This is a genomic window from uncultured Nonlabens sp., from assembly GCF_947495285.1.
GTDB lineage: Bacteria > Bacteroidota > Bacteroidia > Flavobacteriales > Flavobacteriaceae > Nonlabens.
Genome location: NZ_CANLXZ010000028.1, coordinates 1 through 44,611, shown reverse-complemented (window position 1 = coordinate 44,611; position 44,611 = coordinate 1). Strand labels below are relative to the sequence as shown.

34 protein-coding genes and 1 tRNA gene are annotated in these 44,611 nt (G+C 35.7%); 19 read left to right on the top strand and 16 right to left on the bottom strand.

Features of this window, described 5'->3' with window-relative positions; translation table 11 throughout:
* Window positions 1–138 precede the first annotated feature (138 nt).
* The 7 genes from Q0838_RS11505 to rseP all read right to left on the bottom strand — a co-directional run bounded on the left by Q0838_RS11505 (window position 139) and on the right by rseP (window position 8,528).
* The gene (locus tag Q0838_RS11505) at window positions 139–1,836 is read right to left on the bottom strand and encodes an ABC transporter ATP-binding protein (protein ID WP_298955072.1); all 1,698 of its coding nucleotides are present in this window, start codon (window positions 1,834–1,836) and stop codon (window positions 139–141) included.
* Window positions 1,814–2,524 carry a 3'-5' exonuclease gene (locus tag Q0838_RS11500; protein ID WP_298955070.1) on the bottom strand — a complete coding sequence of 237 codons (711 nt, stop codon included), beginning with the start codon at window positions 2,522–2,524 and terminating at the stop codon, window positions 1,814–1,816. Before Q0838_RS11500 ends, Q0838_RS11505 begins: the two co-directional genes overlap by 23 nt.
* Window positions 2,525–2,527: 3 nt before the next feature.
* Window positions 2,528–4,873 (bottom strand): transglycosylase domain-containing protein, encoded by a 2,346-nt coding sequence (locus Q0838_RS11495; RefSeq protein ID WP_298955065.1) that lies wholly within the window; start codon window positions 4,871–4,873, stop codon window positions 2,528–2,530.
* On the bottom strand, window positions 4,860–5,354 hold the full coding sequence (locus Q0838_RS11490; protein WP_298955063.1) for a gliding motility lipoprotein GldH: 495 nt from the start codon (window positions 5,352–5,354) through the stop codon (window positions 4,860–4,862). The genes Q0838_RS11495 and Q0838_RS11490 overlap by 14 nt, the downstream gene beginning before the upstream one ends.
* Window positions 5,354–6,778: a regulatory iron-sulfur-containing complex subunit RicT gene (gene ricT / locus Q0838_RS11485; protein WP_298955060.1), complete on the bottom strand. Its 1,425-nt coding sequence runs from the start codon at window positions 6,776–6,778 to the stop codon at window positions 5,354–5,356. The genes Q0838_RS11490 and ricT overlap by 1 nt, the downstream gene beginning before the upstream one ends.
* A 191-nt stretch (window positions 6,779–6,969) precedes the next feature.
* Window positions 6,970–7,043 (bottom strand) — tRNA-Asn (locus Q0838_RS11480).
* Window positions 7,044–7,151: 108 nt separating this feature from the next.
* Window positions 7,152–8,528, bottom strand: a complete 1,377-nt coding sequence (gene rseP, locus Q0838_RS11475; protein WP_298955058.1) for an RIP metalloprotease RseP — start codon at window positions 8,526–8,528, stop codon at window positions 7,152–7,154.
* Window positions 8,529–8,937: 409 nt separating this feature from the next.
* Here rseP and Q0838_RS11470 point away from each other — a divergent pair, with 409 nt between their 5' ends.
* Complete coding sequence (locus Q0838_RS11470) at window positions 8,938–9,621, top strand: SCO family protein (protein WP_298955055.1); 684 nt, start codon at window positions 8,938–8,940, stop codon at window positions 9,619–9,621.
* A gap of 109 nt (window positions 9,622–9,730) precedes the next feature.
* Window positions 9,731–10,663: a DUF3078 domain-containing protein gene (locus tag Q0838_RS11465; RefSeq protein WP_298955052.1), complete on the top strand. Its 933-nt coding sequence runs from the start codon at window positions 9,731–9,733 to the stop codon at window positions 10,661–10,663.
* A gap of 79 nt (window positions 10,664–10,742) precedes the next feature.
* Here Q0838_RS11465 and Q0838_RS11460 read toward each other — a convergent pair whose 3' ends face one another.
* Window positions 10,743–13,154 (bottom strand): outer membrane beta-barrel family protein, encoded by a 2,412-nt coding sequence (locus tag Q0838_RS11460; RefSeq protein ID WP_298955050.1) that lies wholly within the window; start codon window positions 13,152–13,154, stop codon window positions 10,743–10,745.
* 91 nt (window positions 13,155–13,245) lie between these two features.
* Here Q0838_RS11460 and lepA point away from each other — a divergent pair, with 91 nt between their 5' ends.
* Window positions 13,246–15,045, top strand: a complete 1,800-nt coding sequence (gene lepA, locus Q0838_RS11455) for a translation elongation factor 4 (protein ID WP_298955047.1) — start codon at window positions 13,246–13,248, stop codon at window positions 15,043–15,045.
* A gap of 98 nt (window positions 15,046–15,143) precedes the next feature.
* Here lepA and Q0838_RS11450 read toward each other — a convergent pair whose 3' ends face one another.
* Window positions 15,144–17,000, bottom strand: a complete 1,857-nt coding sequence (locus tag Q0838_RS11450; RefSeq protein WP_298955044.1) for a cation:proton antiporter — start codon at window positions 16,998–17,000, stop codon at window positions 15,144–15,146.
* 122 nt (window positions 17,001–17,122) lie between these two features.
* Here Q0838_RS11450 and Q0838_RS11445 point away from each other — a divergent pair, with 122 nt between their 5' ends.
* From Q0838_RS11445 to Q0838_RS11430, 4 genes are all read left to right on the top strand, one after another.
* Window positions 17,123–17,971 carry a universal stress protein gene (locus tag Q0838_RS11445; protein WP_298955041.1) on the top strand — a complete coding sequence of 283 codons (849 nt, stop codon included), beginning with the start codon at window positions 17,123–17,125 and terminating at the stop codon, window positions 17,969–17,971.
* Entirely contained in the window at window positions 17,968–20,184 is a 2,217-nt protein-coding gene (locus tag Q0838_RS11440; protein ID WP_298955038.1) for a SulP family inorganic anion transporter, read from the top strand. The genes Q0838_RS11445 and Q0838_RS11440 overlap by 4 nt, the downstream gene beginning before the upstream one ends.
* A gap of 63 nt (window positions 20,185–20,247) precedes the next feature.
* On the top strand, window positions 20,248–21,102 hold the full coding sequence (locus Q0838_RS11435; protein ID WP_298955035.1) for an MBL fold metallo-hydrolase: 855 nt from the start codon (window positions 20,248–20,250) through the stop codon (window positions 21,100–21,102).
* A gap of 26 nt (window positions 21,103–21,128) precedes the next feature.
* A complete protein-coding gene (locus Q0838_RS11430; RefSeq protein ID WP_298955028.1) occupies window positions 21,129–22,754 on the top strand; it encodes a S8 family peptidase in 1,626 nt (541 codons plus the stop codon).
* 516 nt (window positions 22,755–23,270) lie between these two features.
* Here Q0838_RS11430 and Q0838_RS11425 read toward each other — a convergent pair.
* Complete coding sequence (locus Q0838_RS11425) at window positions 23,271–23,855, bottom strand: riboflavin synthase (protein WP_298955025.1); 585 nt, start codon at window positions 23,853–23,855, stop codon at window positions 23,271–23,273.
* 59 nt (window positions 23,856–23,914) lie between these two features.
* Between Q0838_RS11425 and pdxA the strand changes: the two genes are divergently transcribed.
* The 7 genes from pdxA to Q0838_RS11390 all read left to right on the top strand — a co-directional run bounded on the left by pdxA (window position 23,915) and on the right by Q0838_RS11390 (window position 32,416).
* Complete coding sequence (pdxA, locus tag Q0838_RS11420) at window positions 23,915–24,964, top strand: 4-hydroxythreonine-4-phosphate dehydrogenase PdxA (protein WP_298955022.1); 1,050 nt, start codon at window positions 23,915–23,917, stop codon at window positions 24,962–24,964.
* A gap of 62 nt (window positions 24,965–25,026) precedes the next feature.
* On the top strand, window positions 25,027–25,569 hold the full coding sequence (locus Q0838_RS11415) for a DUF177 domain-containing protein (protein WP_298955019.1): 543 nt from the start codon (window positions 25,027–25,029) through the stop codon (window positions 25,567–25,569).
* A 2-nt stretch (window positions 25,570–25,571) separates the two neighbouring features.
* Window positions 25,572–25,769: a 50S ribosomal protein L32 gene (gene rpmF, locus Q0838_RS11410; protein WP_041495498.1), complete on the top strand. Its 198-nt coding sequence runs from the start codon at window positions 25,572–25,574 to the stop codon at window positions 25,767–25,769.
* A 149-nt stretch (window positions 25,770–25,918) separates the two neighbouring features.
* Window positions 25,919–26,914 (top strand): beta-ketoacyl-ACP synthase III, encoded by a 996-nt coding sequence (locus tag Q0838_RS11405; protein WP_298955001.1) that lies wholly within the window; start codon window positions 25,919–25,921, stop codon window positions 26,912–26,914.
* Between the two features lie 21 nt (window positions 26,915–26,935).
* Window positions 26,936–27,430, top strand: coding sequence for an acetyl-CoA carboxylase biotin carboxyl carrier protein (gene accB, locus Q0838_RS11400; RefSeq protein WP_298954998.1), 495 nt, complete (start codon window positions 26,936–26,938; stop codon window positions 27,428–27,430).
* A 93-nt stretch (window positions 27,431–27,523) separates the two neighbouring features.
* Window positions 27,524–28,870, top strand: coding sequence for an acetyl-CoA carboxylase biotin carboxylase subunit (gene accC, locus Q0838_RS11395; RefSeq protein ID WP_298954996.1), 1,347 nt, complete (start codon window positions 27,524–27,526; stop codon window positions 28,868–28,870).
* Window positions 28,871–29,005: 135 nt separating this feature from the next.
* Window positions 29,006–32,416 carry a hypothetical protein gene (locus Q0838_RS11390; protein WP_298954993.1) on the top strand — a complete coding sequence of 1,137 codons (3,411 nt, stop codon included), beginning with the start codon at window positions 29,006–29,008 and terminating at the stop codon, window positions 32,414–32,416.
* Here the strand turns inward: Q0838_RS11390 and Q0838_RS11385 are convergent.
* The 6 genes from Q0838_RS11385 to panC all read right to left on the bottom strand — a co-directional run bounded on the left by Q0838_RS11385 (window position 32,413) and on the right by panC (window position 37,860).
* Window positions 32,413–32,952: a TlpA disulfide reductase family protein gene (locus Q0838_RS11385; protein ID WP_298954990.1), complete on the bottom strand. Its 540-nt coding sequence runs from the start codon at window positions 32,950–32,952 to the stop codon at window positions 32,413–32,415. The two genes, Q0838_RS11390 and Q0838_RS11385, sit on opposite strands and share 4 nt — an antisense overlap.
* A 41-nt stretch (window positions 32,953–32,993) precedes the next feature.
* On the bottom strand, window positions 32,994–34,364 hold the full coding sequence (radA, locus tag Q0838_RS11380; protein WP_298954987.1) for a DNA repair protein RadA: 1,371 nt from the start codon (window positions 34,362–34,364) through the stop codon (window positions 32,994–32,996).
* Window positions 34,365–35,540 carry an alpha/beta hydrolase-fold protein gene (locus Q0838_RS11375; protein WP_298954985.1) on the bottom strand — a complete coding sequence of 392 codons (1,176 nt, stop codon included), beginning with the start codon at window positions 35,538–35,540 and terminating at the stop codon, window positions 34,365–34,367.
* A 29-nt stretch (window positions 35,541–35,569) separates the two neighbouring features.
* The gene (locus tag Q0838_RS11370; RefSeq protein WP_298954982.1) at window positions 35,570–36,553 is read right to left on the bottom strand and encodes a lysylphosphatidylglycerol synthase transmembrane domain-containing protein; all 984 of its coding nucleotides are present in this window, start codon (window positions 36,551–36,553) and stop codon (window positions 35,570–35,572) included.
* A gap of 3 nt (window positions 36,554–36,556) precedes the next feature.
* Window positions 36,557–36,907, bottom strand: a complete 351-nt coding sequence (gene panD / locus Q0838_RS11365) for an aspartate 1-decarboxylase (RefSeq protein ID WP_298954979.1) — start codon at window positions 36,905–36,907, stop codon at window positions 36,557–36,559.
* 62 nt (window positions 36,908–36,969) lie between these two features.
* Complete coding sequence (gene panC, locus Q0838_RS11360; RefSeq protein WP_298954976.1) at window positions 36,970–37,860, bottom strand: pantoate--beta-alanine ligase; 891 nt, start codon at window positions 37,858–37,860, stop codon at window positions 36,970–36,972.
* 76 nt (window positions 37,861–37,936) lie between these two features.
* Between panC and Q0838_RS11355 the strand changes: the two genes are divergently transcribed.
* From Q0838_RS11355 to Q0838_RS11335, 5 genes are all read left to right on the top strand, one after another.
* On the top strand, window positions 37,937–38,767 hold the full coding sequence (locus Q0838_RS11355) for a glycogen/starch synthase (RefSeq protein WP_298954974.1): 831 nt from the start codon (window positions 37,937–37,939) through the stop codon (window positions 38,765–38,767).
* A 4-nt stretch (window positions 38,768–38,771) separates the two neighbouring features.
* Entirely contained in the window at window positions 38,772–40,409 is a 1,638-nt protein-coding gene (locus Q0838_RS11350) for a DUF4270 domain-containing protein (protein ID WP_298954972.1), read from the top strand.
* An 11-nt stretch (window positions 40,410–40,420) separates the two neighbouring features.
* Window positions 40,421–42,268: a glutamine--fructose-6-phosphate transaminase (isomerizing) gene (glmS, locus tag Q0838_RS11345; RefSeq protein ID WP_298954970.1), complete on the top strand. Its 1,848-nt coding sequence runs from the start codon at window positions 40,421–40,423 to the stop codon at window positions 42,266–42,268.
* A 267-nt stretch (window positions 42,269–42,535) separates the two neighbouring features.
* Complete coding sequence (gene atpD, locus Q0838_RS11340; RefSeq protein WP_298954968.1) at window positions 42,536–44,047, top strand: F0F1 ATP synthase subunit beta; 1,512 nt, start codon at window positions 42,536–42,538, stop codon at window positions 44,045–44,047.
* A gap of 73 nt (window positions 44,048–44,120) precedes the next feature.
* The gene (locus tag Q0838_RS11335) at window positions 44,121–44,396 is read left to right on the top strand and encodes a F0F1 ATP synthase subunit epsilon (protein WP_298954964.1); all 276 of its coding nucleotides are present in this window, start codon (window positions 44,121–44,123) and stop codon (window positions 44,394–44,396) included.
* Window positions 44,397–44,611 lie beyond the last annotated feature (215 nt).

The window sequence follows — 44,611 nt, the reverse complement described above, 5'->3', positions numbered from 1 at the left end:
GACCATAAAATCAATAACTAGTAATCATCATTATAAAAATGCTTTCATAGAGACTTTTCAAAAGTAAATTGGTATTACTCCTCGTGGTCAACGATGACTTTTGTCAGCTTATAAGACATGATCTCACAACAAGGGTATTTATTGTGGTATTGCCGCAATCAATTTTTTAGTATAATCACTATGCGGATTTTCATAAAGAGCATCAGCCTCATTTTTTTCTTCTATTTTACCTTTATTCATTACAATAACCTGATCGCAAAAGTATTTCACTACCGCAAGGTCATGAGAAATGAATAAATAAGAGAATCCAAAATCTGCTTTAAACTCATTTAAAAGATTTAAAACCTGTGCTTGTACAGATATGTCTAGAGCACTCACACTTTCATCACATACGATTAACTTAGGTTCTAAGGCCACTGTTCTAGCTATACCTATGCGCTGTCTCTGACCGCCACTAAATTCATGTGGATACCTGTTATAATGCTCTTCAGTTAGTCCTACTCGTTTTAATAAAGCAAGTACCTTTTCCTTTCTATGGGCATGATTATCTCCTATACCATGCCATTTCATAGGCTCAATAATAGCTTGGCCTACTGTAAGTCTAGGATTTAATGAAGCAAATGGATCCTGAAAGATAATCTGAATTTCTTTTCTCAACTCGCGCATTGTTTTGCCTGTAAGGTGTGTAATGTCTCTATTGCGATAAATAATAGTACCGCTGGTCACATCTCTCAGACGCAAAATCAGGTTGCCTAGAGTACTTTTTCCGCAGCCACTTTCTCCTACCAGTCCTAAGCTCTCACCAGAATATAGATTAAGACTAACACCATCTACAGCTCTAAAATAGGTTTGCTTTTTAAAAAGCTTTTTCTTAAGTGGATAATCTTTTACTACATCTACTAGTTGCAATAGAGGAGTGTTTTTATAAATATCTTTGTGAGTAGCCGCTCGTTGCGATGGAGTGATCAACTCTCTGTCTACCCTATGTTGCATAAAATCGCTTATGGTCGGTAGTTTTTTAACACGCTCTGTAGTGCTAGGTCTAGAAGCGATAAGTGCTTTGGTGTATGTTTCTTTGGGAGTTTTAAAAATAGATTCACTTGTTCCTTGCTCTACTATTTTACCTTTATACATAACCAGTATCCTGTCTGCAATAGCGCGTACTAAAGATAGGTCGTGTGATATAAATAGAATACTCATGCCGTATTCTTGTTGCAATTCTTTGAGTAATAAAATAATCTCTTTTTGCACGGTTACATCTAGTGCAGTAGTAGGCTCGTCTGCAATTAATAAGGCAGGCCTGCACGCTATTGCCATAGCAATCATAACGCGCTGCATCTGTCCACCACTTATTTCATGTGGGTATTTTGAGAACGTTATCTCTGGAGTTGGTAGTTTTACCTTTTTAAAAAGCGATAAAACTTCTTTTCTAGCGCTAGAGGTATTAATTTTCTGATGTTGTTGTAGTATCTCTATGACTTGCTTACCACAGGTGATAGTAGGATTAAGAGAACTCATAGGTTCTTGAAAGATCATGCTTATCTCGCTTCCGCGAAAGCGAGACCATTCTCTATCTTTTAATAATAATAAATTCTTGCCTAACAAAGAAAGTTCTTGAGCATTTACTTGTGCTGTGGCACTAGGTAATAAACCCATAAGAGCCTTGCTTGTGACAGACTTACCACTTCCAGATTCTCCGACTACGGCTAGTATCTCGTTTTTAAATATGTTAAAATTAATATCATGTAGTACCTTAACGTTTTCTTTTCCATTTGAAAAGCTAACGTTAAGATCCTTTATGGATGCAACGGTATTATTTTGAGATGATTTGTTCAACTGTAAGTATAGGTTCTTTGCGCAATTTGAGAACTATCTGTGCTACTGCAACTACGTCTTTTTCACAATAATTTGCTATGCGTCGCACGTCATTTTCTACATAGAATACATCTCGTACTTGTGATCCATCTATGTCATCCTTAGGTGATGGAATACCTAGAATGCGCGTTAATAATTTTAAACTAGTGTAGTGCTTATAATCGCCAAATTTCCATAACTCCATAGTGTCTATGTGTGGAACTTCCCAAGGCTTTTTACCGAATAGGTTGAGCTTTTCTGGTATCTCAAGACCTGCGATAATCATTCTTCTTGCTATGTAAGGGAAATCAAATTCTTTACCATTATGAGCACACAACAGGTTATTTCTACTAGAAAAATGATCTTTTAAAAGACTAGAGAATTCTTCTAATAGTGGTTTTTCTTCACCAATAAAACTGCGTGTTCTAAATTGTTTTTTATTGCGATTAACAAAATAACCGACAGATATACATACTATTTTGCCAAATTCGGCCCAAATACCAGCGCGGTCATAAAACTCTGCCGCAGAGAATTCTTCTTTGCGCTGGTATTTAGTTTTATCTGCATATAGATGTTGGTCTATAGGATCTAATAAATCAAAACTCTCTTGTTGAGGTACGGTCTCAATATCTAAAAATAAAATATTTTCTAATGAAAGTTTTGCTATCATAATTTACATGTCAAATTCTCTAGAGTCGTCTTCTTCACTACCTCCTAATGGAGAGCTGTTCTGTAGCTTTTCATACTCCTCACAATCGGTCTCGATAGAGAGATCTTCTGGTTTTTTGAAAGGCTCTTTAGAGACATCTATCGTCTGGTCTGCATAAAGGCGTTTCATATAACTACCCCATATAGGTAACGCCATGGTAGCGCCCTGTCCGTATTTAGTAGATTTAAAGTGAATAGATTTACCATCTCCACCTACCCAGACACCAGTAACTAGGTTAGGAACCATTCCCATAAACCATCCATCTGAATTATTTTGAGTGGTACCTGTTTTACCAGCGATGTCGTTCTTAAAGTCATAAGGATAGTCTGTAATTACCTCTTTGTAGAAACTGTTATTAGTAGCCCAGTTACCTCTTAATTTTGCCCCACTACCTATTTTTGTTACTTCTTCCATAAGATTTACCGTAACATAAGCTGTTTCAGGATTCATTACATCTTTATTTTCTGGTATATATTGATAATGAATGGTGCCGTTTTTATCTTCTATACTGGTAACAAGAACCGGTTTTGTATAAATACCACTATTTGCATAAACACCATAAGCACCTACCATTTCATAAAGGTTAACATCTGCAGTACCTAATGCTAGTGAAGGAACAATATCCATACCTTTTGTATTTATACCTAATTGAGTAGCTAGATCGATTACAGCCTGTGGGCCTACTTCATCCATAAGTCTGGCAGATATTGTGTTCTTTGATTTTGCTAGCGCTTCTTTTAAAGTCATCATGTTACCATAATCACCGTTAGAATCCTTAGGCGTCCAGTCTTTTGTATTACCATGTTTACCTGCAGGTATGGTGTACTCTCCATCAGATAATGTTTTACAGGGACTATAGTGTAAAAGATCAATTGCTGTAGAATATAAGAATGGTTTAAAAGTAGAACCAGCCTGGTGTGTTCCTTGCTCTACGTTATCATATTTAAAATGTTTGTGATTAATACCACCTACCCATGCTTTTACATGACCGGTTTGTGGCTCTAATGACATGAGACCTGTATGTAAAAATTTCTTGTAATAACGTATGGAATCCATAGGTGTCATTATGGTGTCACGCTCGCGGCCTTTTGCTTTCCAGTCAAAGATGGTCATGTCTGTCTTTTCATTGAAGCTTTTGATAATGTCTTTTTCGGCAATACCTTTTTTCTTCATTTCTCTCCATCTTTCAGACCTTTTCATTGCAGACTGTAACCTCATTTCTATTTGATTATTTGTAAGATCTGTAAAAGGGGCTGTCTTGTTGCGTGTTTGTTGATGGTCAAACTCTGCCTGTAAACGTTCCATGTGTGCATAAACAGCTTCTTCGGCCATTTTTTGCATGCGGTGGTCTATAGTTACATTAATTTTTAATCCATCGTTATAAAGATTGAAGGGTTGATCGGTTTCTGGATTTATGTTATCCTTTGCCCAGGTTTTTAACCAGTCACGTAAATGTTCACGGAAATAAGTTCCCATTCCATCATTATGCCCTTCTGGATTGTAGTCTAAAACTATGGGTAAGGATGTAAGACTATCTTTTACCTCTTCTGTCATTTTACCATTACGTACCATCTGGAAAAACACCTGATTGCGACGGTTAAAAGATTTTTCTTTTGAGATTTCTCTATACGGATTAAACTGTCTAGGGTTTTTAAGCATAGCTACTAAAACCGCACTTTCTGAAACAGTAAGTTTAATAGGCTCTTTACCAAAATAGATGTTTGCCGCACTACGTATACCTATAGCTTGTTTTAAGAAATCAAATTCATTAAGGTATTGAGTAATAATTTCTTCCTTTGTATATTGTTTCTCAAGTCTAGAGGTGATAATCCACTCACGTATTTTCTGAATCAATCGTTCTATTTTGTTGCTACTAGCTTGTTCTGTAAAATAGAGCTTTGCTAGTTGTTGTGTGATGGTACTCGCACCGCCTTTGCTACCTAAAAACGCTGCAGCTCTAGCAGTTCCATAACCGTCTATACCACTGTGATCCCAGAAACGCTCGTCCTCTGTTGAGACCAGTGCATCTACTAAGTGTTTAGGTAAATCGTCAAATTTTACAGGTTTACGGTTATCGTTATAAAAACTACCTAATGTTTTACCATCTACGGTAACTATCTCGGTGGCTAGTTCTGTTTGTGGATTTTCTAGGGCGGTGTGGTCTGGTAAATCACCAAAAACCTCCCATGCTGCTAGTAAGAACATAAGAACTACGAGTCCTATTCCTACTGCATAAATTTTCCAGAAAAGAGTAATATTCTTTTTCTTGCTTGCTTTTTCTTTAGCTATTTGTGCTTTAGTTGCTGCCATCTTGCACTTGTTTTTCTATACTATATCCTACTTCAAGAATCCCTTTTAATGGGGTATCTCCTTTTACTTCTCCTGTTTTTCTCATTGCGTGTTTAAGTGCTAGTTGGTATATTCCGCTTTCGCGAAAGCGTACTCCTTCACGTAACCATAATTTATTTTCATAGATACCGTTGGATCCTGTGCCTAAAAAACTACCATCTGGTGCCGCCATTTCATACTGCAATGTATCTGTAACGATTTTTCCATGGGGGAATTTTATCTGTGTGATAAGCCACAGGTTATTATACTCATATTCATGCGTGTTGCGCAGGTTTAAATATAGATTATAAGCGGTAGTTGTGTCTTGTGGTGTAATGTTAAAAGAGGCTGTATCCTTAATGTCCCAACCAGTAGGTGGTAGGCTTTCATAATTTGCATCTACTAACAAGTCGTCACAAGAGACTATCGTTACTGTTATTAAAAGGCATATTAATAATCTCACTAATCTTCTTTTTTAGGCGGTTTATTAGGGTTGTTTTTATTGCTATTGTTACGATTACGGCGTTTATTGCGGTTGTTTCTAGGCTTGCTAGACTTAGTTTCACCTGTGGTTTTATTAGTTTCTGATTTATTAGTATTTCTATTTGCGTTAATAGGTTTTTTAGAGCTAGGTTTTCTATTGTTGTTAGTTTTAGCTTCAGGTGTTCGGTTATTCTTTTTAGGTCTAGGTTTGCGAGCTGGCTGTGCTTCTTTAGGTGAAGCAGCAGTTGCTGTTGCTGCGTTGTTTTGTGGTTTTGCAGGTCTGCGTCTTTTATTACGTTTGTTGCGAGATTTTGATTTAGGTTGATCAAAACGTGTTAAACTATCCTGACCTACTACGTTTTCAAAACTTACCTCTTCTTCAGCTATTAGTTCACTTGCATATTCTTCAATGCTAGTAACTGTTTCTTTGGCCTTGTTTTTTGATACTATTTCATGAACTTGCTCTGTAGTTAGAGTGTGCCAGCTCATCCAGTCACCCTCATAACAATACCACATTAGGCCTTTAAATATGTCTACTTTTTGGCATACAGCGGTTCCTTTTTCGGTATAAAGTTTTTGATTTTGTTTAGGAAATGCGCTTAGTGCATCCATGTAAGAATCCAGCTCGTAGTTAAGACAGCATTTTAATTTCCCGCACTGTCCCGCTAGTTTCTGTGGGTTTAATGATAAGTTTTGATAACGAGCAGCACCTGTAGTTACAGATCTAAAATCTGTTAACCATGTACTACAACACAATTCACGACCACATGACCCTATACCGCCTAAACGAGCAGCTTCCTGGCGCAGGCCTATCTGGCGCATTTCTATTCTCGTCTTGAATTCTGAAGCGTATTCTCTAATTAATTCTCTAAAATCTACGCGGTCATCGGCGGTGTAGTAGAAGGTCGCTTTAGAACCGTCACCTTGAAATTCTATGTCAGAGATTTTCATTTTGAGTTGAAGACGTATTGCTATCTCTCTAGCGCGTACTTTCATAGGTTCTTCCTTCTCGCGAGCAGTCACCCATTTTTCTACATCTTTTTCATCTGCGATTCGGTAAACTTTTGGGATTTCTCCATTTATTTTAATGCGCTTGCGTTTCATTTGTACACGCACTAACTCACCAGTTATGGTTACTATTCCTATGTCGTGACCGCTTTGAGTCTCTGTAGCTACTATGTCTCCTATTTTAAGCTGAAGACCTTCTGAGTTATGATAGAATTCTTTTCTACTATTTTTAAAACGTATTTCCACATATGGGAAAGCTTTTTGACCATCTGGCAACTCCATGTTTGCTAGCCAGTCAAAAACCGTTAGTTTATTACATCCACTCGTACCGCAGGTTCCATGATTTTTACATCCACCAGGAGTACCTCCACCAGTTCCACAACTATTACAGCTCATTCTTGTATTCTCTATATATTGAAATTGAAACGATTAACTCGCACAATTGATTTCTTTACTTGAAATGTAAATATAACAATTAAAACTGTGGGATATTGTTAGTAGTCGGGCGTAAAATCTATAAGAAGAAGATAAGATTGCTACAGGTGTTAAAATGAAAAAAGCCGCTCATTACTGAACGGCTATTTTTGCTCCTCCTCTTGGGCTCGAACCAAGGACCCTCTGATTAACAGTCAGATGCTCTAACCAACTGAGCTAAGGAGGACTGTGATATACACAAACTCAAGCTATTTGCTTAAGCGATTGCAAATTTAGTATGTTTTTTATATTTGACAAACTTTTAAACTAAAAAATTTAATATTTTTTTGAAATTTTATCCAAATAGTGCCTTAAAGAGGTCATTTCCATTTGCATAGAGCATTAAAGAAAGTAAAATAACTATACCTATTATTTGTGCTTTTTCTAAAAACTTGTCTCCTGGCTTTCTTCCTGTGATGATTTCATATATTAAAAACATAACGTGACCACCATCTAGTGCTGGAATAGGTAGTATGTTCATTACGGCCAGTACAAAAGAAATCCACGCAGTGGTTTCCCAAAATGCTAACCAATTAAAGGTATCTGGATATAATTTTGCAATAGTTCCAAAACCACCTAGCTGACTCGCTCCTTTTTTAGTAAAAACATATTTAAACTGTACTATGTAATCATGCACAACCCAGTAACCTCGTTCTAAACCAGCACTTACACTTTCAGAAAACGTATATGAAACTTTTGATATTTTTTGATAATCTTCATCAAGCGCTTTAGGTTTTATACCCAGCACTTTATCCTCATCTACCGTTCTCTTAAAAAATATGAAACTAGTTACTTCTTTAGTACCGAATTGTGTCTGACCAGAATATGATTTACCCTCATGTTCCCAGTTAATGGTAAATGGTTTATTTGTTTCTACATAATTATTTATCGCATAGGTATAATCTGTGTAGTAGTCGATTTTATGACCAGCTACAGAGGTTAGTTTTGCACCGGTAGGTATGTTTAAGGAATCTGCCTTAGAACCTTCTTGTACAAAACCTATAGAAAAAGGAAATCTAGGGGTCAACTTTGACGGTACACCATTTAGAAATAATCTATTACCTATATCTTCAGGTATAATAATGTCTAAAAGTTCATTATCTCTTAACACACTTACCGTTTTTACATCTCTAAAAATGAGGTTTTTATTTAAGTGTGGTGCATAATCTAATGTATCATTATTAACCAGTAGTACCTGGTCACCTTGTTTAAAACCTATGTCTTCAAGTGTTTTAGGGAACCCTAGGCCATATTTTAAGTCGGTTCCAGTAGATTGAGGTGTTCCATAACTTGCTGTTAGAATAATGTATATCACAAAACCTACCACAACATTAACTACTACACCACCCACCATAATGATTAATCGCTGCCATGCTGGCTTAGATCTAAATTCCCACTCTTTAGGTTCCTGGGCCATTTGCTCTTTGTCCATGCTCTCATCTATCATACCTGATATCTTCACATAACCACCTAGAGGTAACCACCCTATTCCATAAATAGTTTCTCCTATTTTTTTCTTGAAAAGTGAAAACTTAATGTCAAAGAATAAGTAAAATTTTTCTACTCGTATTTTAAATAAACGTGCAGGAATAAAGTGCCCTAATTCATGTAAAATGATGAGCAGCGATAGGCTCATAAAAAAATTTATGGCTATAACAAGATATGGATGCATTCTTTTATTTTTAGACCAACAAAAATAGGTCATTCATAACAGTTCACATAATGTAGTTATAGATTTAGCGTACAAGTAGTTTCTTTATGGTTGTACTTATTTCTGTAGTTATATTTAGAAAATAGATTCCACTGGTTTGAGTCATCTTAAAGGTCATAATTTCTAGTGCCTCCTTTATCACGCTATTTGCTTAGATGGATGCTGTAAATTTAAGAGACAGACATCTACATTTTCTGGACATGTTGTGATTTGTGCTTGTCACTGTTCCGCTTTCGCGAAAGCGAGAACTACAACTATCTCATACATTATTTCAAAATTCTTTATCAACCTTGAATTTCTAGTAAGGAAAGTGGTTAAACAGTCACCAATAGATCGATAAGGTTGTAATTTTGTAAAAAAAATATCATAAATGCTTCAATTTCTTAGTAAAAATAAATGGCGCATCTTATTCATGGCCATTTTATGCAGTGCAATAATGGCCTCTTTTCAATATGCTTTAACGCCAGAGAAGACCTTACCTGTACTGCAACCAGATAAATTTGATCCTACTCTAGTAGACGATTCCATGCTTTTTGTAAAAAAGTATCATAAAATAGCACCTTTTCAATTAGTGAATCAGAACGGCGATACCATTACAGATAAGGATTATGATAATAAGATTTATGTAGCAGACTTTTTCTTTACTACCTGTCCTACTATATGTCCTGTGATGACTGAAAATATGACGCTAGTACAAGAAGAATTTAAGAATGATCCTGATGTGATGATTCTTTCTCACAGTGTAACACCAGAAATAGATAGTGTACAGGTTCTTAAAGAATATGCAATTAAAAAAGGAGTGATAGATTCTAAATGGAATCTAGTCACTGGCGATCGCAAACAGATTTATGATCTAGCACGCAAGTCTTACCTAGCTGCCAAGGAAAATAAATACGGTGGTGACTATGCTCTTATCCACACAGAGAATTTTTTGCTGGTAGATAAAGAAGGACGATTAAGAGGTCGTTCTTATGACGGTACAAGTAAAGAAGACGTGTTAAAACTCATTGAGGACATCTATATTTTAAAGAGTACGTACCTTAAAAATCGTTAAGCATCTTTAAAAAATGCATTTAATCGTATTTCTCGTTATGCTGCAATCGCGTTTTAAGTGATTAGGTTATTTTATTGCTATTATTGTAATAATTATAACAATAATTACTATGAAAAAAATTTTATTATCTGTAGTGCTTTTATTTTCAGTGAGCACTGTAATTGCCCAGACTGAGGCCGAGTTAAAGGCATTAAAAAAGGTAAAGCAAGATTCAATTGCTCAAATCCAATCTAGAGTAAATGCTATTCAAGGGAAAATAGATGCTCTTCCAGGATGGAAAAAAGGTGCTTTTGGTACTTTGGGTGTTAACCTATCTAGTTTTGATAACTGGTACTCTCAAGGGAGTGCAAACGTATCTGCTGGAAATATAGGTCTTACTGCAAATGCATTTGCAAACTTAAAGCAGCCTAAATATTTCTGGAGAAACTCATTAAACATTAATTTAGGTTGGGTAAAATTTGACGATAAAGACGACCCAACAGATGATGATAGTTTCCAAGAGGCAACAGATGTTTTTAATATCTCATCTCTTTATGGTTACAAGTTAACAGAGAAGCTTGCAGTTTCAACACTAGCAGAATACCGTACTACTATTCTAAATAATTTTAATGATCCAGGTTACCTAGACGTAGGTGTAGGTGCAACATGGACTCCTATAGATAATCTGGTAGTAGTGGTGCACCCATTAAACTACAACTTTGTGTTTGCTAAGAATGATGCAGTTTTTGAATCTTCTCTAGGTGCAAAAGTAGTTGCAGATTATACACGTAGTATAGGTAAAGTAAGTTTTAAATCTAATTTATCTGCTTTTTACAGCTATGAAAACAGCGACCTTTCTAATTATACATGGATCAACTCATTCGGTTACACATTATGGAAAAATATAGGTGTAGGTTTTGAATTTGGTTTAAGAGGTAATAAACAAGAAGCTTTAAACTTTGCTAACAATAACCTAGCGGTAGGTGCAACTGAATTAGATTTTGATACGGTAGATAACAAGTTGCAGTCTTACTATCTAGTAGGTCTTAACTATAAGTTCTAAAAAAAATATATTTCATTTACTTAAAAAGGCTTTCCAGAAATGGAAAGCCTTTTTTATTTTGAGTAAGATTTAATGTAATTTACAGACCGACTTGTTTTTTAGTTGTGCGATTCTGTTCTTCTGGAGTGGTTATTTCATTGTTTTCTAGGCTGAAATTACCAAAGTTATAAGTGAAGCCTACACTTATGGTTCTAGTTTCAGGTAGTGCTAGATAATAATTATCTTGGTTTAAATAACGTGTAGTAAGTCTTTGATTTTGGGTTTTAAAGATATCATTAACGGCAAGGGTTAACTGTGCTCTTCTATCCCACAAGCTCTTATTAAAACTAATACTAGTCGGGAATGAACCACCCCATTTATAAGTACCGAATAGAAGGCTAGAGATATAAGATGCTTCTATGTCCATGGATAAAGTCCTATTATCTGCTAGATTGATTCTATTAAAAGAGCTTAAATACAAACCTGTGGTAGATGTTTTTACATCCACATTTCCAGATTGTACTGCTCTAGTCTCATTTTCCATATAGAACAAGCTACTGCTTAGTCCTGTATACCAGCTGTCATTTATGTATCTATAGGTTGCTGCATCTATACTATACTGTAATTCATAGTTTAAATTTATACTTTGCGAGTTTAACTGGTTATTACTGTTATTTTGAAAAGGCACCTCACTTAGTAAATCCTTTGTGTATAGAAAATAAGCATCTATAAACCAGATGTTTTTATGATTCCAGCTTAAGGTGTATTTATTATTGAATGCAGGTTGTAGATTAGGGTTTCCTGTACTGAAGTTAAAATCATTAATAAAAGAGCTGAAAGGATTTAAGTCTGCATATCTAGGTCTGTCTATAGTTCTCTTATAACTTAAAGTATAAGAGTTATTTTCATTAACTTGATTAGTTAAGGCTAGATTAGGGAAGAGCTCTAGATATTCTTGTGTGTTTACTTGACCTAAAGATTCAGAATCTCCTTCTACGTCTGTTTGCTCTGCACGCAATCCAGCTGCAAGAGACCATTTTTCCCAACTACGTTCTATTTGTGCATAGGCTGCATAAATGCTCTCGTCATATAAAAATAAATCAGAGAAGGTTGGGTTAAGTACCCTACCGCTATCAGTGTCAAAAAAGTTTTGCGAACTTGTAGATGTCACATTAGAAAATTTAAGTCCTGTACTTAATAGGTAGCCACCTATACTAGTGTTGTAATCTAATTTTGCAGTGTAGATATCTATTTCTTGAAAAGCATCTGTTAAAAAACTATTCATACCTGTAGTAGTCTGATCTGTATCAAAGAAAGTTGATGTGAGATTTTGTACCTGATCGCTATCGGTAAAGATGTAATTACCTTCTAGGTTTAATGTAGTGCCTTTATCATTAAAAACATGCTGCCATTGTGCATTTATAAAACCGTTAGTTCTGTTTTTCTCAAAATCAGAATCGGTATTAAAGCCAGAAAAAGTTGTGGCGCCTTCTTGTAGGATAAAAGTTTCATTTTGATAACTGGCATCATTATTTTCATTACTGCTGTAATTACCAGAGAAACTCAATGAATTCTTTTTATCTACCGTAATGTCTATTATTGTATTAAAATTATGAGAATCACTGCGTTCTATTTTCTCTAACTCAGTGAACCGTCTTTCAGATCTACTACCATCAGGATTAAAGAAACCTATTTGTGAATCGTCAAATTTGAAATCCTTTCTAGGGTTGTAATTATAGTTTGCATAAACATTTAACCAGTTATTTTTATAGAAGTGAGAGGTTCCTATCTGGTATTTAGTAAATGTACCTTGTGTCCATTTTCCACTTATGTTTCCTTTATAACCTAGAGAGATGCCTTTTGAGGTGTTGATATTAATGACAGCAACACCTTCTGCATCATAACTAGCAGGTGGATTTGTTATAACCTCTACACTTTTGATATTATCTGCACTATATCCACGTAATAATGCATCTAGCTCTTCATTAGTTAGGTACACACGTTTGTTATTAATATAAATTACAGCAGGAGAGTTTTGAACCATGTAAGTTCCTTCCATTTCAAATATTCCTGGTGTCTTTTTTAAAAGATTTTGTGTGTTACCAACGCTTAAAATGGTATTCTCAACATTAAAAATCAGTCGATCTGCTTTTTTATCTATAGTAGGTTTTACATCTGTTAATACTACTGCTTCTAGCTGTGCTGTGTCTTCTTCTAATATGAATTCACCCAGAGATTCATTAGTTGTTATGTTTAGCTTTCGCGAAAGCGGAACATATCCAACAGAAGAAAACTGAAATGTATAACTGCCTTGATCAAAATTAGTAAAGTTAAAAACTCCTTTTTCATTTGCTGCGGTGGCTTTATGAAAAACACTGTCAGGCATTTTAAAAGTAACTACAGTTGCATAGGGTATTCCTGCTTTATTTTTACTGTTCACAGTCCCTGTAAGATTAGTTTGTGCGGTCGTACTAAGTACTATAAGAAAGGTGAGAAAAGTTAGGTATTTCATTTTGAGCGATTAATGATTAGCTAAAATACCAAAGATCAAGAAAACTTAAGGACATCTTTTAGATTATATTTGCACACTATTGTAAAGGACTATGAAGAATATACGTAATTTTTGTATCATCGCCCATATTGATCACGGTAAAAGTACGCTGGCAGACAGGCTGTTAGACGCTACACAAACAGTTACTAAGAGAGAATCGCAGGCGCAACTCTTAGATAATATGGACCTGGAGCGTGAGCGTGGGATAACTATTAAATCGCATGCTATACAGATGGATTATACGGCGCCAGACGGTGAGCTGTATATCCTTAATCTAATAGACACACCTGGTCATGTAGACTTCTCTTATGAAGTGTCTCGTTCTATCGCGGCCTGTGAAGGTGCGTTGTTAATAGTAGATGCAGCACAAAGTATACAGGCGCAAACTATTTCTAATCTTTATCTAGCACTAGAAAATGATTTAGAAATCATCCCTGTTTTAAATAAAGTAGATCTTCCTAGTGCAAATCCAGAAGAGGTTACAGATGATATTGTAGATCTTTTAGGTTGTGATCCTAGTGAGGTGATACCTGCTAGTGCAAAAACAGGATTAGGTATTCAAGATATTTTAGATGCTATTATAGAAAGAGTTCCTCCACCAGTGGGAGATCCTGATGAGCCGTTGCAGGCACTTGTTTTTGATTCACAGTACAACCAGTTCCGTGGAGTAGAAACTATTTTTAGAGTAATAAATGGTTCTATTAAAAAAGGACAACACATTAAATTTGTTGCAACTGGAGAGAGCTATTATGCAGATGAAATAGGAACCTTGAAACTAAATCAAGTTCCTAAAAAAGAAATAAAAGCTGGTGATGTCGGTTACCTCATTACTGGTATAAAAGAAGCCAAAGAAGTAAAAGTAGGTGATACGATCACAGATCATGTGAAGCCTACTACAAATCCTATAGGCGGTTTTGAAGATGTGAAACCCATGGTTTTTGCAGGTATTTACCCTGTAGATACTGAGGATTATGAAGACCTGCGTTCCAGCATGGAAAAACTACAGTTAAATGATGCTTCTTTAGTATTTCAGGCAGAGAGTAGTGCTGCGTTAGGTTTTGGTTTCCGTTGTGGGTTCTTGGGGATGTTACACTTAGAGATTATTCAAGAACGTCTAGAGCGCGAGTTTGATATGACTGTAATTACTACCGTACCTAACGTTTCTTACCACGCATATACTCATAAGGATCCAGATGAGATTCTTATTGTAAACAATCCCTCTGACTTACCAGAGCCTTCTAGTCTTAATAGGGTAGAAGAGCCTTATATAAAGGCAACCATTATTACAAAATCAGATTTTGTAGGTAATGTTATGTCACTTTGTATAGAAAAACGTGGTGTGGTAACTAATCAAACTTACCTTACTACAGAGCGTGTAGAAATGACCTTTGACATGCCGCTAGCAGAGATTGTTTTTGATTTTTATGACAGACTTAAGACCGTTTCTAAGGGTTATGCATCATTTGATTATGCACCTATCGGGATGCGTGAATCTAAATTAGTGCGTGTAGATATTTTATTAAATGCACAGACGGTAGATGCCTTAAGTGCTTTAATACACTTTGATAATGCCTATACCATAGGTAAAAAGATGGTAGAAAAATTACGTGAGTTGATCCCAAGACAGCAATTTGATATTCCTGTGCAAGCTGCCATAGGAGCAAAAATTATTGCTCGTGAAACGATCAAAGCCCTACGTAAAGATGTAACGGCAAAATGTTATGGTGGTGATATATCTCGTAAACGTAAACTTCTTGAAAAGCAAAAGAAAGGTAAAAAACGCATGCGTCAAGTAGGAAATGTAGAGATCCCGCAACAGGCATTTATGGCGGTTCTTAAATTAAATGATTAACTAGTAAGAATTCAGTGCTGCCTTTTAAAGCTGGGCACAAATTAAAAACCCTCATCAGTTGTGATGAGGGTTTTTGCTTTATGTAAGAAGAAGAGAAATTAATCGTGATCTTCTTCCATAGTTACTTCTCCAGAGGCTTGTTCTACAATTTCTTTACCTATATAAGCAAGAATGCTGCCTTCTTTTATGTTCATTTTACCAGGCATAGAAGGTACTATGTCTATGGTTTTATCGTGTCGTATAAATAGTGGTACGATATCTTCGTCAGTTTTTGTAATCTCTATAAGACCTTCAAAATGTTCTTGAGACTTAATTGTTATCTCATAGATTTTACCATGATGACGAGTGACTTCCATGATGTTTACATAATCATCTGTTGCAGAAAACAAGCCGGCAACAGGGTTTTTATTAGGATTATTAATCTCGTTAGAATGCACTAGTCTATATGCTCCATTCTCTCCAAAACGTTTTTCAAATCGCTCGATGGCATAATCGTTAATTTGAGAGTTACCGGTAAGTGCTAGTAAGAATCCTATGTTGTTAAATTCAATATCGTCCGATATAGAGTCAGAGTAAATGTCTGCTGTGACAGCATCCAGTCCCATTTCTTTGGCTATGCGTATATTGTTTGCGTTAGTGTCTACTAATACGACACTGCGACCGTGCTCCTTAAGATAGGTCGCAATGATTCTAGAGAATTTTGATGCACCTACTATCATAATACCATTAGATTGTTTAAGGAAAACACCTACTATTTTTGCAAACATTCTTGCTGTAGTAGCATTAAGTAAAACTGTTCCTAGTACTATCATAAATACTAGAGGTGTAATGTACTCTGCACCTGGTATGCCCTGAGAGACTAGTTTAGAACCAAAAAGTGATGCAATACCTGCTGCAACTATACCACGAGGTCCTACCCAAGAAATAAATAATTTTTCATTTAATTTAAGGCCGCTGTTTATTGAGCTAGCAAAAACTCCTAAAGGTCTTATAACAAAAGCCATGACGGCAAATAGTGCGAGCGTTTCCCATCTGTAGATAAGGTAAAGATCTTCCATATTTATGTTTGCAGCTAGCAGTATAAATAATATAGAGATTAAGAGAACGCTTAAAGACTCTTTAAAGTAAAGAAGTTCTTTAATATTAGGCAAGTTAATGTTACCTAACACCATTCCCATTACTACCACAGATAATAATCCAGATTCATGAGCAAAACTGTCGCTTAAAACAAATACACCCAAAACGGCTGCCAGTGTAAAAACATTCAGTAAATAATGCGGTATAAGTTTTTTCTTAATAGAAAATGCAAGGGCATGTGCAAAAGAAAATCCAAAAGAAAAACCGAACAATACAATTTTACCAAATTCTTCTAATGCCACTAGTGTAAACTCTCCACCTGCACCAGCGCTTATGAATTCAAATACTAGTACGGCAAATAAGGCACCTATAGGATCAATAAGAATACCTTCCCATTTAAGGATGGAACTCACATCTTTTTTTAAAGGTATGTTACGCAATATAGGTGTGATAACCGTAGGTCCTGTAACGATTATCAATGCAGAAAATAGTAAAGAAATCTTCCACGTAAGACCAAATATATAATGCGCAGCAACTCCACCACCTACAAATGTGATGACAACTGCAACTGATATTAATTTACCGATAACAGGGCCGGTATTAAGAATTTCATCTCTCTTTAACGTTAATCCGCCTTCAAAAAGAATGATACTTATGGCCAGTGATACAAAGTAAAATAAACTGTCACCAGGGAATAAGCCATTTTCCCCATTCCACATAGGTTCGATAATTTTTGAAGCTTCTGCAGTGTATAGAGACGCTATAGGCCCTACGAGTAGCCCTATAATGATTAATGGTAAAATAGCAGGGATTTTTAATCTCCATGCCATCCATTGTGCAAGTATTCCAAGTATAATAATTCCTGCTAGTTCTAGCATATTTTTAAATTTTCAGGAAAATTACAACCTTTTTTTTCGATTTTATAGCTGTTACGCTTTCGCGAAAGCGAAATAAGTAATAATTAAGTCTATATTTATGTTTTTTTAACAAATAATAAGCATTGAGTCACACCTCATTTAAAAGTATAGCAATAGGAATCGCTTTTTCTCCTACACTAGAAGCAAACGTACACGAGGCTGCAAGATTATGTTGCATGTTCGGTGCAAAGCTGTCTTTGATTCATGTAGGGCAAAGAAGTGATGAAAAAATAAGAACTATAGATCAATACATAGGTAATGATGAGCAGTCACAATTATCTTATGAAATTATCTTTAACGAGGGCGACCCTGTAGAGGTTATCTTAGAAACCGTTAAAAAGAATAAAATAGATTTGTTACTTCTGGGAGCATTAAAGCAAGAAAAATTTGTCCAGTTTTATTTAGGCTCTATTGCACGTAAACTTACTAGAAAGGCAACATGTTCTGTTCTTATGATGACTAATCCTAGTGTGATAAGAAAACCATGCAAGCACATGGTGGTAAATGGTCTCAAGGATGCGCACACAGAGCGTACTATAGAGACAGCTTTTTATGTAGCACACAGTTTAGGAAGCAACCAGCTGACCATAGTGGAAGAGATAGAACAAGAAAAGATTTCTATAAAAATTGATGACGATCAAAGTTTGCGTAAAGCAAATTTGCTCAAAGAGAAACTTAAACGACAAGAAGAATTACGTGTTCAGGGAATATTGAACCATATACCTAGTGAAGAAAAGAAAGATATTCAGGTAAGTACGCAACCTATCTTTGGACAGCGTGGTTATTCTATAGGTCATTATGCTCAAATAGTAAGAGCAGATTTACTGGTCATGAATGCGCCTAAAAAATCTAGTTTTTTAGATCGATTTTTCCCGCATGATCTAGAGCATATTTTAAATGAACTGCCTACTGATGTACTTATAGTAAGATGACGAAGAAGAAAACAGATATCAAAGGTTTTTTTAAATCATTACCTAAAAATATTTTTAGTGGTTTTGTAGTTAGTCTTATCGCCCTTCCATTAGGGCTGGGTCTGGCTATGGCTAGTGAGGCACCACCTATTGCTGGTGTTATTGCTGCTGTGGTAGGTGGAGTTTTAGTCTCTATTCTAGGTGGTAGTAATGTCACTATCTCTGGTCCTGGTAATGGGCTAGTGGGTGTCATATTAGTCGCTGTTGCGACATTAGGTTTAAATGGCACCTATGCTGCTATTATATGCTCTGGTGTGTTGTTAACCCTACTAGGCTTTTTAAGAATGGGGAAACTAGCAGACTTTTTTCCATCCAGCGCTATTCAAGGAATGCTGGCTGCAATAGGACTTATTATTTTAGGGAAGCAATTTCATATCATGATGGGTAATGAGATGAAATTGCCAGGTAGTATAGATTACTTACTTGCCATACCATCTACTATAATAGGAGTCTTTTCTTATAACCATTCGGGCTTTACTTATGCCGCGATATCTGGGGTTATAGCACTAGCGATTATGGTGTTTTATCCTAAAATTAGAAATAAGTACTTTCACTTAGTCCCAGCGCCTATGTGGATAGTTTTGATATCTATAGGAGTTAGTTACTTCTATGAATTAGTGTTGCAACAGCCGCACCCAGTAGATCCTAGATACATGATCTCAAATATTCCTACAGGTAGCCAGATTGTGTCTGACATACCTACTCCTAACTTTAATCTGGTTAACTCTATAGGTTTTTGGGGTAGTGTTCTTGCGATTACATTAATAGCTAGTATTGAGTCTTTGTTAAGTATTAAAGCAGTGGACCAGTTAGACCCAGAAAAAAGAAGGTCTAATGTAAATAGAGATCTTAAAGCGCTAGGTCTTGCAACTATAGGTAGTGGTTTTTTAGGAGGTCTTAATGTCGTTACTGTAATAGCAAGAAGTTCTGTAAATGTGAATAATGGTGGTAGCAATCGCTCTTCTAACTTTGCTCACGCTATTTTTCTAGTTGTTTTTATTCTTTTATTCAGTACGCAATTAACACGCATACCGTTGCCAGCCTTAATGGCCATTCTGGTTTATACCGGTTATAAACTAGCCTCTCCTAGTAAGGTAGTAAAGATTTTTAAGATAGGAAAAGAGCAGCTTATTATCTTTTTCACCACATTATTAGTAACACTTTTCATTGGGTTAATTTCAGGGATTCTGGCTGGTGTTTTAATGACTTTTGTTATTCATGTGATTTTAAATAAGGACCTGGAGCTTTTTATAAAAAACTGGCGCAAACCTAATGTGTTGATGTTTAAAGAGAAAAAAGGAGATCAGCATTATTATATTAATGTCAAGCATTTCTGTACTTTTTTAAATTTCTATAGGCTTAAAGAAAAATTAAATGCCATTCCAGAGACAGAAGACGTTGTGGTAGATTTATCGTTATGTGAATTTGTCGATCACACAGTAATGGAAAATCTAAGTGCTTATCAAGATGTGTTTCATAAACGAGGTGGACATCTAGAAATTATAGGACTCGATTTACACGGTACAGATTCAGAACACCCATTTGCATTGCGCAGACTCATACCTGGTATTCCATTTCTTACAGATAATCTTACTAAAAGGCAGACTACCTTAAAAGAAATTGCTCAAGATTATTCATTAGAATATGAGGCAGACGTTAAGGAGAATACAGAAGTTCTCGATGGTTTTAGGTATTTCCAGACTAAGAAAATTATAAAAATATATAACAGACTATTTAATGAAGACGATTCATTCTCCCTATTTGATATTCATTATTCTGAAGGTGAATTTATAGCCAAAGAAGATGTGCGTACCACAATGTTGCATATTAAACTAGAGCATGCTATTCCAGAGTTTACGCTAGATAGAGATGGTTTTATGGAGCGTCTATATGCTATCGCTGGTTATGATGACATACCTATTGATAACCATTCTGATTTTACAAAACGCTTTTACCTTATAGGGAAAAACCCTTATAAAGTTCAGGGGTATTTTAATGACGATTTAGTAAAATTCTTTGAGTGTAATTCTTATTATCATGTAGAATCTGACGGTGTTTCCTTGTTGATTTTCAGGTCACAACGTACTTCTGGTATTAAAGAAATAAAGAAATTGATCGATTTTGGTATCCGACTTAGAAAAATTGTGGTTAAAGAAGCGCTAGTCACTTATTAAAATGCTTATTTATTCTTAAAGGCATTGTAAGCATGGTGCTACATTTTGTATTTTGCATGCACTATGAAAATACACTCAATAGAATCTGGTAATTTTAAGTTAGACGGTGGTGCTATGTTCGGTGTTGTGCCTAAAAGTCTATGGACACGCACTAATCCCGCAGACTCTAATAACATGATCGATATGGCGGCAAGATGCCTGCTTATTGAGAATGGAGATAGACTGACTCTAGTAGATACCGGAATGGGTAATAAGCAGTCAGAGAAGTTTTTTGGCTATTATTATATGGATCATAAATTTGATCTAGATAGTTCACTAAAAGAAAAAGGATTCTCTCGCGACGACATTACAGACGTTTTTCTGACGCACTTGCACTTTGACCATTGTGGTGGTGTTATTAAGAAGAGTAGTAAAGGTGATTTTTTTGAGCCCGCTTTCGCGAAAGCGGTATGCCACACCAACTCTAGTCACTGGAATTGGGCAATAGAACCTAACGATCGTGAGAAAGCTAGTTTCTTAACAGAAAATATCAAACCCATAGAAGAAAACGGGCAGCTTAATTTTATTTCTCAAAACAGTACTTATGAGAAGCAAAATGAAATGGATTTTGATATCCTTTTTGTAGATGGTCATACAGAAAAGATGATGATTCCGCATATACACTTAGATGGTAAAACATTTGTCTACATGGCAGATTTGCTTCCTACAGTAGGACACATTCCATTACCATATGTAATGGGGTATGATACCAGACCATTAATCACGCTAGGTGAAAAAGAAAAATTTCTAAATGAAGCCGCAACTAAGGGATATTACCTGATTTTAGAACACGATCCTTTTAATGAAATTATTACCGTAAAACATACGGATAAAGGAGTGAGACTAGATAAAACCTTTACTTTCAAAGACTTATTTTAAAACTAACAAACAATAATTAATAGAAAATGAAATACTCAATTTTAAAATCTACATTTTTAACTGTTGCAGCAGCTGGTTTACTAGCTAGTTGTGGTAGCGGTGGTGCGATAGTATCTCCAGCGATAGGTAATATAGACAGTACGCCTTTAAAAACACAAGCGCTTACTGAGGAACAAGCAAAGAACTGGAAAGACATGGATCTTGTATCTGATACTATTCCAGGTATGAGTGTGAATAAAGCTTACACAGAAATACTAAAGGGTAAAAAAGGTAAAACAGTAATTGTTGCCGTTATCGATTCTGGTATTGATGTTGAGCACGAAGATCTAGATGGAGTTATCTGGACTAATAAAGGCGAGATCGCTGGTAATGGTAAGGATGACGATAATAACGGTTATATAGATGACGTACATGGATGGAATTTCTTAGGAGATATAGTTGATGAAAATCTAGAATATGAGAGAATAGTAAGAGATAAAGCTATGCTTCCTGCAGATGTTGTTGCAAAAGCACAGAAAGAATATGACGGTAAAGTAAATGAAGCTACACTGCAAAAAAACCGTTACGAAGAATTATTGCAGAGTCTAAATGAGGCAGATAAAGTTTTAACTGCTCATTTAGGGAAATCTGATTATACTAAAGAAGAAGTTTTAGGTATAAAAACAGAGGATGAATCTATAATTAATGCACAAGGAGCTTTAAATTTCTTTTATGTTAGAGGTTTGAGTAGTGCGCAGGAAGGAAGAGAAACGTTAACAGGTCTTATAGATGGTGTAATAGGTTTGTTAAATGGAGATAAATTAAAAACTAACTATCGTAAAGACATCCTTAATGATGATCAGTACGTATGGGATACACCAGTTTATGGTAATAATGAATACTCTGGTCCAGATCCAGAAAAAGCAGATGCTTTTCACGGTACGCATGTCGCAGGTATTATCGCTGCAGAGCGTGATAACGGTCTAGGTGTTAATGGTGTTGCAAATAATGTGGAGATCATGGTGCTTAGAGCTGTAAGTACTGGAGATGAATATGACAAGGATATAGCAAAAGCAATACGTTATGCTGCAGATAATGGAGCGAAAGTAATTAATGGAAGTTTTGGTAAATACCATTCTCCTAATGCACAATGGGTGTGGGATGCTATTAAGTATGCAGAGACTAAAGATGTTCTTTTTGTAAATGCAGCAGGTAATGAAAGTACAGACACAGATTTTACACAAGTATATCCTCAAGATCAAATAATGGCAGGCGCTGAGATTTCTGATAATTTCTTAACGGTAGGAGCTTTAAACTTTGAGTATGGTTCTGGTTTATTAGCAGGTTTCTCTAACTATGGAAAAAGTAGTGTAGATGTATTTGCTCCAGGTGCAGCTATTTACTCTACTGCACCACTTAATAAATATCGTAATGCAAGTGGAACCTCTATGGCATCTCCGGCAACTGCAGGTGTTGCAGCGGTAATAAGATCGCAATACCCTAAATTAACAGCGTCACAAGTAAAGCATGTTATTATGGATAGTGGTTTAACAACTAGTGCTAGAGTAATAGTAGGTGGTAATCCAGAAGATACTAGACCGTTTGCAGAGACTACAGTTTCTGGTAAAATGGTAAATCTTTATAATGCTTTAATTCTTGCTTCTCAAATATAGTTAGAGTTGAAAAAAAATATAAAACAGATGTTCTTACTGTAATGTAAGAATATCTGTTTTTTTTGATTTAAAATGTAATCCCTTTATACTAAAACTTACTTTATAAACGTTAATTAGTGTGTTAATACAGCAAGTTATTAGCATAAAAATATTTTAATGGATGCCTTATGTTAGGTTTAAGTACACAATTTATATTTGTTTAAACGGTGTAATCAGTAAAAAAACCGATAAAATACGTATATTTAAAAGATAACGTATAGATTACGATTCTTTTTTGCTCTAATTCATTTTAATTTTTACATTCGTATTATCTATAATGACTTACTTTATGTTAGTAAAAATTCATTTTCTTATATTACTTTTAATACAACAAGCGCCGCCACCTCCTAATCTTGAGAGAGCGCCGCCAACGCCTGTGGGAGATGTCGTGCCTTTAGATACTAATTTGTGGATACTACTTTTAGTTGCTATAGCTCTAATTGGGTATGTGGCTGTTTTTAAATTTAAAAAGATAGCTTAAAGGTTCATTAACCTTTTCACATATTTACCTATCACATCAAATTCTAAATTTACGCTATCGCCTTTTGATAAAGTTTTAAAACCTGTGTGCTCATAGGTATACGGTATAATAGCTACAGAGAAGCCGTTGACTTTTGAGTCGACAACAGTAAGGCTCACGCCATTGATGCAAATACTTCCCTTTTCAATAGTCACGTTATTTAATTCTTGATCATATTCAAAGCTAAATTTCCATGAGCCATGGTTATTTTCTAATTCAGTACAAATAGCCGTTTGGTCTACATGACCTTGTACGATGTGTCCATCTAGTCGTGCATTCATTTTCATAGCTCGCTCTATATTTACGATAGCACCTTCTTTAAGATCCCCTATATTTGTTTTTTTAAGGGTCTCTTCTATCGCGGTTACGGTATATTGATCATCATTTATTTCTACCACTGTAAGACACACCCCATTATGTGCTACACTTTGATCTATTTTTAACTCGCTAGTTAAATCACAACGCAGGGTTAGGTGTAAATTTGTACTTTCTTTTCTTACCTGCATAACTTTTGCAGCACTCTCTATAATTCCTGTAAACATAACTGATTAAAAAACTTTATTTTTATACTTTCAAAAATAAGGCTTAAAGCGCGCAATACATGAATAAGAATGAGAATATCAAAATAGGTATCACTATTGGTGATCCTAATGGAATAGGTGGAGAGGTGATTTTAAAGGCATTTGAAGATTCTAGAATGCTAGAGATGTTTACGCCGGTTGTTTTTGCTAGCACAAAATTACTATCATATTACGTTAAAACGTTTAATCTTAAAATCAAAATTCACGGAATAACGTCTTTAAATGATGTCGTTCCTGGTAAGTTTAATGTATATAGATTAATTAAAGAACCTTTTAAAGTAAAATGGGGACAGGTAAGTGCTGAAGCAGGTGAAATAGCGGTAAGAAGTTTAGAGGCTGCTACTGCGGCATTAAAGAATAATGATATAGATGTACTAGTAACTTCTCCTATAAATAAAGAGTCTATACATTCTGATAAGTTTAAATTTCCTGGTCATACAGATTATTTAAATCAAGAATTAGAAGGCGAGAGTCTTATGTTTATGGTGTCTCATAAGTTACGTGTAGGCTTACTTACAGATCATGTGCCAGTAAAAGATGTTTCTGCTAGTATTAATGCCAGAGTTATTAAAACTAAAATAGGTACGATAAAAGAATCTTTGAAAAAGGATTTTGGTATAACTAGACCTAAAATAGCTGTTTTAGGGATTAATCCACATGTAGGAGATAATGGTGTTATCGGGACAGAAGATCAAGATACTTTAATACCAGCTTTGGAGCAATTAAGAGAAGATGGGAACATAATATTCGGTCCATATGCAGCAGATTCGTTTTTTGGAAATCAAAAATATAAAGAATTTGACGCTATTTTAGCAAGTTATCACGACCAGGGATTGATTCCCTTTAAAACTTTAGCATTTGGTGATGGAGTGAATTTTACTGCAGGACTTAGTCATGTGAGAACAAGTCCAGATCATGGGACAGGCTTTGATATTGCTGGAAAAGGAGTCGCAAATCCAGACTCATTTATAGCTGCTATAAATTGTGCAATAGAAATCTATCGCAAGAGAAATGAGTACAATCTTCTTAATGAGAATCCATTAAAAAAACTTTCTCGCAAACGAAGATAATATTAACACTAGATTTTTAATAACTTTTATTATCTTTGCCCGCTCTTTGAAAGAGTAAGATTATGGAACTCAAAGCTTTTATTATATCCTATGCTGGGTTAAAGGAAGGGAAACATCAGTTTCAATTCGAGGTCGATAATACGTTTTTTGAAAATTTTGGATTTGAAGAGTTTAATAGTTCAGCACTTATTGTTGATGCAGAGTTAGATAAGAAAAACACCATTATGGAACTTTCTTTGGAAGCTACTGGATCAGTTAATGTTAATTGTGACCTGACTAACGAGCCTTTTGATTTAGATATAGATACGTCTATGGATCTGGTCATCAAATTTGGGAATGCTTTTAACGATGATAATGAAGAATTATTGATCCTACCACATGGAGAATATGAATTCAATATCGCGCAATATGTGTATGAAATGCTTGTGCTTTCCATACCACATAGAAGAGTTCATCCAGGTGTTGAAGACGGTTCTTTAGAGTCAGACGTGTTAGATAAACTAGAAGAGTTAAGAGTTTCAAATCCTCAAGAAGAGAATAACACAAAGATTACAGATCCCAGATGGGACGCATTAAAGAAATTAAAAACGGATAATAACTTATAGCCATGGCGCATCCTAAGAGAAAAATCTCGAAAACGAGAAGAGACAAAAGAAGAACACACTACAAAGCGACTGTTCCTCAAATTGCAACAGATTCAACAACTGGTGAAGCTCACCTATATCACAGAGCGCACTGGCATGAAGGTAAATTATATTACCGCGGTAATGTACTTATTGATAAAACTGAGGTAGCCGAGGCTTAATCTAAAATATATTTTTCTTAGAAAACCTTAGTTTTCAATATGAAATCATAAAAAATGGCACGTTTTATTAAAAATGTGTCATTTTTTGTGGTTTCTAGAGCTTTTTTAGTAGCTTTCGCAGCTCTATTAACTCCACTAGAATCACCAGTATGAGTAAAGTCAAAGCGGCGATAACAGCAGTAGGAGCCTATGTACCAGAGTATAGGCTTACTAATGCTATATTAGAAACTATAGTCGACACTAACGATGAATGGATCACTTCTCGTACAGGGATTAAGGAAAGACGTATTCTTAAAGATAAAGATAAGGGTACTTCCTATCTTGCTATTATGGCTGCAAAAAACCTAATAGAAAAAAAGAAGTTAGATCCTACTACCATAGATTTAATAATCGTAGCAACCGCTACGCCAGACATGCCAGTGGCATCAACAGCAGCCTACGTTGCATCAGAAATAGGTGCGGTAAATGCATTCTCATATGATTTAATGGCAGCCTGTTCTAGTTTCCTTTATGGTATGAGTACGGCAAGTAGTTATATAGAATCAGGTAGGTATAAAAAAGTTCTACTTATTGGGGCAGATAAGATGTCCTCTATTATAGATTATGAAGATCGCGCGACCTGTATCATTTTTGGAGATGGAGGTGGCGCGGTTCTCTTTGAGCCTAATACAGAAGGTAACGGTTTTGAAGATGAAATACTACGCAGCGATGGTATAGGGCGTAATTTTTTAAAGATAGAAGCAGGTGGTTCATTAACGCCGGCCTCTCATGAATCTGTAGATAACAAACAACATTACGTTTTTCAAGATGGTAAAAATGTTTTCAAATACGCCGTATCAAAAATGGCCGATGTTTCTGAACAAATTGTAAAACGCAATCAATTAACAAATGAAGATATAGACTGGCTAGTACCACACCAGGCAAATAAACGCATTATAGATGCGACGGCAAGAAGAGTAGATCTTCCAGAAGAGAAGGTTATGGTAAATATTCATAAATTTGGAAATACTACCAGTGCTACATTACCTTTATGCTTAAATGATTATGAAACTCAGTTAAAAAAAGGAGATCGACTAGTATTTGCTGCCTTTGGTGGTGGATTTACTTGGGGTTCTGTATATTTAACATGGGCTTACGATAGTTAAACTTAATAACCACCCTAATTTATGGACATTAAAGAAATACAAAATTTAATCAAATTTGTTGCAAAATCTGGAGCAAGTGAGGTAAAATTAGAAATGGATGATATTAAAATCACCATTAGAACTGGTAGTGAAACAGGTGATGTAACTTACGTTTCTCAGGCTGCTCCTATGCAAATGGCTCCTGCTCAACAAGCAGCACCTATGCAACAAGCTGCTCCTGTAGCAACACCTGCTGCACCTGCACCAGAGGCTGCTCCTGCTGCTAGTAATGATAAGTATATTACTGTAAAATCTCCTATTATTGGAACTTTTTATAGAAAAGCATCTCCAGATAAGCCTGCATTTGTTGAGGTAGGAGATAGTATTAAAGAAGGTGAAACATTATGTATTATTGAGGCCATGAAACTTTTCAACGAGATTGAAAGTGAAGTTTCAGGTACTATCGTAAAAGTGCTTATCGACGATTCCTCTCCTGTAGAATTTGATCAGCCATTATTTTTAGTAGATCCGTCTTAAGTAATAGAAGGATTTTTATGTCTTAGTGTTGGTATGGTTTCCGCTTTCGCGAAAGCGAACCACATACCGACACCTTAACTAAAAAGAAACATCATGTTTAAAAAAATATTGATTGCAAATCGCGGTGAAATAGCTCTAAGAGTTATACGTACTTGTAAGGAGATGGGAATAAAAACAGTAGCTGTTTATTCTACTGCCGATGCAGAAAGTCTTCACGTAAAATTTGCAGACGAAGCTGTGTGTATAGGACCACCTGCTAGTAGTGAGTCTTACTTAAAAATGTCTAACATTATAAGTGCCGCAGAAATTACAAATGCAGATGCAATCCATCCTGGTTATGGATTTTTATCTGAAAACGCAGATTTCTCTCGCATTTGTGATGAACATCAAATTAAATTTATAGGGGCGAGTTCAGAAATGATCTCTAAAATGGGAGATAAAGCAACTGCCAAAGAAACTATGAAAGCCGCAGGTGTACCTTGTGTTCCTGGTTCTGAGGGAATCATGGAAGATTTTGCTGACTGTTTAAAAACAGCTAGAGAAACCGGTTACCCTGTAATGCTTAAAGCTACTGCAGGTGGTGGTGGTAAAGGTATGCGTGCTGTGTGGAAAGAAGAAGATCTTCAAGATGCATGGGATAGTGCTCGTTATGAGTCTAAGGCTGCCTTTGGTAATGATGATATGTATATGGAAAAGCTTATTGAAGAGCCGCGCCATATTGAAATACAAATCGTAGGAGATAGTTATGGAAAAGCATGTCACTTAAGTGAGCGTGATTGTTCTGTACAAAGACGTCACCAGAAACTAACTGAAGAGGTACCTTCTCCTTTTATGACGAAGAAATTACGTAAAGATATGGGTGAAGCGGCTGTTAAAGCTGCAGAATACATTTCTTATGAAGGTGCAGGAACGGTAGAGTTTCTAGTAGATAAGCACCGCAATTTCTACTTTATGGAGATGAACACTCGTATCCAAGTAGAGCACCCTATTACAGAACAAGTAATAGACTTTGATCTTATTAGAGAGCAAATTCTTGTTGCCGCTGGTGTTAAGATTTCAGGAAAGAATTATGAGCCTGCCTTACACTCTATTGAGTGTAGGATAAATGCAGAAGATCCTTATCACGATTTCCGTCCTTCTCCAGGAAAAATTACAACATTACATGCACCTGGTGGTCATGGTGTAAGATTAGACACGCATGTATATGCTGGCTATTCTATCCCACCTAACTATGACTCAATGATTGCAAAGTTAATTACTACAGCGAGAACACGTCAGGAAGCTATCGATAAAATGAAAAGAGCTTTAGATGAATTTGTCATTGAAGGTATTAAAACGACAATTCCTTTCCATAGACAGCTTATGGAAGAGCCGGCTTATGTAGAAGGTAATTATACAACAGCTTTCATGGATACATTTAAAATGAAGTCTAAAGCTTAATTAGGCCTTAACTATATGATAAAGATCCTATCTAGTTTTACTAGATGGGATTTTTTTTATGGAATTAACCTGTCTTATATAGTTTTATTACTAGTTATTTAAAATATTTTTGAAAACCATTTGTTTATCGTTAATATGAAGTTCAAGTTCTTTCTTATTCTTTTGTGTTACAGTGGCATTGCTGGTGCGCAAGAATATGTAGGCTTGTTATCAAAACGAGTTGCGGTTAAAGATTCTGTTCTTGTGGATTCTATAAGTATAAGTCCCGCTTATTTTAAGGTTATGGATAAAAAAGGCGTCGTTATAGATAGATCTAGATATACCATCGATTATTCTAGGTCTTTACTTTTATTTAAAAATAAACTAGAAATAACGACAGATTCTATAGATTTGGTTTACAATCCGTTACCAGATTTTCTTACCAGAACGTATAGAATTTACGACCCTAAGATTATACTCGATAATGATAGTAAGCAAGAACAGCTTATCGCCTTGCAAGAGCCTACTGTTACTAACACTTTTGTACCTTTTAACGGTCTTCAAACATCTGGTAGTATTACTCGAGGTTTAAGAGTAGGTAACAACCAGAATAGTGTTGTAGACTCAGAATTAGATTTAAGGATTACAGGAAAATTAAGTGAAAAAGTTTCTTTGCGTGCGTCTATACAAGATGCAAATGTACCGCAAACTCAAAATGGGTATTCGCAGCGTCTAGACGAGTTTGATCAAATATTCATTGAATTATATAGTGATGACTGGAGCATAAGAGCTGGAGATGTAGATTTAATTCAAGAAGATTACCAGTTTAACAACTTTACAAAGCGTGTTCAAGGAATTTCTGGGCAAGTACAATTTAATGGAGAAGATTCCAGAGGTTATGCAGGTGCTGCAGGTGCTCTAGTTAGAGGAACATTTAATATAAGCAGGTTTACTGGTCAGGAGGGAAATCAGGGACCGTATAAGCTTACAGGTCAAAATGGCGAACTTTTCATACTTGTAGTTTCTGGTAGTGAGCGTGTTTTTGTTAATGGAATTCCTTTAACACGTGGTGAGAATAAGGATTATGTAATGGACTATAACGCAGGAGAGTTGCGATTTACACCTACATTTCCTGTCACTAGTGAGATGCGTATCTCTATAGAATATCAATACAGCGAGCGTAATTTTACTAGATTCATAGGTTATGGTAAAGGTGGCTATGAGTCTAAAAAGCTCAAAATAGACAGCTATATTTATACAGAAACTGATGCAAAAAATCAGCCTTTACAACAAAACCTAAGCGATGAGCAAGTCGCCATATTAGTACAAGCAGGTGATAATCCTGAACTAGCTATCGCACCTAGTGCTATTCCTGATGATTTTTCTGAAAACCAAATTCTATACCGCAGGGAATTCATTAATGGAGCAGAACGTTTTATATTTTCTCAAGACCCTAATGATACTTTATTTAATGTAAGGTTTAGTTTTTTAGGAATTAATCAAGGTAATTACCGTCTTATCAACGATCAGGCGATTGCAAATATTTATGAATATATCGCTCCTATAAACGGTGTGGCTCAAGGTAGTTATGAGCCGGTGATACAGTTGTTTACTCCAGAAATTCTTACTATAACTGGTCTTAAAGCAAGTTATGAACCTACCGCAGGAACTCAGGTTTTTACAGAATTTGCAGCGAGTAATAAAGATTTAAATAAATTTTCTAGCATTGATGATGGTGATAATAAAGGGGTTGCCTTAAAAATAGCGGCACAACAACAGTTGTTAGGTAAGGATAGCTTACAGTCGTTAAGTATTCAACTCAATACAGATTTTATACAAGAAAACTTCAGAAATGTAGAACGTGTCTATAACATAGAATTTAATCGCGATTGGAATTTAGAAACGGTGCAAGGCAGTCAGTTATTCACCACCTTAGGTCTTAATTATGAACGCGATTCTACTATTGCTGGCTCTTATACCTATCAACATTTAGAATTTGATAAGTTCTATAAAGGAAATCGTCATGAATTAGTAGGCTCTTATCAAGATAGTTTGTGGTTAGCTCGCTTTCGCGGAAGCGTGCTTAACACCAGCTCTATAGAACAAGAATCTCAGTTTAATCGTATAAATGTAGATGTTCTAAGAAAAATAAAAAAATATTATGCCGGTACTCGTATAGAAAGTGAAGATAACCAGCAGCGACTAGCTGTGACTAACGAGTTATCTGGATTATCTCAAAGATTTGCTGGATATGAGTTTTATGCTGGCCGTGGAGATACTACTACAACTTATGTGGAAGTAGGATATAGAAACCGCGTGAATGATAGCCTGCGGGATGATGGTAACCTGTCTAGAGTTAATACTTCTAATGATTATTACGTAAAATCTCAACCTATAAAAAATAAGGTAAGTACTCTATTAGTGTATGCCAATTATAGAAAATTAAAAAGCGTATTAGAAAACGTGGTCGACGAGGTTTCTTTTAATTCTAGAATTCAATACAAGCGTAAGATTTATGGAGGTAAAATTCTTTTAAATACTACTTATGAGACCAATAGTGCGAGAATCGCTAGGCAGGATTTTACTTACCTTTCTGTTAATCCTGGGCAAGGAACGTTTACGTGGATAGATTTTAATAACGATGGTATTCAGGATCTCAACGAGTTTGAAGTGGCTCAATTTCAGGATCAGGCTAGTTTTGTGAGGATATTGCTGCCTAATCAAGTGTTCTTACCTAGTCATCAAAATAAATTTTCACAAACACTTACTTTAAATCCTATCTCGTGGACTAGTGAAAAAGGTTTAAAACAGTTTCTATCTAGATTTTATAACCAGACCAGTTATTTAATAGATCGCATGGCAGCTAGAGAAGGTGAGAATTTTAATCTTAATCCATTTAGTACAAGTAGCGATCAGTTAGGGTTAAATTTAAGTTTTAGAAACAGTTTGTTTTTTAATCGTGGTAAGCAAAATTACACCACTAACTATACCTATTTAAGCACGGCAAATGAGAACCTGCAAAGCATAGGTAGTATCGCCAGTGATATAAAGAGTCATCAACTACGGTTTATACATAAGTTAAAAGATACGTGGTTGTTTAGTTTCAATGCGCAAAAAGGGAACAGTGCCAGTAGTAGTGAGAATTTTTCTAATAGAAATTTTGAGATTGAAGATGTTTTAGTAAATCCCCAACTTTCTTATTTGTTCAATAATAGCAACCGTCTAGAAGTGTTTTACGAATTTCAAAATAAGGATAATCAGGTGAATGATGTAGCTGTGTTAAACCAGCATAATATAGGTTTAGGCTGGGCATTTAATAAGGCTCAAAAATATGCTGTAAATGGCGAGATTAAATATGTGAAAAATGATTTTGAGGGTCAGGCATTTTCACCGGTAGGCTTCCAGATGTTAGAAGGTTTACAGCCAGGTACTAACTTTACTTGGAATTTTTTATTCCAGAAAAACCTGACTAAATTTCTAGATCTTAATTTAAGTTATAACGGGCGTAGTAGTGAAACAGCCCAAACCGTTCATACAGGTAGCGTGCAATTGAAGGCTTTTTTCTAGATAGCAAGAAATCCATTAATAGTAATTTCTAAATCTTTTTCTGCTGGTCTTCTTGCATTATCATCTACCATGCGGCCATTTTTATCAAACAACATATATCTAGGTATAGAGCTCACATTGTTATCTTGAAATAACTTTGCCTTAGGGTAATTGCGAGCGAGATAACTATTTTCTGTTAAGTTAAATTGTCTTGCAGCTCGTTCCCATTTCTCAGGATCTTTGTCTGTAGAAATAAAGATAAAAGTCACATCTTTTCCTTTGTATTTTTCTTGTAATTTTTCAGAATAAGGCATCATCGCCCTACACGGTCCACACCAGCTAGCCCATACATCTAGATATACTACTTTACCTTTATTATCTGCTAATATTTGTTCCAGGTTAGTGTAATTATTATCAAAATCTGTTAGGTGTACGATGTTATTACTAGAAATATCAGCGTCTGCAAATTTTACGACTTGTGTCTTTTCTGTTTTTTCAGCTTTTTCACCACAACTTGTGATTAGTATCGCTGTTATAATTAAAAGAATATTTTTCATTTTCTTGTTTTTGACTTTGATGTTCTTTAAACCTATTGTTTCTAACTAAACAAATATCGAACTAAATCTTCAATTTTTGAAAAGGCTTGTACTTCAGTTCCTGTGTTTTTAAATTCTTGTTTGCTAGGCGCGATAAAAACCTTATCAAAACCTAATTTTGCCACCTCGTTTACACGTTGCTCCATGCGGCTTACTGGTCGTATTTCACCACCTAATCCTACCTCTGCACTGAAACAATGCTGTGAGGATAACTCTAGGTCAAAGTTAGAAGATAAAATAGCAGCGACAACAGCAAGGTCTATCGCAGGGTCATCTACAGTGATACCACCAGTGATATTTAGAAACACATCTTTCTGGCCTAGTTTAAAACCAGCTCTTTTTTCAAGAACAGCTAGAATCATGTTGAGCCTCTTAAGATTGTAACCTGTCGCACTACGTTGTGGTGTTCCATAAACAGCTGTGCTTACTAGCGCTTGCACCTCTATCATAAGCGGTCGCATTCCTTCCATGGTAGCAGCTATTGCAGTACCGCTTAGTGTAGCGCCACGTTGTGAAATTAAGATCTCACTGGGGTTAGTCACTTCTCTTAATCCATGTCCTAGCATTTCATAAATGCCTATTTCATGCGTACTACCGAAACGGTTTTTAAGCGCTCTTAATATTCTATAGGTATGATTGCGATCTCCTTCAAATTGTAATACTGTGTCCACCATGTGTTCTAAGATCTTAGGACCAGCAATGTTACCATCCTTAGTAATGTGGCCTATAAGGAGCACAGGAGTGTTCGTTTCTTTGGCAAATTTAATAAGCTCACTGGTACATTCTCTTATTTGTGAGACACTTCCTGGTGAGCTTTCTATATGATCTGTTTGAAGTGTTTGTATAGAGTCTATAATCAAGACATCTGGCTGCACTTCAGTTATCTGTCTGAATATGTTTTGCGTTTTAGTCTCTGTTAGAATATAGCAATTAACGGTATCTTCTTTAATGCGATTTGCTCGCATTTTAATTTGTTGAGCACTTTCTTCACCAGATACATAAAGTGTCTTATAAGGTAAATTAAGACATACTTGAAGGAGTAAGGTGGATTTACCTATACCAGGCTCTCCTCCTAAAAGTGTAATAGAGCCAGGAACTAGTCCACCGCCTAGAACTCTATTAAACTCTGCATTTGTGGTGTCTAGTCTAGGACTCTCGGCAGCATTTATTTCTGATATTAATTGTGGTTTTGGGGTGCGCTTTCGCGAAAGCGGAACTTCTCCAACAGCACTTTCCCAAGTTTTTTTCTGTAATTTTTGAACGACCTCTTCAACTAGTGTATTCCATTCTTTGCAGGTAGAACACTGTCCTTGCCATTTAGAATGTTGCGAGCCGCAACTTTGACAAAACCACGTAGTCTTTACTTTAGCCATTTACTCTTTTTCTTTTATTTGCAGCAGTTCAACTTTATCAAGAACGTCTTCTTTAGTTATACCTACTGCTGGTTCTAGTCCATATGCGGCATTAAACGCTTTTATTGCTCTAGATGGTCTACCTATTCCTTCATAGCCTAATCCTTCTATATAATGGCCATAAAGAATGTCAGGATATACCTCGTTTGCTAGAACACCTATGTCTATAAGTTGATCCCAGTCCTGTTTTGCCTCTACATAATCAGCTATGGTGACTAGATCTACCAGGCGCAGTTTCATGTCTACTCCATAAACCTCTTTTATCAATCGATATTTTTCTTGAATACGATCAATGACGCGCACCATTCCTTTTTTCTTCTCGTCGCCTTCAAATTTAGCTTCTTCAGTGAGATCTTGTTTTAGTAATTTTTCTTCGTCTATAAGCTGGTATTCTTGAAAAATAAACTCTAGACCACGAGGTATTGCATGTGCTGCAACTGAGTATTTGTTAGTTCCTTCTATTTTCTCGTGTTTTAGATTAAGATTTTTTTTAGTAGTAAATAAGGAATCTGTCTCCTTTGTTATTATCTCATTTAGTGAGTCGTCGTTATCTGGTGTTGCTACGTAGAAATAGTTGTATTCCTGCAGTTGACTAAGTTTAGGAATCAGATTTTCCTGTATTATAGAAGAGTAATCTGGATCAATCTGTATCAATGCATCTACAGCTATTTTTTTACGCATGAGATAAAAACTGGCGAGGTTTGCTGTAATATCTTTGGCAACTATAACGGTAAAAGGTGCAACTCTATATTCATTTACCATGGTTTGTTTTATCTCCATCACAAAATCCATGAATTTAAGAGATTGTTGCTCTGGAAAACCTGACTCTCGATTTATTTCAGTTTCATCATAACGGCTTTGTCTTTGATTTATTCCTACTACAAAGCATTCTGGCATCTGATCCCAGTAAGCGAGATAGTCTGCAGTTCCTGCAACTGGTTCAAATAGATAATCTCCGTCTAAGACTATAATAAGAGGATAAGTCTTTTCTGGATTTTTAGAATAATTACGTGGTTTTAAAATTTTCACATTACGGTCTTCACCCAGTACGTCACTTGGAAAAGATCTATATAATGCTTGAGAGAATACTAGCTGTCCTATAAATAGGAGAATTGTGAAGGTTATAAACTTGTTCATATGGAAAATTTTATGATGGGAATTTACAATTATTTACTTGAAAGACTACCTCTTAAGGATAACAATAGTAAAGAAATTAGACCATATACGAGAACTAATATGGTTTGAGAAAGCCATAGTATCCATCCAAAGGATGTTCCTAATGTTTCTGAAATACCAAAAACTAACAATACCTGAGCAATAAAGTAAGGATATGCACCAAAGCCTCCATTTGTAAATGCAACTGCAAAACTACCAGCTACAAAGGCGCATAAAATAGCGCTTATAGGTATAGTCTCAATACCTGGGATAGCATAAAAGCTTACATAAAACATAACTAAGTACATGCCCCATATAAATAAAGTATGGAAGAAGTAGAGCCACTTTTTTTTCATGGTCCATATGGTCATAAAACCTTCTTTCATTCCTATTAAAAAGTCTTTTACTTTATAGAGGAATTGAAATTTTCTAGATATATAAATAATGGATATGATAATTAATAAAAAGACAGCAAGGTAGAGAGTTGCTTTTATAGGGTCCGCTTCCGCGAAAGCAGATTCTAAACGTTCTTTAAAAAAACTAATAATAGCATCGCCTGCACTAAGTACTGCGGTAGCGGTTATAATTAAAAGGATAATAAGGTCTAGAACACGCTCTGCGATAATAGTTCCTATTGCTTTATCCATAGGAATGTGGTCAGATCGGTTAATTATGGCTGCTCTTGAGATCTCTCCACTGCGTGGTATGATAAGATTCATGGCATAACCGGCACCTACGGCCATGACATTAGTGATGAATTTAGGTTTTTTCCCCAAAGATTCTAGCATGTAATTCCATCGCCATGCTCTTGACAAGTGACTTAAAAAGGCAAATGTAATGGCAAGCGCTATCCAGCTATAGTTTGCTTCTAGAAGGTAGAAGTAAATTTTTTTTCTCTCTTCATCGGTAAACTGGTTATAAGAAATGTAAATAAGAAAAAAGCCCAATAATAGAGGTAGAGCAATTTTTATTATTTTAAAAGCGGTAGGCTTCAATATTTATGAAAGCGTGTTGTCTTCTTCATTAGGGAAGAGAAGCGTAGGTTTAAATTTCTTAGCTTCGTCCATGCTCATTTGTGCATAGCATATAAGGATTAATACATCGCCTTTAGAAACTTTTCTAGCAGCGGCACCGTTAAGTGTTATTTCTCCACTACCACGAGGTCCTGGGATAGCATAGGTTTCTAAGCGATTACCGTTATTATTGTTAACGATTTGCACCTTTTCTCCTTCTACGATGTTTGCACCGTCCATAAGGTCTGCATCAATTGTGATGCTACCTATGTAGTTAAGATCTGCTCCGGTTACCTTAACGCGGTGAATTTTTGATTTTACAACTGTAATTAACATGTGGCAAATATACGATTTACTATAAATTATTTTATCATAGCTTTTAATTTCTTGTTTAAGAGCTAGTTTTGGGGTAGGGAGATGTTATCTATTAATCGCACTCCTTCTATACGGGCGACTATAAAACCTCTATAATGGTGTTTTTTGTACTTGCGTTTTACTGGGTGCAATGTCTCTTCACTAGTAATTGTGAAATACTCAAGTGTGAAGTCAGGTTGTTGTTTAAAAAAGTTTTCTATAAGTTTTTGTGTTTTTAAAATACTATTACTTTTAAAATATGGCTGGGCTTTACTAATGGTAGCATATATAAAAGCTGCTTTTTCTCTCGCTAGAGGGGATAATTGTTCATTTCTAGAACTCATTGCAAGACCATGAGGTTCTCTTTTTATTGGGCAACCTACTATTTTTAGGTCTAGATTTAGGTTTTCAACTAGTTTTTTAACTATTTGTAATTGTTGAAAATCTTTTTCTCCAAAAAAAGCTTTGTCTGGTGATACTGCTTTAAAAAGAAATTCTAAGATAGTACCGACACCATCAAAATGCCCAGGGCGATTTGCGCCTTCCATCACATTTTCTAATCCGCTGTAAGAATATTTTTTTGCGGCAGTATTGTTCCCATAAACATCTTCAACACTGGGTGCGTAGACAGTTAGCTTGTTAGAATCTATATGTTTTTTAATAAAAAGAACATCTTTTTCTACGGTACGTGGATATTTGTCTAAATCATTTCTATTATCAAACTGGGTCGGATTTACAAAAATGGATACGACTAGATGATCACATTCTGAAATAGCTTGTTTCATTAAAGAAATGTGACCCTCATGAAGTGCGCCCATTGTTGGGACAAATCCTACAGTTTTTTTACGGTGGATATGATCGTTAAGGTATTCTGTAAGCAGTTTATGTGAATCAAAAATCATAACATTCTTTAACATGATAGTGCCTACAAACATAAGGTTTACAAAGCAAAGTGCAAGAAATTGCTTATTTTTGCAACTTGCTAAAAGTTAGGCAACAATAAAAAGATCTATGAAGGAAAAAAGAGTTCTATACGTATCATCAGAAGTTATACCATATTTACCAGAGACAGAAGCCTCATCTATGTCTTATTTTGCTCCTAAAATGGTGAACGATCGCGGTGGTCAAATACGTATTTTTATGCCAAGATTCGGTAATATAAATGAGAGAAGACACCAGCTGCACGAGGTGATCCGTCTAAGTGGTATGAACCTGATTATTAATGATCTAGATATGCCTCTTATTATAAAAGTGGCGTCTATTCCTAAAGAACGTATGCAAGTTTACTTCATTGATAATGAAGATTACTTTAAAAGAAAGGCGACTCTTACAGATGAAGATGGTGAGTTGTTTCCTGATAACGATGAGCGTGCTATTTTCTTTGCAAAAGGAGTTATTGAAACTGTAAAAAAATTGAACTGGGCGCCAGATATTATTCATGTTCATGGTTGGTTAGCTAGTTTGCTTCCGTTGTATTTGAAAAATTATTATGGTAATGATCCATTATTTGAAGAAAGTAAAATAGTTACCTCTATATATAATCAATCTTTTGAAGGAGCGTTAGATGATGAGATGGTTGAGAAACTTCAGTATGACGCATTGGACGACGAGGCACTCGAAGAATTTGAAGATCCTACGTATGTTAATTTAATGAAAAGCGCTATTAAATATAGTGATGCCGTTATTAAAGGTAGTGAAGAATTAGATTCAGAAATTGATGAGTATATTGATGGGCAAGTGGATAAGCCTGTTCTGAAATATTACTCTCCAGAAGAATTTGCCGATGCTTATGAGGAATTCTATCTTGATCAAGTTTTAAACGAAAAACAAGAAGAAGCTTAAGAAAATGAAAAAAATGTTATGTAGTGCTGCGGTTGCTATCGCGGTAGTGTTAGGAGTGGTGTCCTGTGATAATGATTTAACTCCTTTGGGAGCAAACTTTTTAGGAGAAGATGCTTCTGATGTGATACAAGAAGCGGTATTTGATTTAAAGACTTATAGTGTGCCAGTTCATCCTGTCCAGACTAATAATTTCACCTCTTTTCCTTTGGGTACTTATAATGATCCGGTTTACGGTAGGACTACTTACGGTATCGTAAGTCAGGTTAATTTAGCAAATTCTAATGTTGATTTTAGTGGTAATGCTGTGTTGAAGGATGTTTACCTTGATGTGCCTTACTATTCAAGAGCGATATCTATTCAGGATGAGGCGACCACTTATCAATTAGACTCTATATATGGAAATCAATCAGTTGATTTAAAAATTTATAGAAATGGGTATTTTTTAAGTAGCTTTAGCGGTGAGGATGTTACTCAAGGCGCGGTTTATTACTCTGATCTAGATCAGATCATAGATTCTAATAAAGGAGAATTGATTTATAGGGATGAAACGTTTATACCTGTTAATGCAGAAGAACTGATAACTGAAATAGGTGATGAAGGTGTAAGTGAGGTTGTAGAGCGATTAGCTCCAAGGCTTAGAGTTGGTTTAACCATGGATCAATGGAAAGAGTTATTATTTCAATTAGATACTGATGGTTCTATTATTGATTCGAGACCTGAGTTATCATCTGCTAGTAATTTTCAAAATTATTTCAGAGGACTTTATTTTAAGATAGAAGCAGCAAATGGTGATGGGAATATGATTCATCTAGATTTAAACGCTGCATCAATAACCTACGTGGTAGAGGCTGATACAGGTTTAATAGATGAGAATGATAGTGATGGCGATGGCGACGTGACAGATGCTATAAGGGTGGTGTCGGAATATCGTATTAATTTTAATGGCAATAAAGCTGTGTTGATTGATAACGATTTCTCACCGACTGTGCAGGCAGACATAGCAGCCTCTAGCGATCCTATTAATGGTGCTGAAAACTTATATTTAAAAGGTGGTCCTGGTTCTTTAGCTGTTATAGAGTTATTCGGTCAGGCTACTAATGATGTGGATGGCGAGGCTCCTGAATTAACCCAAATTATTGAAAACGATTGGTTAATTAATGAAGCCTCTATTGAGTTTCATGTGAATCAATCTATTGTTGAAGGCGGAGAATCAGAGCCAGAACGTATTTTGATATATGATTATGACGATAATACAATACTTGCTGATTTTGTTTTCGGTACATCTTCGGCGGCTATAGCTCCTGTTAACGCTAATACAAATCACTTAGGTAGGCTAGAGAGAGTTGTTGAAGATGATTTAGATTCTGACGGGACGAGTTATAAAATTAGAATTACCCAACATTTAAATAATATAATTCAAGGTACTATTGAGAATAATAGATTAGCTATTGTTACTAGTCAAAACGTAACATTACTAGGAAATACAGGTGTACAGGACACTCCTGTTAATAATTCAGATTTAGAGATGATACCCCTAGGCGCAGCTATTTCTCATGAAGGAACAGTTATTTATGGAAACCTTTCCCCTGAGGTGGATAAAAGGCCTGTTTTAAAGGTGTATTATTCAGAAACAACCAACTAAAAAAAACAAATATGTGTGGAATCGTAGGTTACATAGGGCACCGTAAGGCGTACCCTATAGTATTAAATGGTTTAAAAAGACTTGAGTATAGAGGTTATGATAGTGCAGGAATCGCTATTTATGACGGCAAAGAATTGAAATTCTCAAAAACGAAGGGTAAAGTAGTAGATCTAGAAAAAAAGCTTGAAGCAGAGATTTCTACTGAAGGTACTATCGCTATAGGTCATACTAGATGGGCTACTCATGGGGTTCCTAATGATATTAATTCGCATCCTCATTTTTCTAATAGTGGTGATTTAGTTATCATACATAATGGTATCATTGAAAATTATGAGCCTTTAAAGCAAGAATTAAAAAACAGAGGCTATTCTTTTCAATCAGATACTGACACAGAGGTTTTAGTGAACCTTATAGAAGATGTAAAAAAGAAAGAAAAGGTAAAGTTAGGAAAAGCCGTTCAAATTGCATTGAATCAAACTATCGGCGCTTATGCTATCGCTGTTTTTGATCGTAAAAAACCCAATGAAATTGTTGTGGCTCGTTTGGGCTCACCACTTGCTATAGGTGTAGGTGAGAACGAATACTTTATTGCTAGTGATGCAAGTCCTTTTTTGGAATATACTAAAAACGCTATCTATTTAGAAGATGGCGAGATGGCTGTTGTGCGTACTCATAAAGACATGAAAGTTAGAAAAATTCATGATGATTCTTTGGTAGATCCATACGTACAAGAATTACAAATGAATCTTGAGCAAATAGAAAAAGGTGGTTACGATCATTTTATGCTTAAAGAGATTTATGAGCAGCCAGACGCTATTAGGGACACCTTTAGAGGTCGTATGCTTGCAGATCAGGGTATTATCAAAATGGCCGGAATAGATGATCATATTGATAAGTTTATCAATGCAAAACGTATATTAATAGTCGCTTGTGGTACCTCATGGCACGCAGGTCTTGTGGCAGAGTATGTTTTTGAAGAATTAGCACGTGTGCCAGTAGAAGTGGAGTATGCGTCTGAGTTTAGATACCGTAATCCCGTAATAGATAAGGAAGATGTTCTTATCGCTATTTCTCAATCAGGAGAAACTGCAGACACTATGGCTGCTATTAAACTGGCCAAAGAAAGTGGCGCATTTGTTTTTGGTGTATGTAACGTAGTAGGTAGTTCTATTTCTAGAGAGACTCATGCAGGTGCTTATACACATGCAGGGCCAGAAATAGGAGTGGCGTCTACTAAGGCGTTTACTACTCAAATAACTGTGCTTACATTAATAGCATTGCAGTTAGCTAAGAAAAAAGGTAAAATTTCAACTAGCGATTTCTATACTTATCTAAGAGAGTTAGATAGTATTCCAGAAAAAGTTGCCGAAGCATTAACGTCAAATGAGCATATTGAAAAAATAGCCGCTATATATAAGGATGCTAAAAACTGTCTTTACTTAGGGCGTGGTTTTAATTTCCCTGTAGCGTTAGAAGGTGCCTTAAAACTTAAAGAAATTAGTTACATCCACGCAGAGGGCTATCCTGCTGCCGAAATGAAGCACGGTCCTATCGCCCTTATAGATGAGCAAATGCCAGTAGTTGTCATAGCAACTAAGAAAGGTCATTATGAAAAGGTAGTAAGTAATATCCAAGAAATAAAGTCTCGTAGTGGTAAAATTATCGGTATCGTTACTAAAGGTGATGTAGATGTTAAAAACCTTGCAGACCATGTTATCGAGGTGCCGGAGACCATTGAGTTGATGACACCATTGTTAACTACTATCCCTTTGCAATTACTTTCTTACCACATAGCGGTAATGTTAGACAAGAACGTAGATCAGCCTCGTAATCTTGCAAAAAGTGTTACCGTAGAGTAGGTAGGCCATATGTATATAGTTGAATAGCCATTTCTTTAAGGAATGGCTATTTTATTTTCGCTTTCGCGAAAGCGGAATTTCCTATATTATTATCGATCTCATTTACAGATTAATACGTACATGCGTTTCTTCGTACAGCTCTAATATTAAAGAGCGCTAAAAAAATTAAAAAACAGCTTAATTTTATAAAGATGAAAGCAGTATCTTTGCGCGACGAAAAACAGCCGTTAAAAGCTGTATCTTTTTAAGTTTTAAAACATTATATAAATGTCTCAAATTACAGGTAGCGTTTCACAAATCATCGGACCGGTGGTAGATGTAACATTTGACAGTGCAGAAGGCGCACTTCCTAAAATTTATGATTCACTAGAAATCGCAAAAAAGGACGGTTCTTTACTAGTACTAGAAGTACAATCTCACATAGGTGAGAGCACAGTAAGAACAATATCTATGGATTCTACAGATGGTCTAAGTCGTGGTACAGCGGTTAAAGCAACAGGTAATCCTATTAAAATGCCAGTAGGTGATGACGTTTACGGTCGTCTATTTAATGTAATCGGTGATGCCATTGACGGTTTAGGAGACCTTCCTAAAACTGGAAAAGATGGTCTTTCCATTCACAGAGATGCACCAGCATTTGAAGATCTTTCTACTTCTACCGAAGTCCTTTATACAGGTATAAAAGTAATCGATCTTATCGAGCCTTATGCAAAAGGTGGTAAGATTGGGCTTTTTGGTGGAGCAGGAGTTGGTAAGACAGTATTAATTCAAGAATTGATTAATAACATTGCAAAAGGTCACGGTGGACTTTCAGTTTTTGCTGGAGTTGGTGAGCGTACTCGTGAAGGAAATGATCTTTTACGTGAGATGTTAGAGTCAGGTATTATCAAGTACGGTGATGACTTCATGCACTCTATGGAAGAAGGCGGTTGGGATTTACAAAAGGTTGATAAAGCCGGAATGAGAGAATCTAAAGCAACTTTCGTATTTGGACAAATGAATGAGCCACCAGGTGCTCGTGCTCGTGTGGCACTTTCTGGTCTTACGATAGCAGAATATTTCCGTGATGGAGCTGGTGATGGACAAGGGAAAGATGTTCTTTTCTTCGTTGATAACATATTCCGTTTCACACAAGCAGGTTCTGAGGTGTCGGCGCTATTAGGTCGTATGCCATCTGCAGTAGGGTATCAACCTACACTAGCAACAGAAATGGGTGCGATGCAGGAAAGAATTACTTCTACTAAAAAAGGATCTATTACATCTGTACAGGCGGTTTATGTACCTGCAGATGATTTAACAGATCCTGCACCAGCAACAACATTTGCTCACCTTGACGCAACTACTGTATTGTCTCGTAAAATTGCAGAATTAGGTATCTACCCAGCGGTAGATCCTCTAGATTCTACATCTCGTATTCTTGCAGCAGATATTTTAGGTGATGAGCACTACGATTGTGCTACTCGTGTAAAAGAATTATTACAGCGTTATAAAGAACTTCAGGATATTATTGCCATTCTAGGTATGGAAGAATTATCTGAAGAAGATAAAATGGCTGTAAACCGCGCGCGTCGTGTGCAACGTTTCTTATCTCAACCTTTCCACGTTGCAGAGCAGTTTACTGGTCTTAAAGGTGTGTTAGTTGATATTAAAGATACTATCAAAGGATTTAACATGATTATGGATGGAGAGTTAGATCACCTTCCAGAAAGTGCATTTAACCTTAAAGGTACTATCGAAGAGGCTATCGAGGCAGGAGAAAAAATGCTTTCTGAAGCATAATATAAGTATAACAGTTACCGTCGTCTTGATCTGATTAAGACGACTGTATACTGTGATATAAAATTATACAAATATGATTTTAGAAATAGTTACACCAGAATTAACACTTTTTAAAGGTGAAGTAGAATCTGTGTCTGTACCTGGTATAAATGGACAGTTTCAGATGTTAGATAATCACGCGCCAGTAGTGTCGTTATTATCTAAAGGTGCTGTAAAAATATTTGGTAATGTAGTGTTAGATAAAGATAACGCTGCTCTTTTTACAAAAGAAGATGGTACAACTAACTTTGCTATTACTGGAGGAGTGTTAGAAATGAAAGATAATAAGGCGATAGTACTAGCAGATTAATAACGTTCTTATAATAATATATTAAAGCCTCGATCTATGGATCGAGGCTTTTTTTATATAGGACATTTGATTTCTTAAGATTATTTCTATTAGTTCTTTAAGGAGCTTCTTGTGTGTTTTACTAGAACGTTCTTAGGATTATACCAATTTAGTTCTTAAATGCCGCATAAAAAGCTTTTAGATAATGATGATTTCCTGTGATTGATTTTATAGTT

What these genes read in the sequence shown, in the direction of transcription:
- panD (WP_298954979.1), bottom strand. Translation starts at nt 36,907, where the DNA reads ATGTTAATTACAGTTGTAAAATCAAAAATTCACCGCGTTAAGGTAACC.
- pdxA (WP_298955022.1), top strand. Translation starts at nt 23,915, where the DNA reads ATGAATAAGAATGAGAATATCAAAATAGGTATCACTATTGGTGATCCT.
- rseP (WP_298955058.1), bottom strand. Translation starts at nt 8,528, where the DNA reads ATGCATCCATATCTTGTTATAGCCATAAATTTTTTTATGAGCCTATCG.
- atpD (WP_298954968.1), top strand. Translation starts at nt 42,536, where the DNA reads ATGTCTCAAATTACAGGTAGCGTTTCACAAATCATCGGACCGGTGGTA.
- Q0838_RS11405 (WP_298955001.1), top strand. Translation starts at nt 25,919, where the DNA reads ATGAGTAAAGTCAAAGCGGCGATAACAGCAGTAGGAGCCTATGTACCA.
- Q0838_RS11465 (WP_298955052.1), top strand. Translation starts at nt 9,731, where the DNA reads ATGAAAAAAATTTTATTATCTGTAGTGCTTTTATTTTCAGTGAGCACT.
- lepA (WP_298955047.1), top strand. Translation starts at nt 13,246, where the DNA reads ATGAAGAATATACGTAATTTTTGTATCATCGCCCATATTGATCACGGT.
- Q0838_RS11425 (WP_298955025.1), bottom strand. Translation starts at nt 23,855, where the DNA reads ATGTTTACAGGAATTATAGAGAGTGCTGCAAAAGTTATGCAGGTAAGA.
- Q0838_RS11335 (WP_298954964.1), top strand. Translation starts at nt 44,121, where the DNA reads ATGATTTTAGAAATAGTTACACCAGAATTAACACTTTTTAAAGGTGAA.
- Q0838_RS11435 (WP_298955035.1), top strand. Translation starts at nt 20,248, where the DNA reads ATGAAAATACACTCAATAGAATCTGGTAATTTTAAGTTAGACGGTGGT.
- Q0838_RS11460 (WP_298955050.1), bottom strand. Translation starts at nt 13,154, where the DNA reads ATGAAATACCTAACTTTTCTCACCTTTCTTATAGTACTTAGTACGACC.
- Q0838_RS11450 (WP_298955044.1), bottom strand. Translation starts at nt 17,000, where the DNA reads ATGCTAGAACTAGCAGGAATTATTATACTTGGAATACTTGCACAATGG.
- radA (WP_298954987.1), bottom strand. Translation starts at nt 34,364, where the DNA reads ATGGCTAAAGTAAAGACTACGTGGTTTTGTCAAAGTTGCGGCTCGCAA.
- Q0838_RS11355 (WP_298954974.1), top strand. Translation starts at nt 37,937, where the DNA reads ATGAAGGAAAAAAGAGTTCTATACGTATCATCAGAAGTTATACCATAT.
- glmS (WP_298954970.1), top strand. Translation starts at nt 40,421, where the DNA reads ATGTGTGGAATCGTAGGTTACATAGGGCACCGTAAGGCGTACCCTATA.
- Q0838_RS11495 (WP_298955065.1), bottom strand. Translation starts at nt 4,873, where the DNA reads ATGGCAGCAACTAAAGCACAAATAGCTAAAGAAAAAGCAAGCAAGAAA.
- Q0838_RS11430 (WP_298955028.1), top strand. Translation starts at nt 21,129, where the DNA reads ATGAAATACTCAATTTTAAAATCTACATTTTTAACTGTTGCAGCAGCT.
- Q0838_RS11350 (WP_298954972.1), top strand. Translation starts at nt 38,772, where the DNA reads ATGAAAAAAATGTTATGTAGTGCTGCGGTTGCTATCGCGGTAGTGTTA.
- Q0838_RS11500 (WP_298955070.1), bottom strand. Translation starts at nt 2,524, where the DNA reads ATGATAGCAAAACTTTCATTAGAAAATATTTTATTTTTAGATATTGAG.
- panC (WP_298954976.1), bottom strand. Translation starts at nt 37,860, where the DNA reads ATGTTTGTAGGCACTATCATGTTAAAGAATGTTATGATTTTTGATTCA.
- ricT (WP_298955060.1), bottom strand. Translation starts at nt 6,778, where the DNA reads ATGAGCTGTAATAGTTGTGGAACTGGTGGAGGTACTCCTGGTGGATGT.
- accC (WP_298954996.1), top strand. Translation starts at nt 27,524, where the DNA reads ATGTTTAAAAAAATATTGATTGCAAATCGCGGTGAAATAGCTCTAAGA.
- accB (WP_298954998.1), top strand. Translation starts at nt 26,936, where the DNA reads ATGGACATTAAAGAAATACAAAATTTAATCAAATTTGTTGCAAAATCT.
- Q0838_RS11415 (WP_298955019.1), top strand. Translation starts at nt 25,027, where the DNA reads ATGGAACTCAAAGCTTTTATTATATCCTATGCTGGGTTAAAGGAAGGG.
- Q0838_RS11390 (WP_298954993.1), top strand. Translation starts at nt 29,006, where the DNA reads ATGAAGTTCAAGTTCTTTCTTATTCTTTTGTGTTACAGTGGCATTGCT.
- Q0838_RS11470 (WP_298955055.1), top strand. Translation starts at nt 8,938, where the DNA reads ATGCTTCAATTTCTTAGTAAAAATAAATGGCGCATCTTATTCATGGCC.
- rpmF (WP_041495498.1), top strand. Translation starts at nt 25,572, where the DNA reads ATGGCGCATCCTAAGAGAAAAATCTCGAAAACGAGAAGAGACAAAAGA.
- Q0838_RS11440 (WP_298955038.1), top strand. Translation starts at nt 17,968, where the DNA reads ATGACGAAGAAGAAAACAGATATCAAAGGTTTTTTTAAATCATTACCT.
- Q0838_RS11385 (WP_298954990.1), bottom strand. Translation starts at nt 32,952, where the DNA reads ATGAAAAATATTCTTTTAATTATAACAGCGATACTAATCACAAGTTGT.
- Q0838_RS11375 (WP_298954985.1), bottom strand. Translation starts at nt 35,540, where the DNA reads ATGAACAAGTTTATAACCTTCACAATTCTCCTATTTATAGGACAGCTA.